This window comes from Paenibacillus sp. BSR1-1 (genome assembly GCF_030403775.1).
GTDB lineage: Bacteria > Bacillota > Bacilli > Bacillales > Cytobacillaceae > Neobacillus.
Window position 1 is genome coordinate 57,672 of sequence record NZ_JAQMWQ010000003.1, and the last position, 57,671, is coordinate 115,342.

Consider the following 57,671-nt stretch of genomic DNA (forward strand, 5'->3'; position numbering starts at 1 on the left):
TTATGAATATGGAAAAGGATATACAGATAGAAGATTTTGTAAAAGTAATGACGCGTAACTATTCTTTATATGAAGATGCAAAAAAATATCAAATATGGGGCAGCGGTTAAACCGTTGGCCTTAGGAATAAAAACCGACCCCTCTCTTAGTTGAGAGGGGTCTTTCTTATTTAGACTCAGCTCGCAATACATAGTTGCCCGCTTTAAAGCATCATTGATCCGAGCTTTATACTCATCATATGTGGATAAAAGATACACAAGTTATTTTGAAAAAAGGTTAAGTAAGGAAGATTTGACAAATCATAAGTAGAAGGAGGATTTGAAATGAAATTTACTATTCGTATTTTCTTCAGTGAAAACAAACTTTAATAATTCAATATTTGAAAGAGAGCTAAAAAAATTCTTAGAGGAAATTAGTGTATCTGTAACAAGTATTAATTTTAATCAATTGGAAGAAAATTACATACATAATAAAAGGAATATTATTGAAATAAATGTTGAAGTTAAAGGGGAATATATCGATTATAGAACCGTTTTTGGTTGTGTATTTTTAGTAATAGATGAACTTTCTTTAAATTTATCTGGATTAGATATAAATGAAGAATAGGCTTCCCTAAGTGCTTTTGTAATTCTAAATTTTTCCCAATAAAAAATTTGTTTTTTAAGGAGGAAATGATGAAAGAATTTATTATTTCATATATAGAAGATAATGAAATTGGTGGCCATAAAAAGGAAATCCTCGTTGTGGGCGAAGACTTTCAATCATGCTATGAAGAGCATATTCAAAAATATCCAACCATGGTAGGTATTGTTCAGCAATTTGATGAAGGGCACGAAGCCATAAATTTCCCCCGCCCAAACAATATTCTAATGGAAAAAGTTACTGACGAAATCTTCGAGGAAGATGAGAAAAAAAGAGAAGTTTATGATGGATGATCTATATCCACATTTCTGACTGAAGTGCTGACCATTTTGTCAATGCTGCAAAATCATAGCTAAAAATTATCGAAAATCAGGCTGCTAAATTTGGTGGCTTTTCTGAAGTGCATAAAAATCCGAACATAGAGCAGATTTATGAGAAACTATAAATAATGAAGGAGCCATTTGCATGAACGTAAATGAGTTCGGCTTTCTTTGGTATCTACAATCAAGTTCGAATATGGTTAATATTTTTTTGAAAAATCTTATTGACACTGCTGAGGATAAAGATTTGAGAAGTGTTCTAGATGAAATCAATTTATTATCTACATTTCAAGAAAAAGAGGCTACAAAGATATTAAATGACAGCGGTTATAAAGAAACGCCATTTTTCAGTGAAGTTGATTTATATAACTCCTCAGTAAAGCTTTTTACTGATCAATTAATCATTGAAATTCTTAAGCATATTACCGGAAATGGGATGCGGGTCCTCGCTTCTCAATATTCAGAACTTACGGATATGAATGTAAAGAAATTCTTTAGTGAAGTCCTCACTAAGATTATGCAAATTGATGAATCTCTTTTAGATTTATTAAAAGAAAAGAACTTGTTACAAAACAGTCCATTTTTATTCATGAAAGCACATGAAAGAGAGAGTAAACTGTTTAAGGTTATATCAACACAATTAAGACCACTTAATGCGGTAGAATTGGCACATATGTACAGTGCACTTCAATGCAATAATGTTGGTGTTGCTCTATGCGCTGCTTTTGCTGATGTAGTAAAAGATGTAGAGGCAAAGCAATTAATTAATGATGGCAAGAAATTAGCATTTCATCAAGCTGCTACTTTATCGGATATTTTCAGGGAAAACGGAGTTAGTACTACAACTGGACTAGAAAGCTTCGCTCATAGGGTGAATGAATCTCCATTTTCAGATAAGTTAATGACGAACCTAATAATGTTTTTAAATCCTATTGGAATAATAAATTTACAAAACGCTGCTGTTTCTAGTTATAAGAAGAATCATGTCAAAATACTAAGTAAATTAATAGAACAGGTCCAAAGTTTTTCAGAAAAAGGGTTTAAACTATTGGTTAAAAAAGGTTGGTTTAATGAACCACCATTAACTAGTAGTTCAATTAATTACACATTGTGAGGATATTGAATTTAGAATTTTAAACCCTCAAAATATTAAAGGAACCTAAATAATTAGAGCTGCCAACTCTGAAAGCTTTTCTTCGTAAAGTAACGTGGAGTGGAACCAAGAGAGTTAAAAATCTAGTCCTATCTTTTATAGCACTTGACTAATATCGAGCATTTAACTTAATAAAAGGGGCAGTCTAACTGCCCCTTTTTATTCATGAAATTTAGTTTTAAAAAACCAGTTGTGAAAAGCTTGTGTTATGTAATCAGTTATCCAAATTGTTATAAAACTCCAATACCAAGTCCATTTTTTATATTTAATTAATTTTGTATATTTCACTGCAATTATTTCAAAGATGACTATTACAGAAGTACTAATAAAGCAATGCAGGATTTTTAAAAAGTTAGAATTATTTTTTGGATAGTACAAACTAAATAAAGCGCACAGTCCAGGATATATAAAGTATTCAAATGAAAAAGAAGGTTTATATGCTTTTTTGAAAAATAAGCGATATGGATAGGAAATTAAGTTTTTTTCTACCACTAGTAATCCAAAAATCCATGTTAGGGCTTGTTTAAATAAAAATACAACTAGCGTTTCACGAACTTTATTTTTTGGTGTTAATTTTATTAATAATATTGACACAATTAGCCAGGATGAAATTTCGATAGTTTTCTCTGCTTTGTATTTCATTAATAATCCTCCTTTAATAAATAGTTTTTACTTTTAGAATTGATTAATTCAATTATTGTTTAAGGCTTTTAAACGAAATAAACAAATGAAACAAATAGCTTAATCCTATAGAGAAAGTGGTGATTTTCTGGGATTAATCGAATGGATGGAAAAGAAAATAAAATAAGGTGAAAATCGAACGAAATTGCAAAAAACGCCTTCAAAAATGATTTTTTGAAGGCGTTTTTAACGTTTTCGGACTAAAAATGGCCTCAAAAATGAAAAATGCAAATTCGCTTTAGAACACCGATCTCGATATCGTAGAAGTACACAGAAGGGGGGCTTTCATAAGGACAACCAAAGGGTCTATTAAAAAGCATCTGACCATTTTATTCAAACATTTCTATATCAAGGATGAAGGAATTTTATTAGGAGAAAGGCAGTGGTTGAAAATGGCAAAATATAGAATGGTACGTACTGATTTTTGGAAGAATCCGAATGTGTCAGAAGAGATGACCCCTGAGGACAAATTTTTCTTTCTTTATCTTCTTACGAATCCATATACCACTCAAATTGGAATCTACAAGATTACCAAAAAAGAAATGGCATTTGACTTAGGCTATTCGGATGAAACTCTAAATTTGATAATGGACCGATTCATCGAACATCATAAAATGATTCGTTACAATCCAATAACAAGAGAGCTCGCGATTAAAAACTGGGGGAAATTTAACCTGGATAAAGGCGGGAAGCCATTCATGGATTGTATTTACTCCGAATTAAAAAATGTCAAAGATACCTCACTTATCCAATATGTTTCGGAAGCCATACAAAAACAGGAAATTCGCAGCCTGTTTGAATCTTTTTGTGAACAAGAAAAGAAGGATTACAGCAATAAAGTTAACGACCAAAAAGAAAATAATACATATCCAGATCCTAAATCTGAAGAGTATGACGATACGTTTACGTCTCGTTATACGATAGGTGGACAAAAAGAAAATAAAAAAGAAAATAAAAAAGAAAAACAACAACAAAAAGCTTTTAAAACCATAATAGAGAACAATCTAGAAATAGAAAATCAACAAAAAACAGCTGCTGTGAAAGAAATTATTGAGTTTTGGGACAACAATGGATTTGGTTTTTCAAACGTGAATGCGAAACAACAGCTGTTATCTTGGTTAGATGACTCTGGCTTTTTACAGCCGAAAGAGGTGATTATAAAAGCCCTGACTATTGCGTGTGCCAATAACAAGCGAAAGCTAAACTATGTGGTTGGGATTCTGAAAAACTGGGAAAATGAATCCTTACTGACTATTGAAGAAATTGATTCATTTCAGACGAAGGAAAAGCCTGAACCAAAACAAAGGCCATTAACTCAATCCATTTCTGCCGGTAGAGATATTCCTAGTGAATTTAAACTCGACCTTACGGCAGGTGAAGATTGGTGAGTATAGCGGAAAAAGCTTTCTTAGGCAGCTTGATAAAGGCGGATTACCTACTGAAGGATACCGTTATTCAACCAGAACAGCTAGAAAGTATCCAGCATAAAGAATTAATGCGGAGAATGCTGGAGTTGCACCGATCCGGCAGGAATGTTGATTTGATTACATTAACAACCTTACCTGATCTAGAGTCTTTGGGTGGAATTTCCTACCTTTCGGAGCTGCAATCGTATGCGGACCCAGAAAAATTTGAAGGAATGGAGAAGCTGATTCTCGGCCTTTGGAAGGAACGAGAAAAGAGGAACATCTTAACCGTTGCAGCTATGAATGATTGGGAGATTGCGAAAGTCATTGTCGAATTGGATAAAATTAACCAAATGAAAATGGAGGATCACACGTCCTTACAACAAGCGATGTCCTTTATCTATGAGGCACCATGGGAAGATCAAAATACATTGAAAAATGCACCAACGGGTATTAAACAGCTCGACGAAGTAACAGGAGGATTTCAGGATGGAGAAGTAACGATATTAGCAGCAAGACCCTCAGTGGGAAAAACCGACGTCATGCTTCATTTTGCCAAAATGTCGGGTTGGGCAGGGTTTTTGCCACTCGTATTTTCCCTAGAAATGCCTGAAAAGCTCATAACCACACGATTAATTGCTTCGACCGGAGGCTTTAACCGTGCCAAAATGCGGGATCCGAAAAAGTTGCTCACACCAAGACAAAAAGATAAATGGTCGGGTGTGATTAATGAGCTTACTGAAACCAATATCCAGATTTTTGATGGGGCAGGTCAAACGATTGCGGAAATGAGAGCGAAAACACGAAAATTAATGCATCAATTTCCTGACAAGAAACCGATCCTATTTATCGATTACTTAACGTTGATTCATTCCAGCCAACATTTCGGAGGGAATTCCCATTTACAAGTAACGGAAATATCCAAATCCCTTAAAAGGATGGCGAAGGATTTTAATTGCCCTGTTATTTGTTTAGCGCAGTTAAATCGATCGGTAGAATCAAGAGCCATCAAACGGCCGATGATGTCGGATATTCGGGAATCAGGCAGCGTCGAACAAGATGCCGATGTCATTTTGTTTTTGTACCGTGAAAAGTATTATGACAAGGAGTCGCAGGATTATTCCCTTGAAATCATCGTTTCGAAAAACAGAAATGGTCCAGTTGGAACCATCGCGGTAAATTATAACGAACATACTGGAAAGATTGAGGACCAAAAGAGACAGAGCCTCACTGTTGAATAATCTCTTTAAGAACTAGCTTATGAACAATAAAAAAATCCCATATTGAGGTGCTATTTATGAACGTAAAAGAACTTTACCTTAATTGTATACATTGTGAACATTCCGCGTTGGCTCATTATATTCACCATTTATTAGAAGAAAAGATAATTTCATTAGAGGACAACATTTCCAAACTAGACTTAAAACAAGCAAATCATCAGAAGGTAGCAGAAATGATTAAAACGAATCTATTAGGTTTTCGCAGTAGGAATGGTATTTACTCTTTAAAGATGAAGCAGAAAGAATTTGCCTTTATCTATGCAGCCAGCAAGCAAGAGGCCATCCAGTTCTATACCGACATCTTTCACCAAACACCGTTGAACTGTCACGAATACTCACTAGATTTCCAGCTTTCTAGAGGAAATGATGTGATTTCGTTTCGAGATATGAAGAAAGAATTCGATCGTTTTCCAGCTATTGCAGGGTATTCTCATAGGGTGTGATGTTATGGCCAAATATATTTTGTTCTTTTCCACAAGGTCATTTATGTAAAAAGTAATTCCTACCTTGTCCTATCGAATCATTTTTATCTATATAAAGGGTGTAAGGTGATAGGATGGTTAGCTAGATTTGGAAAATGCAGACTAACTAATCATCCTGGGGGAATGAAGTAAATAAATGATGGGAGATGCTGGTATTGAAGGAAACAAAAGTGGAAGAAATTTCGGTAGAGAACATCAATTCGTGGATTCTTAGCATTGGTTTAAAGGAAGCCTTTTTATTGTATCAGCTTCATAAATTGATAGAAAACAAAGGTCATTTAATTAAAGGGGAGAAATGGGTAAATATTACCTATGATGAGCTACATGAGCATTTAAGTATTTGGTCAAAGAGTTCGATCAAAAGACTGGTTCATCTACTAGAGGAAAAAGGATACATCGTGTCTGCCAATTGGAATGAATCAAAATTAGATAAGTCCAAATGGTACACCTTAAATTATCAGAAGTTAAAAAAGCTTGATCCTCATACATATCGGAAGTTGATGGCTAGCAGTGGAAATGGTGACTCAGATTCAGCTGGGGATTCAACCGAAATAGATTAATTTAAATAAGCAAGGTGTGGAATAAATGCAGCGTGATCGAAGTTATGCTGCATTTTTTTTTTGTAACTTCGAAAATCATTCCCATGATAAATAGGCAGTTTTGTTAATTTGAGAGGATAGGAGGAGGTTTGGATGAGAAAAAGGATAGTTGGTGTTACGCTAGCCGCAACTGCAATCATTCTTGGGTTTCCACAAATCCAGACGGAAGAACCCAACCAAAAGATCAACATTAAGTCGGATGCAGGAAGTTTTACAAGGCAGGAACCCATTACCTTAGTAAGAACCATAGATGGCGATACGATCAAAGTGAAAATAAAGGGAAAAACAGAAACAATTCGCTATCTTTTGGTCGATACACCAGAATCAAAAAAAGAAGGAATGTGTGTCCAGCCATTTGCAAAGGATGCCTTTCAAAGGAATAACCAGTTGGTAAAGAGCGGCAGATTGACGTTGGAGTTTGAAGAAGGGAATACAAGGGATTCATATGGACGATTGTTAGCCTATGTTTATGTCGATGGAAAAATGGTTCAAGAGACTTTGGTTAAAGAGGGATTCGCACGAGTGGCATTCATCATGAACCCACCTTATAAGTTTCTTAATCTGTTAAGGGAAAATGAAAATCTAGCAAAAAGGAATAAAGTAAACATTTGGAGCCATCCGAATTTTGTGACTAAATGGGGATTTAATGGGTGTGTGCAAAGACAAATAAATCCTTAAAATTTATTTAAAGTAGTAAGTCTTTTTGAAATCGGATTAATTACTTAACTCATTTACTAGTAATTTACAAGAAATTACAGAAAATAGATTAATATTTTCAAAGGAAAATGATAGAATTACTCGTATTAAAGACATAAAATGGGGGGCAATATGAGGAAGTTTATTATTTCAGGGTTGTTTGCATTTTGTCTATTTGCTTTTATCATACCAAATGTCCAAGCAGCAAGCGTTTCGGGGTGGAAATTTGTTAACGGTAATTGGTACTATTACACCTCAAGTCAAACAACCTATAAAGGATGGCTATTCGACAGAGGTTACTGGTACTATCTAGGTTAAGATGGAAAAATGAAGAGAGGTTGGCTTCATCAAGACGGCAAATATTATTACCTCAATGAGATAACTGGTGCAATGAGAACTGGTTGGTAAACGTATAAATGGCAATGGTATTATTTTAATAGATCAGGGGTTATGCAAACCGGCTGGGTAAAGGATAATAGCAAATGGTATTTTATGAACTCCAAAGGTATGATGCAGACGGACTGGGTGGCAAATGATGATGGGTATTACTATCTGGATTCATCTCGCGCAATGAAAATAGGCTGGTTTATCGCAAGACATGCGCTAGGGACCACTAGAGGGTTCGTATATGCTTATCCGAATGGTAAGGCTGCATATAACGAAATGGTCGATTAAGCTTATTTTGTGAATGACGAAGGGGTTTGGGTACCAAGTAAAAACCTTGAAAAATATTACAAACCTTTAAAGATGGCAGCACAAGATAATGGAACGAGACTTAGTGTTCTTACAGATCGGGGTCCTAGTTCCCAGAGTGGTCCTTTTATTGATCTATTTGTTATAGATGTTGATAAAAATGATATTGCATTTAGTTTTTACTACGAACCGGGTAAGGAAACCGACTTTGACTTTACCAGTACCACAGGCAAAGCTGATAGCAAATACACAAGCCTTTATGTTGATTCTGCAATTGCACTAGGATGTCCTTTGGACAAACAGAATTTAACGAACTTAATTACTCAATCTGTAAATCAAGGTGATAAGTTTACTAAGGGTTCTGTATCAGTAACAACTACTAACCAATCGATTGTAATTGATTGGTAATTTTCGAATCTACCCTTCTTATGAGAAGGTTTTTTTTATTGAATAAAGAATACTTTTCAAAGGAAGGAATATTTTTGATGGAATGACTTATTAAATTTAAAAGGTTAGGTGACTGGATTGAGATTATTAACGTGGAATTCAGCCATGAAATTCAGGGAGAAAATTAGTCAACCGCTGGAATTCTCGGCCGATTTATTAGTCATTCCAGAGTGCGAATCATTCGAAAAATGGCGAAATAGTCAATATAAAGAAAAGATAAGTCAGTTTCTTTGGTTCGGTGATAATCCCAATAAGGGGTTAGGGGTAATGGCGCTAAATTCACAATATAAATTAGAAGTACACCCTGCATATTCTGAAGAATTCAAGTATATTATTCCATTAAAAGTAACAGGGCCTGAAGAATTCAATTTAATTGCGTATACCCATTGCTAGATGACTTTAGAGAGTTTCTTAACGTAAACCAGCTAAATAATTTTGTTTTATATGCTTTTACAGAAAATGGAGATCATTTTAATGAAGAAGCAATTGATAAGACACTAAGCTTAATAAAAGAATATGAACAAAATGGAGATAAACTTTTCGACAATAGTGTAGATTTTAATGACTTAGCCTTCATAGAGGATTTCAATAAAACACTAATCAATGTCAGTAATGCAATAGAAAATGCAAAAATACTGGGATATAAAAAAATATAAAAAAATACCTTGTTTAGCAAGAAATAAAAAGCTGTGGGAATTAGTAAGCCGCTCCGTTTTGAGGTTCAAAATGCTAATTTCCACTTCAATTAGCAAACGAATTTGCAATGTTTTTAACAAGTGTTTTGAATTGAAATTAATACGAACAAACGCAAGTTAATTCAAACCTTGCGTTTGTTATTTAATATACTTTCGTAAACTTTTTATCGATTACTTTCAATGAAATCAACTAAGAATTCAGCAATTTTCCTATACTCATCCTCATGCCTCATTTTCCATCCTCGAAAATCAAGCTTCCTTCCACTTTTTAAAGTTATATATAATACAGGTTCATAGTCCGCCCATCCTCTAATCACACGGTGTGGATAAAAATACACATCCTTAACATCTTCTAGTTCAATAGTTTCGTCTTGATACATTAAGCAATCATCATAAAGTTTAAGCTTACGATACGGCAACTGCATTTGATGAGGAATCTTACCCTCTGTAATTACTTTTGGTATTCTCCAACCCATATTTACCATCTCCCATTATAAAATTAAGATTTTAATAACATAAAATTATCCGTATTATTCATCAATAACTAGTCTTCTTTGAATAAATATTTCTATTCTTTTTTTTTAATTAACCTAGAAACTTCTAAAAAATAAGTCATTAAATTTCTTACCTCATCGTCAATAGAAAAATCTTGGATTAAGGCCGCAAATTTCTTTCATATGGGCGATCCAACAGGTTTTAACGGAGTACCCATGTTTTTGTTTAATGTAGTCTTGTATTTCTTTATATGTAGCTATAAAAATGACTCCTATCATGATATTAATAAAAAAAAATATTTTTAGAAAGTTGAAGTTTCTATTCTATTTCTTATACAGTATAATTTTACCATACGGACATTAGGATGGTGACGGAGATGTTAGAAGAAGTAAAGGCTTTAACACAGGAGGCAATTATTGATGCGTTAGATTGGTCTTATGATAAAGCTATTAATGGTGGGATCCCTGGTATGGATACCGCACTTGAGCTTGCAGACAACTATTTAAAAAAGAAGGGTAGTTTAGAAGAGCAGGTAAATAGTTTAATCCGTTGGCAAAACACTAAAAGTGCGGCTAGTGGTTTTTTAACAGGATTAGGAGGTATCATTACCTTGCCCGTTGCGGTTCCAGCTAATATAGCAAGTGTTTTATTTGTACAAATTAGAATGGTTGCCGCTATTGCTCATATGGGCGGGTATAACCTAAAGGATGATGAAGTAAAATCATTTGTTTACCTTTGTCTGGTAGGTAATGGAGCTAAGGAAATTGCCAAAAATACCGGAATTGTTATTGGTCAAAAGCTTGCTATCAATGGGATTAAGAAAATCCCATCTGCAGTTATCACAAAAATCAACCAAGCTGTTGGATTTCGCCTTCTTACCAAATTTGGTGAAACAGGTGCCATAAACCTCGGCAAAGTAGTACCTTTTCTGGGTGGGGTTATTGGAGGAACAGTGGATGCCATAACAACCAATGCAATAGGAGATGTTGCACGCAATATCTTTATAGAAAAAGATAATAAAGGTGATGAACCATTTATCATTGAGGTTAAATAACCAAAGGAATTATAAAAAAAAAGGATACATTAGCAGAATAATATCTGTAAATGTATTCCTTTTTTATAACAAAAATATAATTTACCAACCCAAGGTACGGATTTATACATAATTTCTTATTTAGATTTATATATTTATATATTTATTATTTTTATATATAAAATTATATATATATATATATTATATAGATTAATATATACGGGTAATGTATATAAAAACTGATTTTTTTATAAAAACATATCACTGTCTTCGATCCATAGGTTTTTTAGGTACAAAAATGCACATAATTTTATAATTGGTTCATTTTGTCAATTAATTCTGTTTTTGACGGATTGGTATAAAGCAATGTCGTGTGAATATTACTATGTCCAGCGTGGTTGGCAACCTCGTGGACACTCATTCCTTTAGAGATTGCATGGCTACAAAAGAAATGTCTCAAGTCGTGAGGTGTAATGTCTTTGCCTAGCTGCTTAGAATATGTTGTAAATAAATTATTGATGACCGTTCGATTCAGGTTTGAACCACGATTAGAAATAAATAGATAATCACTATCAAGTGCCTTCCGTTCTTTTAACCATTCCTTGAGGGCTGTAATGACCTTATCAGACATGAAGACAGTCCTTGCCTTGTCACCCTTCCCCTTTATTAATAGCTCCCTAGAGACCAGGTTAAAATCCATCATTTTGATTTCAAGAGCTTCACTAATACGTAACCCTGCATAGGCCATTAATGTAATAATGGAATGGTTTCGTTTCGACTTTTCGTGATCCAGTAAAAGCTGCCTGAATCTCTCGACATCCTTAACATCGATTCTTGCAAGGGAAGCGTATTGCTGCTGTATTTTCAGATTGTCTTTTTTGCTGACCGCATAATCGTTTTGAACCTTAGAATCCATTAAAAATTCATTTAACTTAATTAAAGCACTAATTTTGGCATTGATCGTTTTCGGGCTAGATTTTTTAATTGTCCTTAGATAAGATATGTAATCCTTTACGTTCTCTCTATGTAGCTGTTTAAATTCGGTCCCCTTAGATTCTTCGAACCATTTAAGAAATCCTTTAGCATGCTGCACATAGCTGCTTCTGGTGTTTTCACTCAAGTCTTCCTGGTGCAGGTATTTTTCAAATTGCTCTATCATTTTTGAGCCTCCTGTAAATTATGTTGCATTTTATTTTCTGTGATTCTTGTAAATTATGTTGCAATTCATACCAAAATAATAGACTGAAAGGTGAGGTTTTGTAACATAATTTATATTATGTTGTATTACTAGAAAAAGTATTAAATTAAGTGGTTCAAAAATATTAATTTCTAAATATATACATGGTAAAATATAACTACTTTGAATAAAGGAGATATACATAAATGGGATTCTGGAATAAAGTTGGAAAGCTTGTTGAATTTGCAATTGAAAAAGGACCTGAAGTCATTGAGACACTTCAACAAGAAGGAGCTAAGAAACAAGCATCAATTCAAAAAGAGAGAGCGGCACAATTAAAAAATTACGAAAGAAAAGTAACACAAGCAGCAAACTCAAGTAGAATGAGTAACCCTGAATTTGCTAAAAAGGTTCAAGAGGAAAGGGTTAAAATTGAGAAAGCAAAGGTTAAAATATATACAGGTAATACTGAATCTAATTCAGTAAAAACTAATTCTAACGGTGAGATCACGTTTGGGGGACTTACCGTATCTCAGTGGAATAGTAGATGGGTGAATTTAGGAATATTAAGTTCACTTACTTTAGAAGATTTGAGCAGGTATAACAAGCACATAGGCTTATATAAAGCTGAAATGAATGGAAAAGTTGCTTACGTCGGTAAAGCCATCGAATATAGTAATGGAGGGTTCAGAAAACGACTTAGGGACTACGTTAGAAATAGTGACAGTGCCCGAACTCATCGTTCAGGAAGGAAAATGAATGATAATGCAGATTATCTTAGAATCTCAATATTAATAGTAGGAGATTCAGCAGAGGATGTAGAAACGGTTATAGCGCTTGAAACTGCAATGATTATGAAATTAAAGCCGAACTGGAACGTGCAAAATAACAGAGGTAAATAGTATTATTTCATCTACCCCTTATTAATACTAGGGGAGTTTTAGAGTCTACAATATTAATTGATAAAAGTAAAAGTAAAATTATATGTAAACAATTGTATTAATCTACACAAAGCGAAAAAGTACCCGGGGGTAGACCCCTTAAAGGGTACTTTTTTGTTATATAGCCTACGCCCTCTCTTGTTGGTATTTTAGGCCTTGTTTTTGATAATTTTTTTCTTAATATAACTTGATTTTCAAATAACGAGACGTTTTGTTAAACACGAATGTTAACAAATAATTGGGGGAAAATACCTTCTATATACCGAAAAAATGTAGGTAACACTATTTAGGGAGAAATGTATCAATATCATGAAAATGCAAAAAAAAGGAGAAAAGGAATAATGCTAAAACGCGAAGCTAATATTATGATTCAATATGATAAAGAAACTATTATTTATACCGACGAAAATTGGTGGAAGATCATTACTGAAGCTTTAGCCAATTATTATCATTCAGAGCCTTATCGAGTTGTAGATCAAAGAGACGAAAATATTCTTTACGACTCCAGTATAAACAGAAAAGTATAGTAAGGTTATGAAATGAAAGTTTGTGCAATATTGTACTTAAACTAGCGCGTGCGTTGATCCAAGAGGGGTTAACGCTTTTTTTCCGTTGAGTTTATTGCACTAACAAGGCAAGTTAGTTATAGATTTTTTCCTTTTAGAGCTAAGGTTACAGGAATAAAGTTATATTTAATCATAAAAATATGCTCGAAAACTATAATAAAATGGTAGAATATAACTATTATACTACAAGGCAAGGGAGGAAAAAGATTGGATTTTTTAACTAGGTTAAGAGTTGGCTTTGAATTACTGTGGGCAATACTTTCAGCAGAACCAAAATTAACTGTGATCCTTGTAATATTTTTTGCAGGTTCATTAATTTGGGCTTTTGTGACTAACTATTTAAGACAACAAAAGCTACGGAAATCAGGCATATTAGAAGTAGACAAAATGACTGGAACTGTATTTGAGGAGTATTTACAAGGTTTATTGAAACGTAGGGGATATAAGGTTAGTTTAACCTCGGTAACAGGAGATTATGGTGCTGATCTTGTATTATCAAATACTGATAAAAAGATAGTTGTGCAAGCCAAAAGGTACAATAAAAAAGTGGGACTAAAAGCTGTTCAAGAAATTGTTTCTGCTAAGAACCATTATAATGCTGATGAATGTTGGGTTATTACAAATAACTATTTCACTGCACCTGCTGTGAATCTGGCAATCTCTAATAAAGTAATATTAATTGATCGAGATGTTTTATGAAGTGGATGTTAGAAATGAATAAGGGAGCATAAGTAAGTTCTCGACATTCGGTTTACATTGACTGCAACTTTGTTGATCTAATCTTTTTTAAATATCCTGTTCAACAAATGATGGCTTATTTGTTGAAAGGAACCCAACTGAAAAAAATAATAAGTGAGTGATATAAATTATGAAACCTTTAGCATTTAAAGTAAATGAAACTTTATTGAAAGATTGGGTAAGTGAATGGAAAGAGGAAGAATTTGTTGTACTTTGTAAGAGTCTAAAAACCGAAGATAACGCAGAATACGATCCAACACTTCTATATGGAATTATAAATAAGGTGAAAAGTTGTATTTCAAGCTGGAGAAAAGATATATTGCCTTCCAATGATACTGAATTAATTAATTTTATTTTGGATTTATTAAAAAATAACCGTGCAATAGTTCATACATATTTTCGTACACCACCTAAAAAAAGAGAGTTAAGAATAGCCAATTACTATGAAATATTACTTACACCATTAGACATTTATACAATTAAAAGAATTACCAGCTTTGAGGGTGAAGTGCACGGTGATTTAGATTTATCACTTAAAGATGTTTGTGAAGCTGAAATAAATGTGATGAGTGATGTATTTTGGTTTACATATTTTGACCTTGATAAACCTGCAGAGAAATGGATTAATCCATTAGCAGGGATAGAACAAAAGCCTAGGTTTATGTCACTAGATGCTGCATCACCGGATGAATATACAAAACCTAAACAATATTTAACTTGCAAAATTCTATTTGATGAACAGTATTATAAAGACAATATAGTAAATATCGAATTAAAAAAGGAAGAAGTAATACAACATTTTTTGTATTTTGCAGCGTTAAAAGGTTTTAATTTTGGAGTAACAAATTTTCATCACCTTGAGAGGAGAAAGGGAGGGATTGACAATCCTTATAGTTCCTTTATAATTGAAAATCCATTTAAACTTGAACTTACGCCTTTAAAATATTTTAATGCAGCCAGGTCAACAACTGACTCACGACTCCAATTTTTATCTTATTATAATGTATTAGAATACTTTTTTAATCAAGATACTGAATTTAAATCTCTCAAAAAGGTTTTATCTGATACTTTTAGTTTTAGTGATCATTCAGAAATAGTAAGTTGGTTTTATAATACCAATTTACCTAGGCGTGAGCGAGGACTTTCCAGGGATAAACTATTTTCGATTGCAGCTGAAGTACCTCATGTTAGTGCAAGATATTCTCAAGATATTAGAATAAATAATTATAGGAATACGATCTATACAATTTGTAATAGAATCTATAATTTACGATGTGCAATAGTTCATTCCAAAAAAAGTCCAGGTGAATTTTTTGAACCTGAACCGTCAAATCTTTTAATTGAAAGACATGTGCCTTTACTTGAATTTTTAGCTAATAAAGTTATAAATTCACATCATACAGGTCAGCAGTGGACTTAGTAGAAAATTAATAAATAAAAAAAAGAAACTGAATCATGTAATACCAGTTTCTTTTTTTTGTATCTTAAGGAAGGCTGAGTTAATCCTAAAATAATCGCAAAGATAGTCCCAAATACTGACGCGTTTGTGAAATACTGTACTTAAACTATCGGGTGCGTCTATTGAATAAGATGGAATATAACCATTCGGTAAAGCTGACGTTATGGGATGACGGATTTACTCATGATATTAATGGTCGAGTTCATTTCGGGGATCCTTTTACGCATGAGCTACGCATTGAAGTGAAGCCTGGCGAATTTGAGAGGGTGATTTTCGAAAGTGTGGTCGGAGTGAAGGTCTTGGATTAAGCGGACTACAAGGATAACTTCAGCATAACGCGGTTTGGCGTTATTAAGAACGATTAGAGGATATTTTTAAGCCATCAGGTGATTTTACAAAAGAAGAATTATGTCGAAAAAGGTACAAATTGGATTTTTTCAACCTTTTTGTCTTTCCCTCAATTACAATGAATTCGAGTGTAGACTGAGAGGAGACTTATTTATATACTTGTTAATTTTGTTGATAAAGAAAGGCCTACAATAATTTTAGAAAAGGAATATGTTGATATATTACCTTTAATTGAAATGATAAAAAATAGAGGATTCATTGCCATTTTGCTTGATCCTAATGGTGACAAAACCATACATGGGCGTTTTTTCGATTATGAATATATTCTTTCATCAGACTCTCCGAAAGGGGAAGTTAAAGAACGATTGGCTGTTTCTTTAGATACAAGCTTTAACAGCATTACAGGAATGGATATAGGCAAATAAAGTTGGTTAATGAAAAAGTAAGAGCAATTTTACCGCTCTTACTTTTATTTATTAAATATTTAAATCATTTTAAAATGCTGGAACGCTTCTCTAACGTCATTCTGTTTGGCTAAAGGGCAAGGATGAACCCTGGAGATGGGGGAATGCCTATTTGGTGATTTCTTTGGTTTGAGACCGCAAACTTCTTTCATATGGGCAATCCAGCAGGTTTTTACTGAGTATCCATGTTTTAGTTTTATGTAATCTTGGATTTCCATATAGGTTGCCATTTAGATTCCTCCATTAGAATAAATCAGTAGTCGTCATCGATACCTTCTAAAGCCATCCTAGCAATCCACATTTTTTCAGCAAATGCTTCCGCATTCTCATCATATTCCATAGGAGTACCCTGTATCTTTTTAATTACTTGAATATCCAATCCGGTTTTTTCCTTTATTGCCTCCGCTAATCTAATAGCAATAGAATGTAAGTTGAATTTTTGGCTGTCCTTCTCTTTAAGTGAAAAGAGGTCAACATTATACCCATAAACTTCGTCATAAAGAGTGAAATCGTATCCTGGTTCCTTATCTAAAAGACAGTGCGAGATTTCTATTTTTGCCTCTCTAAATCCTATTCGCCTATGTGGTTTATAAACTTGTAAAACAGTATTATGAAAATGTAAATCAAATATCCCCTTTGAATCGTCCATAAATATCACCAGTCAATTACTAAAATGTTGTTCTTGCGAGTTGAAAAAAGAGGGTGATAACTAAGCTACCCTTTACCCCTTAAATATCCATTTAATACAATATAATGGAATTGTAATCCATCCTAAAAGCACATAAATTACTAAGAATTTAATAACTTTCCCCATTGTATACATCTCCTTTTTATATTAATGACAGGGCATTCATTTGGTTTCTGTTAATTTGGTAAAATATGTTACGCTTACTAATAATAGACCAGTTTGGTAGGTTTTTCAATATAATGTAGATATACTCAACGATATTTTATTTAGCAATACTTAATCCATTTAAAATGCTGTAAAATAAAGAGAAAGGAGGAAGGGTTGGAATAAGATGAAGTTAAATCATTTAATTCTTGTAATTATTATTGGAGTGGCAGTCTATATTGGACTTCATTCAAATTTTAAAACTCATAGCGTAACGGAAAATAATGTTTCCCAGGAGAAAAAGAGCAAAGACATTAGTAAGGAAACAGTATCTATAGAAGATAAGCAAAAAAGTTTTACTGATTTCTATAATAAGGTATATGATTTAATACATAATTTTGAGAAAATTGATACTGCATTAAACACCCTAAGCAAAAGTAATCCTTCTAAATTACAAGCGTACGAAGCATTTACAAAACTTAGAGATTCCATGGAACAAGGTCAAAAATTACCTCTAGGTACATTAATTCCGGAGGCCTTTAGCAAAACGCAAGAAAAAACATTCAATGATATCGTTGATGACTTGTATAAAACTTTTCAATATAGGAAATTTGCATATGACCATTTTTTAAATTATTTAGATAAAAATAGTTTAAAGGAAGAAGAAGAGGCTAAACAATGGTTAAGTAGTGCTCATAGTAGCCAACAGTCTGCAACGATTAACCTTGTTGGTCTCAAAGCTGAAATAGGATTAACTGGAGAGGTAAATTCAGGACAGAAAAAGTAGTTTATCTAAAAACCTTTTTTTTTAGGTCTTTTGGGAAAAGTGAAAAGTAAAAAGTTCCCAGGGCGTGGCCACATGGGTACTTTTTTTTTTACATACAATGTCTGATTAATTAGTAATATCATTCGTAATCTTTCGTTGTAAGGATTTTAAAAACATATCCCTTCTATTGCCACTAGGTGCTTTTAAGAAAGGCTTCCAATCCAATTTGTCTCCTATATCATGGTGATTTGGACATAAAAAGACAAGATTGTCTACATAATCAAAATCATCAATTTTTTATTTTTCAAGTCCTCTTTTATTTCTTTTAGGAATGATGTGATGGGTGGTTGCAATTATTACGCAATCAGTTCTTATTCAATCGGATCAAACCCCATACCCTCGAACAACTTATAACCCTCTGCTCGTATCTCCGACAGTGTTTTATTCTTTTCTTTCACAATCGCATAATCATACGCATTGACTTTTCCGCTTGGCGCAAACTGTTTCGCCCACGCGTTTAAGGAAATAATTTTCCCGTTGAACTCCACATTGTTGCCGATCTGAATGTTCGGGAGAGATGTCTCTTCCTTGTTCCTGAAGTAGATCTGATCGCCTTCAGACACAAGTCCGACATCCAGCATGTGGATGAGTTTCGGGAAACGTTTTCGCGTCCCGTTTGCCTGCCTTCGAGCGGTCGGCCGTTTGTTTTCGTTCGTCAATATTTCGGAGAAGTAGTCGTCATCAGAGCCAAGGGGCAAAAGCTTTTTGATTTCTAGGAGATACTCCTCGTCGGTTTCTCCTTCGATGACTTGCGGCGCAATCTCGAAGCAGGAGATGTCGACTCCTTGGTCAAAAGCCAGGCAGAGGCTGACAGAACGCTTGGGTCGAATCTCGAGGCGACCAAGATGATGCGCTGATCGGCATTGAAATCATCAAAGGCTTCATGTTCGTTAAGGAACGCAAGGATGTTAGCAATGCCGGCCTCGACGGCCTCTTCTCTTTGGACGCCTTCATGCTGGACCAAATAATCGGAGTATACTTTCTCGACGATTTCCTCGACACTGTTGATCTTAGCGAAGGAGGCGGCATAGCGGATAGCTTGGGATTCAAAGTTGTCCTTTCGCGCCCTCATGTCTTCTTCGTCCCGTTTGATCTCAATCACGACGATATTCCCGTTGCTGTCAATCCCGACCAAGTCCGTCCTCTTATTCGCATTGTTGCGGACCTGTTTGCCGATTATCTTGAGCTCGTAGTCTTCCTGCTGTGTTAGAACCTCGATATGTTCCTGTAGGAACTCTTCCAGTGCAGATTCGACGAGGCCCAGGCTCCTATAGGTAATTCTCGATATCTCGTGGGTGTTCTTCTTCATTCTCTTTTTGTTCGGCAAAGTGCCGTCAAGTTGAATCTTGACCAACATTATAACTCCTCCAATTCATATTCCGCTTTTTATTATACCTCCTGTTCCATATTTTTTTATTAAAGAATATTGGCCAATTTTTATAAATGGCTCTGTAAATGGCCATTGTTGACTTATAACAATGTTCATTTGTGCTGGAGGTACGGTACGAAGATTCATGGAAGTACGGGGCAGGGGAGACGCGCCAGGCGCGCAAAATCAAAAACAAGTTTAATAGAGCATTAAATTAAGAAATGATTCCTTCTTTTACTAGTTCCTCAGCAAACTCTCCAACTATGTGGTGCATGCTTCCGATTGTTGGTGTAACATCATCCATTTCAATTATATCTCCTTCTGAATCTGAAAGTATTAATGAAATGTCAAAGCACTTAATAGAATTGCCTCTAATGCCTGTCAACAATTGAAGGACTTGATCCTTTCTGAAAATAATTTGTTTGAATTAATATAATCTTAACACTTGGACATTTGAGCAGAGATAATTTTATTCATCGCTATCGAGATTAATCTTCAGCTCTTCTGCAGCTTTTATCATGATGGTTTTTCTTAAAATATTGCTCGTAAAGAATGACGGCTCCAAAAATTTTTTCGATTAAAAAATCCAATTTAGTATCGAATGGGTCATATTCATTTAGAAAACTTTCCGTAATATGCCGATAAACCTGTTTGACTGATTCGACCAATCGCTTAACCTTATCCGTAAGATCCCTAAAACCAAATTTCGGACTCATGCTTTTACTGTCCATCATCAAACACTGATTTTCTTTTCGAATCATCACATCTAAAGTGAACCTTTGATTACACTTGATGTTATATTCATAATCATTTTCACCTCATCAAAACTTTCAGAGCTACGGATTTTTTTCATTATTAAAGGTGTATTACAAATTTTCGAACGAAAAATGTCTATTTTGTTAACAAGTGATTAATTTTATAAATATAGTTATTTTTTAAATTATTTAATATTTTTGTATGAGTATTTTTCAAAGATTGCGCCAAATTACAGGCAAAAAATTGTATAGATAAAAATAAATATTATATTATACTACTATAACGAAATTTTGTCAAGGTACCAATGAAAAGAAAGTAAAGAATAAAGCTTTGAGTTTAGTTAAATGAATGAAGAAATAAAAATTCAATTTACTTTTTTATATGACAAAAATTATAATAATTTCGGGAGAAGTGATGATAATTGTCGAATCTTACTTCAAGACGTATGAATGAAGGAATTGGCTATTATCAGTTTTGAAAAAGGTACTAGAGATCCAAATACGGTATTCAACACTGGAAATTATTCTGAAGTAGAGCCGATAAGAGAACAGAAATAAGTGAGTTTATTAAAACATCTTTGAAGGGAATGATTTTTATTTTTCTCCATTTATCTTTTCAGCACGTGGAGCATTTACACAGACCAATCAAGGTTGGTCCTTAGAACCGGGCATCAAACTTTAAATGCTGAACGGCCAGCACAGGGCAAGGGCAATTGTCATCCTCATTAAGCCACCTAAAATCGCAAAAGAAACGGCAGAGGAAACAGGAAATAAAAAAGAAATACGAAAAATTCCAGCTTATTTTGAGAAACTAAAGGCCTATCCAGTAGCGATGCAGGTTTATTTGGACCTTCAGAGCAGGAAGAAAGGCAGCTTTTCACCGACACCATTACGGAGAGGAAAGAGGCCCAAATGGGATTAATTATTTAATATGATAATCGTGACACCTATACTGAATTAACAAGAAACGTTGCAATGAAGCTGAAGCATCAATATTAAATTGAACAAGAATTATCCCGACTAACGAACTATAAATCCTCAGTTATCTCACTTACAAGCTTGAGAAATGCCTGCTTGCCTTGTTCGAAGGTAATTTATCAGTCAAAAAAGGCGAAACAAACTTTGGTAAATACAAACCGAATGATGTAATGGTGGTTTCTCTTGCATTTTTTTCTTGCATTTTTTGAAAGCTGGCAAAAGTTAATCCCAAAACAAATGGGCAATCACAGGAAGAGTATCTCGCTTAACGGGTATACAGGTTACCTTGGCCTTATCGATCTTTGAACTAACCCCAAAACGCTTAATGCCCCACCTAGAAGCTATCCTACAACTTAGAAATTTATAAAATTATTGCTCATGGAAATATCATGGTCCGCTATTAATCATCTTTATGACCATAAAGATAGAAGTATAAAACCCATTCATCAACCACCTCCATACAAAGAACAGCCATGAAATTTAATGCATTAGTAAATATGGCATGGATTGGGTATTCTTGTTCTTCAACGATGTATTTTTCCAAACTTATGTCTATCGCAACTTACACGATTCAAGAGCTTTCATCGTTAATCAGAAATGGGCATGTGGATTTTCCAGAGGTTAATAAATTCCATTTTAGAGCTATTAAAAAAAATATTCTTAAGAACGTTTTAACTGAGAAATTTATGTTCCATCAATGGTAGTAAATGTTAACTTGTTTTGAAAAAGAGAAGACTGTTGTACTGACCATATTTGATGGAAATCAACGGCTAAAAGCAATTTGCCAAATCGAAGAAATGGGATATCGCGCTGCAAATATTGACAAAAAAAGGGAACAAACTTCTTCATTTTGTTATGAATACAGAAGTTGCCATCCAAATATTTGAGAGGCTTTTGAAAAGAGGAGTCCGACTAGTTTTATATTGACCTTAACAGAAAAGGAAAAAAGGTAGCTCTATCAAAAAGGATCGCCTTTGACATTGGAAAGGATTGAACAAAAGAACAAATAAAATACTAAAATCCAATAATCAACTAAAAGTAGCTGGAGTGGAAAAAGAATAAAGAGCAGTGGTAAGACCCACGAATAAAAAGATTCTTTCCCTGTCACAGATATGCCAGATTGTTGCATTTATTTCAACTGGGAAAGTGGTACACAGGGCGGTAGATGATCATTATGAAATGTATTTAGAGGCATAGGTATACATCAAGTTAATAAATATTTGATTTATTGAATTGTTCACATTATTTCCACCAGAATGAAACAGGGACACTTGCCATTAATCCTTTACTTGTTAGTATTGCTTTTAATACAAATAAAGAAGTAGAAAAAATAGCTTGGCGGAAACAAGGCATGAACTGACAATTCGAATGAGGCAGTTAAAAATTGGGGATTTCAACAGTACAAATCCCATTTGGAAAAAATTCAATGGCACAGAGAGTGCATGCTATTATTATTTAGCCAATGATAAAGAAAATTTCGAAAAGCTGGTCAAATGGCTGCAACTGTAAGGGAGGTGAAGAGAATGTGAGACAAAATTATAAAAACCCATAGGTGATGATGTCCTGCCAGACTGCACCCATGGGTTTTCGGCAAATTGGGTATACCAACTTTATGTAAGTATACCCTTTTTCGAGTTAATCAAAATTTAAAATCAAATTATTGATAACTTTAACGAAAGTGGGGTAACAGAATGGAAATTAAATATAATTATTTAATTAATAAGAAAACAATTCTATTATATGGAGAAATTCACAAAAATGGGGAATTATACACGTTTGTTATTGATGGGGAAGATATGTTTTTAGTGGCCATGCCGCCGGTCAAACTAATTGATAGGTCATTGATGAGTTATGGTTCTAATTTTAAGGGAGCACTTAAGAGCTCACAACTTCTGCTTGGGAAAAAGAGAAAAATGTATCCAATTAAAATAGATGGTTCACTAGATATATGGGTATTTCCAACAAAATCGTACAAAAATGAAAATTGTGTCTGGTTTGCACTTAATCATGTGAAAAACACTCAACCGAGAGGTGTTAAATTTACAAAAATCTGCCTAAGCAACGGACATACAATTGAAATTGTGATGAAGGAATCTGCTTTTCGTAATAAATGCCGCCAAACAGAGGAACTAAAGGAAATAATTATTAATAATACAAAAATCTCTGAAAACTTTTTAACTGAACCAAAGAAAGGTTTAATGATAGTAGAAAAAAAGGGTTCTTACAAATGCAAAACAGTGGGAAGAGTAAAGGTTATCAAATCAAATTAGGATGATGTTTACTAAATTTGTACAATAGAAAAATCGGCTAATCCTCTGGAAAAATATAAAGGTTTATAAACTTACCTAAATATAGAAAACTAAAATAGTTCAGGTTAATCCGGATACCGCTTATGTAAATTATATATTGACAATGAAGATATTTAAACTCGAATACTTTTAATTTAGTCATTGTAAATACAAATGTAAAGGATTCAGTATCATTTACTGAATCCTTTACAATAATTATTTCAATTCATCAATAATATCATTAATGAATTTAATTAAGTTTAATTTATCACCGTTGTCATTAGGCTTTAAACACAACGCACCAACGCCAGGTAGAACATCTATGGGATTCACACGGAAAAGCTTTTCAATATCCCCAGGATATAATATGTAAGCCCCTTTACTATTACAAATCGCATCAATATATGCATGCATTTTGTTTATGTCTTCCGCTTTGAATCTCCCTACTTCGTTCTTATCGAAGTCAACACGATATTTTGCGTCGAAGAAGACACGTGCACTTAAGCTGTTATTTTTAAAAACCTCAATCGTGATATCAGGATCATAATCTAATGTGTACGTATCTCTGCCACCAATAAAGTATTTTTGGAAATGTACTTTTATATTGAGATTCAAACCAGCAAAATTAACGAAAGTGAAATAGCAATTGTCGTTTTTTTCGTTAAAGAGGATTCTCTCCCTATTAACAGTAAAAGTAATGTGTTTCTCATAAAGACCATGGTTGATTTGTTTAAATGCTTCAACTACTTTAAAGAAACACCAAAGCTCATATAATTTATCAAATCGTTTGGAATCAATTAAATTGTCTATTTCATCATCAAACACAAGCTCTTGTTGAGTGCTTAATATGATATAGTGATGGAATAATTCACTATATCCTTCACGTTTGTTAAGTACTTGAGATTGAAAAGGAATCATCGTTAATGGAGAAATCTCTCTAAAAAAGGCTGATGTAACTATATGATTTAATTTTTTTACATGTTGCTGTATTGATTGAATTAAAGTCTTATTATAGCCAAAAATGCCTTTGTGTGTAATCATTTGCTGCAGTTTTTTTAATGAGTGAATTAATAATGTTAAAAAATACTTAATAAAACGATTCTCATGATTATCGAATGTGTCGAGCGTCTCGTTTAATGTAAAATACACTGGTAAGATGCGTCTTCCTGTATGGCGATAAAAACTGTTTACGAGTTTACTATTCTGAATCTGTGTCGGTTGAATGGGATAATAATCATTTCTTCCGGATACCATGCTAGATATATCCAGGTTTCCAAAAGGTATGGAATCATGAATTGTAACGGAACGTTCTTGCTTGTAATAACTTTGATAGGAATTGTTGAGTATTCTCTCGATAATTTTATAGATATTTTTTTCGGGTCGTTTATGTTCTAGCATGCTCAAAATTAACTTCAGCTTATGATATTCAATCCGAACTTGGTTCCGCTTTGTATTTCGGGTTTTTAAGGTAGTTGGATTATGAAAGTCATAGACTAAATCTAAATATGAATTCTGAATATCGGAAATGACCGTTTGTACAGCCTCTTCTGAAAGTTTTTGGCTAATGATATTTAGTTTTAGTCCTTTGAATGTAGCAGCACCCAAGTAATTTACGAATTTGAGCAGACCTGTACTTTTTGATACATAGGTACCAATCGATTTAAAGTCATCCTTTTTGAATGGTGTTTCATCAATGGTTTCCACTGTATAGGAAGTGACTTCTTCTAAAAATATCTCATTTAAAGATTTATCATATTGAAGAATGGAATCACCACATTCTTCAAACGGCAGTTTCACTGTTGAGGAATCTATCAAATCTGCCATTGCACTTGGATATATAATTAATTGACTATTTCTAAAATATTTAATGCTTTGTTTTGTCACAAATTTCACCTCTATTCTTAATGGTTTAGTTAGTGAAGGGTAATGTGACACTTATTATTCAATGAAGCTTGTGAAACCGTTGTTTTCAAGATTTCGTAAAAGGTATAATAATTTTTTCGCCGTACGTGGGTATTTAAATACATTTCTATAATCTATATTCGTTACATTTTCGAGCTCCTTGCTAAATAACTGCCTTGTAATTCCTTTAAATTCGTCGGCCTGCAATGGTGTAGCTTTAGAGTTTCGTATGTAAGAAAGAATATTCACAAAAGGCTCCCATAACTTCTGGATAGAACCGTTGAACTTAGGTAAAACTTTTTGAAGGAATTGAAAATCTAACGCATCTACTGCTAGATTTGGATAAGATGTAACGCTTTTTTCAGCATTTGTGATATAGAGCGAGATTTCATTGATAACACGATATCCAAAATGCAAATTGAATTTCTCAAGCAATTTATATACCTCTAATAAATCATCCATTACATTTGGAGTGGAATTGGCTAGAGTTTGTGAGATTTCCAATGTAGCTAATTCTAAAGGTAATAAAACAGGGTCATTTTGTAATTTATAGGGTTCGCTAGCAGTTATTCCAGTGCCGGGAGCAGTTCCAGACGCAGGAGCAGATCCAGTTTCAGAAGCAGATCCAGTTTCAGGAGCATTTCCAATTTCAGGAGCAGATCCAGTTTCAGAATCAGATCCAGTTTCAGGAGCAGTTCCAGTTTCAGGAGCGGATCCAGTTTCAGGAGCAGTTCCAGTCACTGGAGCAATTCCAAATGTTGGAGAAATACTTAAGATATTTACATCGTTAAACTCGATTAAATTTGCACGGTCAAGCACTTTAGGGCTAAACATATATGTGGTTTCATCAACATTTACAGTACCAATAACAAAGATATTTAGAGGAATTTCAAGCTTACTTGGAATAAAATATGTATTTGTTGCCTCATCATACCAATCTGCGACTGAAGATACAGTATAATTATTCTTGGGAGGATAAGCTGAATCCGTACTTAGTAAACTATTATCCTTCGAATGTAGAATAATTGGTTGTTGGATAACTATTTTCTTTTTAGTAATTTTAACAATGCTTTCATAAAAAGTTATTAATTTTTCACAGGGTTCACGATCTTTTGGATCTAAATGTGCTAGATCTTTAAGGCGGTACTTTCGTCCACCACTACCTGGACTTTCAAAGATTGTATGTGCTAAACGACCAGGCTGATTGAATTCTACTCGGAACTGTTCTTCAGGAGTTTTTGATTTTGATTTTGAAAACCACCAATCAATAAATATTGTTTTTCGATATACATCAACATCAAGGAATTCATTCTCTACATCGAATCCTAGATTTTTCAAATGAAGTGCCGATAAAAATTGTGCCTGTGAAAGTGTTAGTTTTTGACCAGATGATGTTAATTCTTTTAATATTTCGCTATCTGATGGAATGATAGGTACAGTATCATACTTCCTACTCTCGATACAGCTTAAAAAGTCAGAGAAGTAGTGTTCAACTTTAGCCAGGTTCATCTCATCTAAAAGTAAGAAGAACGGCTTATCTGGTTCCTGGGCAGCACGGATTAATAATTTTAAGAACGGTGTCGTTTCGTATTCACCTGTAATCAAATTGTGGTAGCCAAGTAAATCTTTGCTGTCTTTCCAATTTGGCTTTACAGACATAAAAGTGATTTGTTTCACTAGGTCATCAACGAGGTATTCAGAGAAAAGTTCCGCTATCTTAGATTTTCCTGACCCAGAAATACCCGAGAGAATTAGAAAAGGTTTAGTTTTTAAAGAAAGAGCAAAATTAGTCAACATCTCATCTGAAAAAATAAAATTTCTAGTTTTGAAAAAATCAAAATACTCCAAGTTGTATCCTCCTATACGATTAACTTCATCTTATTTTACCATTTTTCCCCACGTTTTTTTAAAAAAATTAAAAAGTTTAGATAATATGTGTTAGAACGATGGGTTTATGTTTGTAATGGATGACTTTTTTGAAGAGAACTATGGGTATTATTTTTTACACCTAAACAGATGCCAAACTATTAGATTAGAAAAAAGGGTATTCATGATTGATTTAACATAAATGAGGAAAAGCAGTTGGGGATATTACAGCTGCGGAACAAAGAACAGAGTTATTTACTTTGAGGGAAGGAATCTTATACGGAACAAGTTAGAAATTCTTGAGAAATGGAGAATTGAAATCATAGAAGATCAAAATAATAACAATCAAATAAAGGGGATTGAAAGAAGGAAAGTTAAACTGTTTTGAATAGTGGGAAAAGAGTGGCTTGTAAAAGAGCAGCTTTTTGAAAGAATTTTAAAAACAGGATATAAAATGGTAGTTTTTTTTGTGCCCCTCTGCAACAACCCAATTTTTCAATAAAAATCCTTCTTAATTAATTAGATGGTTAAAGGTTTGTGGAAAAGTGAATATGATCCATGTATAAGTTGCTAGCATAATTTAGAATACAAGCCATAGACACTTCCCATGGGGACATTATTGTAGTTTTTTTAATGAATATATGTGGCACAGATAATCTGCAATGATAATGTGGTACGTATTCAAATAAATCTATAGGATTACTTCTCTTTCATCCTCCATTTTAATGGTGTTTTTTTAATTTATAGTTATATTTTCGCAAACTAAAAATCGAATAAACGTTCGATTGAGTTTGGAATTACATCATAATTATGATATAATTAATACATAAAAAAAATGAGGAGAATTATCATTATGTCTATAGATGATAAGATTTTAACTGGTGTACTTGAAAGAATGGTATCCGTTACTGATTTATCTAGGGGAAAAGCTCCTAAAATTATTACTAAAATAGTAGAAGAGAATGAAAACTACTATATAATCAAAAATAATAAGCCAGTTGCTGTAATTCTTTCACTCGAGGAATATAAAAAATTAATAGAAAAAGACAGCGCAAAAACTGTTCTAAAGGAGCCTAAATAACATGCAGCAAGAAGAACTAATTCTTCCAATTGACTATACAGTAATACCTAAGTCTCATCCCCAGCATTATCTAATGCATAAATACTGGGGGAGGAAGAGCCATAATATCGTGGCAGAATACATTAGTCATTTTACAAAAGAGAATGAAACTGTATTAGATCCTTTTATGGGCTCAGGGGTTACAGTAATAGAATCCTTAAAACTTAACAGAAAAGCAGTTGGAGTTGATTTAAATCCAGTAACTAACATGATAGTAGATAACACGATTAAAAATGTAGATTTATTTTTATTCCAACAAGAATTTTCAAATATTCAAAGAAAAATAGAAGAAAAATATAATCAGTACTATAATACATTATGTTCTACTTGTAACTCTGAATGTTTTGCAGATAATTTTGTATGGAACGATATGCAGCTTACGAGAGTGAAATATACTTGTCCTACATGTGGTGTAATTAGAGAGGACATAAAAGAGTATGATCTTAATACTTATATCAGCGCTAAAGAAGAGTTTGATAGGGTAAGAGATGAAAGATTTTTTCCGCAAGATGCTATGCTTAAATATGTCAGAAGAAACGGAAGAACCCATATTCATCAACTATTTAGTGATAGAGCTTTATTAATTTTAACGGATATTTACAAATATATATTAGACGTAAAAGACGAATCAATTCGAAGAATGTTTCTGATGTGTTTCACATCCACATTGCCAAACGTATCCAGGATGATACCAGCAGATGAAAAAAATGTTACAGGGAAATCAGGCTGGCAGATTAGTAAGTTTTGGGTTCCAAAAGTTCATACTGAAAAGAATGTAATTGAAAGTTTTATGCAACGGTTTAATAAGATTCTTAAAGGAAAATCAGAAATAAACAATTTGAATTATGGTGATGCATCCATCCACTGTACATCTAGTGAAAATTTATCTTTTATTGAATCATCAAGTATTGATTATATATTTACTGATCCACCATATGGTGAGTCCATAAATTATTTTGGATTAAGTATGTTATGGAATTCCTGGCTTAATACAGAAGTTAATTACAATGGCGAAATTATTTATGATCCTTATCGTGATAAGGACTATGAAGATTATGAGATAAGAATGAATAATGTTTTTAAAGAACTAAACCGTGTATTGAAGATGAATAGATATTTATCTTTAACTTTTCATAACCGAGATTTAAAGGTTTGGAAAAGCGTTTTAAACTCATGTCGAGTTAATGGATTTCAATTAATAAATATCGTTTATCAACCACAAGCAGTAGCGTCGGGGACACAGGGAATAAATAAGAAGAATACATTTAAAGGTGATTTTATTTACAATTTCCAAAAAATTTCTGAAGAGGAAATTAAGCTTAAACCATTTGAAGGGGACTTTGTCGACCTAATAATAAAGAGTGCTTACAATATTATTAAAAAATATAATGGGGCAACTCCTGATAAGCTTTATTCAGAGCTCATCCCAATTATTGTCAATAGTAATGCCTTATTTGATGATAAAAATAATAAATTAAATGTAGATAACATTTTAGAAGAAGAATTTATCTATATCGAAGAAATGATAAACAACAAAAGTGTTTATATGTGGCAGATTCCTAACTTGCAAGATAAAAATGAAGTTTCAGTTAAAATATTAAAAGATAAAGCATTGAATAATGCAGCATTAAATGAGGAAGTGAAAATATAATATGAATGTGATTGATTTGTTTGCTGGAGCTGGTGGTATGTCAACTGGTTTCGAACAAGCTGGCTTTAAAGTATTACTAGCTAATGAATATATCCCACAAATTGCAGAAACATACCAATATAACCATAAACAAACAAAAGTACTAATTGGTGATATTAGAGATGTGACAATTGAAGAAATGAAACGTGAGATTGGTGATTGTAAAATCGATGTAGTAACTGGTGGTCCACCTTGTCAGGGTTTTTCCATGAGCGGAAAGCGAATCCGCAACACTTCTGAATTTATAGACGATCCTAGAAATTATCTTTTTAAAGAATTCTATAAAGTTGTAAAAGGTTTTAGCCCGAAATATTTTGTAATGGAGAATGTTGAGGGACTACTAACAATGAAAAATGGCCTTATTTTTGAGACTATCTACCATGCGTTTATGGAATTAGGTTATTTTATGGATTACGGAGTTTTAGATGCTAAGGGATACGGTGTACCACAATCACGAAAACGCCTAATAATATTGGGATGTAAAGAAAAGAAAATTTATTTACCTGATGAAACACATGGGAAATCGAAAGAATTAAAACCACTTGTTACAATTCAAGATGCAATATCTGATTTGAATTTTTTAGAATCAGGAGAAGGAAAAGAGTGCATGGAGTATAGGTTTGGCCCGAAAAGTCAATACCAACAAACAAGAAGAAAAAATACTCCAAATTTATATAATCACGTTGTAACCAAACATAGTAAGCTTGCAATTGAAAGAATGAAATTAGTAAAACCTGGTGAGAATCGAAATAATTTACCTGAAGAGCATCAGACAAAGTCCGTTCATAGTGGAGCATATGGGAGAATGGAGTGGGACAAGTGTGCCACAACAATTACAACTAGATTTGATACCCCATCTGTTGGAAGAGTAATACACCCTGAGTTAAATCGAACTATAACAGTCAGAGAAGCAGCTAGGCTTCAAAGTTTTGATGATGATTACCAGTTTTTAGGAACTCGTTCTTCTCAAGGAATACAGGTTGGTAACGCGGTACCACCCTTACTGGCACAAGCAATTGGAAATATAATTATGGCTGCGGAATACGACGATGTAGAAAAGAATCAACAGGAGTTAGTACCAAGTTTAGACTAGAATTCAATTGCTTATTCTCTTCGTAAAACAATTGTATATTTCAACATATACAGCAAAAAGCACCGAAATGAATGAAAATTCGGTGCTTTTTTAAAAAATTTCAATTAGTGTTCTGAACCATCGGCTTGGAATAGTTGTAATAAGTACTTAATAGGATGTAAATTATTTAAATTAATAGCTTTACAATCTAAGGCTCCGTAGTTTTCCGTTGGAGTTTGCTGCAGCGCCTGATAAGTGCAATATCCATAAATTTCTGCCCTAGTTATTGTGTTCGTCAAAATTTTATCATTTGAGACAGTTCCATTTAATTTGACTCCTACATAAAAATGTTTAGGAATTCTATTAAATTGATCAATAGGAATCATTATTCTACTATGAAAAGGTTTGGAAGCCGATTTAACATCAACGGTAAATCCGTTATTTGTAATGAAGTCAAAGTGATCTACATTATTTTCACCTTGGTATATGGTAAACATATCACCTTCAGGATATTCGATATTATTTTGGTGTAATAACTCTAGAAATGCTAATTCAGCCAATTTTCCAACAAAAGTCCTTTCTATACGCTGTTCAATAGTATCATCAATTCTTCTGAACTGATTATTTGTTAGGATAATAGTATTTGCAAAATTAAGACATCTCTGTACCATTTCTTGGTCAATTTTGATTGAAACCATTTTCCCGCCTCACTCTTCTAATAATAGGTAAAAATCTCTTTTAATTCTGGCTTTAAAGGGTTTATAAATTTCTGATGTTATTGGGTAAATAGGTAAATGTATTAAAATATACTTTTCCATTACTTCATCGATAGTTAAATAGTATTCAGTACCTGGGTAAGTAATGCCTCCTATACCTAAATGATAATTATTTAGATATGCTTGTATTTTTTGAATGTCCTCACCTTTTACAGTGGTTCTATCTTTCATTTTGAACTTGCAATCCAACAATATTGTTTTTCCATTATTATTACGAATTATAATATCGGGCACATCAGAAACAGCCCATCCAATCATATCATTCGGTTTACCTTGGTAATAAAACTTAACTGTTTCATTTTGGAATGCTAGACCAGAAATCAACATCTTACTTGTATCTGTTGCCGCCAAATCTAATATATCTGCAAGTACGTAACAACAAAATGCTTCATAAATTTTATCGATATTTTTGATGTGTTGGTAAAATGTATCATTCTTCATAGTAATAACTTGATAATAATTATTTATGAAACTGCTATAAAGGTCATACAGTCCTCCATAGGCTGGATAATTTAGCTGTAGCTTACTTTTAGGGTAGCGATTAATGTAAAGCAAATCTTTTGTGGAAAAATCCTTTAAAAAGGTATTGTTTTTTAAATACATTAATCTTTTAATAAAACGATTATTCTCAATTTTCTTAAAACACTCTTGTCTAATGGAATCATATCTTTCTTTTTTCAACGTTTCTTTTAAAGTAGACAAGAAACGATATATAAGCAACACTAGCTCATAAATTTGTTTATGTTCATTAAGTTTGTAGTGAGTGACAACTTTTTTACCAATAACTGTTTGTGGTTGAAAGTAGCGATCGTTTACTTGTAGCAATCCACTTTGTGAATTAGATTCAGATAAGAAATGTTGATTGTTTCGCAAAAAGGTTATTGTCTTTGGTTTATCGTAACGGCTGGTATTCATAAAGGTTTTAAAATTTTCTGTGTCACGAAGCTGGAAATTTAGGTGATTTATTTTTAAAACAAGTTTTTCAATTATATCGAAATGTTTATCAATCCAATTAAATATGAATAATGGTTCAACAATCTCGTGTTGTCGGTTTTCATGATCATAATATATAAATTGGTTGTTAATCCAAAATATTTCTTTTTGAACAAACTGAATCATTTTATAAAAATCTTCAACTTCCATCTTATAGGAATTGGTATAAAAAAACGTTTGAAATATGATTTTATTATCGTTATTGGTAATATTCAATTTGTGATAACCAATATTATTAATCAAATCGACTAAGGTAGAATAATACCCATTGGAAATCTTTAAAATAAACTGATCGTTTATATATAAGTTATAACTTTCTTGCTTAAGTAAACCTAAAATGGAAAGGGAATACCTAGTTTCAGGAACAACCTTTTCTTCATTATTATCTAATATCAATGAATAATTTGAATTTGTTAATAAACATTGAATCTCCATTTAATCCCTACCTAACATAGAGGAACTATTTGTCCCATATTATGTTCCGCATTGATTTTCATTTGTTCAAAGAGTATTTTACTTTCATACAGGTTGTAGTCCCTTAAAAGCGATTCAAATTCTCCTAATGAATCAATACCCCCTGCTAAGTATGGAAGAATTTTTTGCGCAATTTGTACATCCATGGACTTAGATAAATTGAACTTTGAGAAAATTAAATATTCAACAATGTCCTGGAGAATACCAAAAGTTAATTTGGTCTCTTCTGAATATGACAAAGATTTAGTTAGTTTGAATAATATGTTATAAAATTCTTCATTTTTATTTCTCGAAAAACTACTAAAGTTCATATGCCGAAATACATTAAAAACATCCGACTTTTCCTCAAAACTGTTTTGGGATTGAGCAATAATTTTATCAATAAATAATTTAAATGTATCCATACTTTTTGTAGGTGTTTCTTTTAAAAATACCTCATCGAGTGGATTCTTAATATTGATAATGTTAGCTCGTCGTTTCACGCTTGTGCTAAGTGGATTCCGGGAACTTTCGTATGTATAGGAATTTATTGTCCCCATAAAGTAACAATTTTCGGGTAAAATAACGTTAGCATGGTTAGGAAGCGTTATAGGCATATTGTTTTCAATTCCAGCCAGAATCTTGCTGAAATAATAGTCAATTAAACTCAAGTTCATTTCATCTAAGATAACAAAGAATAATTTAAAATCATCTTTTTGAACCGGATTTCCATTTGAATCTAAATTAAAAAGTCTTTTTGAAAAATCAGAGGGATGAAACTTCTCATCTAGCCCCACATAACCTAATAGGTCGCTCTTGTCAAAGTCCTTTTCGATTGATAAAAAAATACTTTCAACATTGTCCTCACTAACCAATTCAGTAAAAGCATCAATAAATGCTTTACATAATTCTGTTTTACCCATTCCTGGTTTAGAATTTAGAATGACTAGCTTTTGTGTCTTTAACGAGAAATAGAGATTTTCAACTTCCTCCTTTGATATAATTAAATTCCTTCTATTAGTAATAAAGTCGTACAAATGAGTTAATAACTCAGATTCTGATTTTAACTTTTCATAGTACTTCATATAATTCACCTCATAATCTTGGCAAGAGTGGGATATTTTTACCTAAAAATTGAACGTAGTCTCTATAATTTAAAAGCCCATTAGGTAATGAGCCCGGTGAATTAGGCTTGAAACTGTTAATTAGCTCAAAGGTATTAATTTTATCTCTTACTTTCCCAACATCTTTCAAAATAATGGTTTGTGGCTTTCCTTCTGAGGGAATCATCGTTATCGTTTTTATGTATTTTAAAAACTGATAATATCTTTGATCAGGAGGGGAAGCTTTAACCTCCTTCATTTTTAAAACCAATAAATCTTCAATATGATCCATCTCCCTATAATATAAAACAGTATCAACAACATTTCTCCATTCTGAGTATGTTCGTGCTGTTGCCACAAAATAATTAAATTCTACATTAGAAATGGAATATTGCCCTGTTTCTAACCCTAATTGAAGTAGGACTTTGTAAAGTAAAAACAGAGGATATAATTGGAAATCCTCTTTTCCAGCTATCTTGAATAACGGGGTAATACAAAACATTTTTTCAATCTGCTGTTCGATTAAATCTTCATACAAATTCGTTTTTTTGAAGTCCCCTTGGGTCCTCTTTTTTATTTCATTAAATACTGGAGTTAAATCACTCTTCGCATAATCACGTTGGGTCGGATCTAAAAGTCCGTATACCTTTGCTGAAATATTGCTTTTAAACATGGCCGCTTCGAGATTTATTCCGGGATTGTTTGCATTAAATTTCTTACGTACTCTTTCATATTCCTCTTGTGTGGTGTGCTCATCCAATTGGCTAATTAATTGAACAGAATAGCACATTTTAACGAAGTCCTTACTATGATTACCGAAATACCAGTACTTTTTATCTTTTATTTCGCTAACAATTTTATTCAGATCGTAAACCACTTCAAATGACCTCCTCAACCATAGATTAACAATTAAATTAATTTTATATTAATGAAATTTAGGGTAATAGTAGTTATTTTGTTATTTAATAAGCAATGACTAGTGGGTATTCATAACTACGATTAACTAATTTATATTTTATACAAACTTACTTCTTGATCATAGTATTTTCTTCCAAAAGGAAGATTTAATTATAAAAAGAATAACTTTATGTTCTTTTTTTTATTTTGACTTATTAGTTATTTTCACCATTAAAGAATTATTTATAATGTTTACTCCTGTTAGGAAAATGCAGTAGGAATAGTATACAAAAAAATTGTTAGTTTGATTTCGGAGATAATTTAGGGTATTTTCAACTAATCATTATAAGTTTGTGGTGGTGCAGATTAAATATTAACAATAAAAAAGGGAAATAAAAATGATGAAAAAAGAAGAAAGAAAAAAATTAATAAAAGAGATAGCAATCAATTATGAACATCAATAGGGGTGGGGGAAGGCATTGGAAGTGGTTGGGGCTATTCCTACAAAGTTCTTTTCTGAAAAAACCAGTATCGATTTACTAAAAGAACAAAGGAATGACGGAAGTGAAAAACGAGTACAAGAGTCATATGAAAAAGTTGTAAAAAATCGGATAAACTTTACCTGATGCATTATTAACTTAACTAACGTGTTAAATATTCGAAAAACTACTGACACATTTGTATTTTAAAAATATACATCCCAATAAATATGCTATAATTTTACAAATGATATTTTAATAAATAAAAGGAATATTTGCGTAATTTATTAACCTAGATATATTAAAAAGTGTGTGTTGAGGTGTACTAGAATGAATTTAGATACAATACTGATAAAAATTGGTCATTCCTATAGGGAAGGTATTACTGCCGATGAATTGTATCATGCAACCAGTGTGAGTTGGAAAATTGGTGAAAGGAGGTTGCAATCTAATGAATACAAATATTATTGTGCAGTTTATAATAACGAAATTAAAGAAGTATATAAACTTGTTGGATACGAAAAGGATTTACATCCTGACAATGAGGGCAGGTTTATTTTAACTGGCAAATTAGCCGATGAATTATTGCGTTCTAAACTGATTGGGTTATACGTTGGTGATATACATAAAGGCTCAGGAAACCCCATTAAATATGAAAAAATGGAAAATTTATTACGTAAGGCAGAACTAACTTCAGAAAATGGTGAACAATCAGACTTAAGTGATAAATCACCTAGCCAATTTGATGAAATGATCAAACACCTGCTTTATAAATTGGCTGAACAGTTTAAAGAAATTCAAACCCTTGGTACCAATAAGCCAAATTGGATTACAAAAATCGATCATACTGGTGTCTTTGTAGAGACATTACGTTCTAGGGAAAAATATTCGAAAGGGGAAAGTAAGTACCCTTATTACAACATAACATTTGAATTTCTCTTGGATGCTTGGAAGGAGTTTTCCGCCAATAGAACGGCTTCTGCAAATGATTTTATTAAGACTCGGGGTAGGTCTTCCTTTGTGATGGCTTTCTTTACCAAACTGCCTTTTGTTGAAAGTATTGAAAAAAATAATATCATTTACATAAAATTAATGGAATATACTACTGACCAACTTCCTGAGGCTAGCTCAGAGCAAACAGTTAGCCTGCTAAATGAAATTATTCAGGAAAATCTAGAACCTAAAAAAATCTCACAACAATATAATGACGATGCGATGAAAAGGTTAAAGCTGCGTGCTCGCCAAGGGCTTAAAATTCTGGGGTTTTTGACGAATGAATATAGTATTCAAAAACAAATTGTTTCTGGTTATGTCTCTGCACCCAATAAAGAAAAGTTTTTGGCTATTCAAATAAAGCAGAGCGAATATCTTTCTGTAATATTCAAGTTACTCACTTTTCTACAGGGAAAGCCCAAGTCGGAAAAACTCGTCTTTTTATCTGAAATTGGTATGCTACTAGTTAGAAATTCCCAAGGCCAAAACCAAATGGTACAATCAGTTGCAGAATATCGGACAAGAAATATATTAAATTGGTTTAAAAATACGGGAATGGTAGACGAGGAGTGGAATGTTTTGAATGAAAAAGAGCTGCATCCCGTGAAAACCATTGAACCGAAAGATATAATTTCTCATATTGACAAATACATATCGAGTAAAGGTTTTTACTATGAGAAAGAAGAAATAATGAATTTATTTTTATCAATAAAGACAAAACCATTTGTTATTATATCTGGTATATCAGGAACCGGTAAAACAATGGTTGTTAAATGGTTCGCTGAAAGCTTAGGTGCGACAAAGGAAAATGGCCAATTTAGTCTAATCCCTGTACGTCCTGATTGGAGCGATGGTTCAGATCTTCTTGGGTATCGTGATATTAAAGGTGAATTTATAGATGGGCCGTTAACTAAAGTGTTAAAGCAAGCAAAAGAAAACCCTGAGAAACCCTATTTTGTACTATTAGATGAAATGAATCTGGCTCGAGTTGAATATTATTTTAGTGATTTTTTAAGTGTAATGGAAAGCAGGGAATGGAAAACCGGGAAACTTGTTACACACTCTGTTTTGCCAGTGGAAATTATCGGTGAGTATCTTGGTATTCCTGAAAATGTTTTTATTTTTGGGACAGTTAATATGGATGAAACCACTTTTCCTTTCAGTAAAAAGGTACTAGATCGGGCAAATACCATTGAGTTTAACAGAGTAGCATTAAATAACTTCAGCTTTCTCGAAGAGCGGCAGCCAGTTGAAGCAATAAATTTAAATAGCTCCCATATTGTCAGCCGTTTTCTTCATCTAAAAGAAGCTTATGATGAAAACATGGACATAGTACGCATTGTTTCAAATGAGTTAATGAAAATAAACTCTATTCTTGATAAGATTGGAGCCCATGTTGGCTATCGGGTGCGCGATGAAGTCTCTTTTTACCTAATCTATAATAATGAATCGGAATTATTAAGTTTTAACGAAGCTTTTGATTTTCAAATCATACAAAAAATTCTCCCGCGTATCTCTGGAAGTGACTATCGCGTATTTAAGGTATTAAAGGAGCTTTATACCTATTGCACAGGCGTTAAAATTAATGATGATAGCCTGGATAACTTAAATGATGGCATTATGGAAGCCTCATATCCAAAGAGTGCAATGAAATTAGCCGAAATGATCAGGAGGTACGATATAGATGGGTTTACTTCCTTCTGGATCGGCAGTTGAAGATGTTGAACTCGTAGTAATAGAAACCTCTGAATTAAGTTTGTATATTAAGGGGAAACCATTTCACGAACGGTATGAAAGCCTTAAAGCCTATCGTAAAATGAAAAATCAGGATAGAATGTATTTCTCCTATGACGGAATTGGTATTGAACACGCCCGAGTCTATGACGTGGAAAAGGGAAACCTTGGGCCGTACCAAAAAGAAAATCAAAAACCTATATTTTTTGAGAATGGCGTTTATCAATTAGTTGTTACTTCAAAAAATGGAATTCCTTTGTCGTTTCATCACGAAAATCCTGCTTTAAGAAAAGCAGTAGGGGTGGCTGGGTTCGGGTCCAACCAATTACTAATGGGCAATCTTTATTTCCCTAATGAGGTAGGTTTTTCAACCTTTGAGATTTACGAAGGAAATCAGCAACTGTTGGAAGTTACTCTGGAAATTTTTCCTTCTAAACTGGATTACAAAGAGGACTATAAACGTCTTATTAATGAAGTAAATGAAGAAGTATACAATTTAGCTTATCATTTTGTGAAACGGACTTACTTACATGCATCAAGTTCACCCACCGATAAACCTACATGGTCAGAGTTTTATCGGTTATTGGATGCACACTTTATAAAGTTTATTAAGGCCGTTGAACGTATAGAAACACAGCCTCATCATGAGTTAAAAACTGTTTATCAGAAAGCTAGAGGCGATCAGCTCAGGCGAATCGATTCCATTGGCCGTAGTTATTTACGAAAACGCCCTCAGCTTTTCCAAGAAGTGAATAACGGTATCCAAATACATAGTAAAACTTTCATGCCTACTCATGGGTTGATGAGTAGAAAAAGTATATCTATAGATACATTAGAAAATCGATTTGTCAAGTGGATGATGAACAGGGTTATTGATAAGCTAGAGGGCTTGACTAAGAAATTAACAAAACAAAAGGGACCTTATGAAATTCAAATAGATGAATGGCTGTTAAACAAAATCAACCGAATGAAGAATCAATTAAAACTGAAAGTCCAAAGTTATTTTTGGCAGCAAATTAGCCAACTAGACCGGTCAGTGATGAGTTTAGTTATTCAAATGGCTTCAGGGTATAGAGATGCTTTTCAGATTTACATAATAGTCTCAAGAGGACTCCTTTTAAATGGACGTTTTTATCAGATGTCTGTTAAGGATGTTGCTTCTTTATATGAATACTGGACTTTTATTAAGCTAGGACAAATCCTTGCACGTAAATACACACCAGTTTCTCAAGACATAGTTAAAGTCAACCGGGACGGACTATTCGTTAATCTAGATTCATCTAAATCGGCAAAAAGAATTTTCAAGCACCCGATTACAGGAGAAAAAATTATTCTTCATTATCAAAAACCGGACCGTTCCTTGCCAACTGTTTCACAAAAGCCGGATACTGTACTAAGCATCGAGAAGAAGGGAAAGGATTTTTCATATAATTATATATTTGATGCAAAATATCGAATTGATTTTGCATTAGAAGGCTGCTATTACTATTCCCAGTATAACGGCGCTGGCCCATTAGAAGAAGATATTAATACGATGCATAGATACCGTGATGCATTGGTTATTAAACATGGATGGGAATATGAAAGAGAAGCATTCGGGGCCTATGTTCTGTTCCCTGGATTTTTTGAGGAGGATTACGTAAATCATCCATTTTACACCAGTATTGATAAGGTGAATATTGGCGGCTTACCTTTTTTGCCAAATACAACAAATTTAGTTGAGCAATTTATCGAAAATCTCATTGAGAAAAGTCCTGAGGAATTACAAAAAGAAGGGATTCTACCTAAAGGTACAAAAGAAGAATGGATTTCGTCATTGGATAGTAAGGTTATGGTTGCTAACGTAAAAAGTAATTCAGAATATAGGAAGTTCCTAAATGATTGCTTCTTTATTATTCCAGTAAAAAGTCTGAAAAAAGGATGGCAGGAAGCAGAATTTATTTCCCTTTATCTTCCAAGAGGGGTTTCAAATGAATATAACGGGATTTATTATTATAGCAAGATCGATGAATTGCAAATTGTAAAGGGATCAGAGGTTCATTCTGTTAATGTTGCTGATGCTGGAGAATATGCCTGTTTTAAAGTAAAGCCTTGGAACAAACTGGGACAGGTTATTCGTCCTGTTCAATATGGAATTAGTGTCTACGTCATGACAACTTTAAATACTTTAAAGTATTCTAATGAATTACCAGAGCTGTTTATGAAGTCTAAAGAAGAGGTGACATTGTGGAGAATGCTTCGGAGGATCTCAAATCAAATTAAAGTTGATTTGGACGAAAAGATGTTGGATTATGCTAACAACATCACTTACCTTAATTTAAGAAATCTAGATATTCAAATTGACCACTCAACAAACTTGCTGGAAATTGAAAATTCTGTAACAAAGAAAATCTTAGATCTTAAGCTTTTAGAACAAAAGCCGTCGAAAGTTTTTAAAGAGATTTTGGACATGATTGAGGATTGAGATTAACATGTAGAGAATGCCAAGTAGATTCTAGCAAATGATGATACTTGGCACTTTCCTATTAAGTAGCATAAAAAATTTGTCGCTTCTTAATGATTGTAAATACCCGAATTATGGATACTAAATAATCCATAATTCGGGCTTTTTTGTACTCATTTCCTATATATTTTTTAATATATTAATAAATCTATGGTATATAAATGAAGGTAATCCCTTAATAAATGTTGAATAAATTTTTTGAGGTGTTTTGATTGAATCTTATTTCTTGGAATTTTCAACGGAGAATATCGAATAGGGAATATATGGAAAGTCAGTAGATCTTTCCCCTGATATTGCCGTAATACAGGAGTGTCCTCTTCATAGGAAATTTCAGGGTTCTTTTGACTATGAGGATGCTATCTGGGTGGGGAAAGATCAAAGTATAGGGTTATGTATTGTATCCTTTTCAAAGAACTATAAAATATAGGGAGTGAAGGAACTGAGAAAAGCCTACATAATTAATAGCAATAGTGCAAATCGGCCAGATGGAGAAACTGAAAGAGACATGTTGAATAACGAAAAATGTTCTGCTTATTTCTCTCCATGGAAAGAAAAAATAGCTCAAATTCAACCAAATGATTTAGTATTTTTATATAGTAATGGCAAAGGAATAATTGCAAGGGGAACATCAACAGGAGTAGTTGAAATAGCTGATTATATTAATCACGAAGGTTTCCATGAAAATGAGGAATATTATATGCATTTAAATCGATTTGAAATATTAAATAAACCGGTATCATCATCTTCTATTAATAAAATAGTAGGTAGACATGTGGTTTTAGCACCCACAATGGTGCAGTTGGATTATGAACGGGGTCTAAAAATTTGGCAAGCGATAACAAAGGATTATTTGTAAAAGATGTATGTTGAATATGAAGGATTTGGTCCAAGTTAGCAATAAAAATTGATAAAAACTGCCTTTATTATATCTTCATGAAAAGCGAAAAAGAGCGGGAAGTGTCACTTTTATACATAGGGATGACCAGAGCAAAGGAATATCTTTGCTTGTCCTATTCAAGTGTATCTGAGTTTACTGAGTATCTTGATCAAAAATTAATAGAAAGAATTCAAAAGAAGAATGCAATCGAAAAAGTAAATTAAACCTAGAAAGATAAAGAGTTGGCTTTTTGATGATTTCGGAAAGGACATCTCTTTTTTGCCTAGATGTTATTACATAGAAAATGATTAACCATATATTCAAATGCTGAACTATATTTAGGGAAAACTTAATGTCGAATAATGATATTGGCAGGGATAGAAGAAACTATTAGTCTTTATCCTAAAACAATAAACCTCTTGTATTACGGTAATATAATTGAGGAGATGATGATCATGACGACCTTTGATATTCGATATAATTCGAAATCAGAACAAGTAGAATTGGTATATCAAAATGGCAAAATAAATGTTTTAGCTACAGATTCTCCAACACAACCCCTTAAGTCACCAGATGAAACAAAAGAAGTATATATTTCTCCATTGGAGTAGGAAGAGTGGGAAATCTATTTCTTGTGGATCTTGAAAAAGGTGAACAAGAAGAACTAGTTATCCACGAAAATAGCTATATCCCTAAGAACATCATTTGGGATGATAATGAACATATTTATTATGCCGTTTTTTGGCTATATTGTGTAGAAACCATCCATTTAAATAAACATTGTTATCGAAAGAAACATCGTTGTACCAAATTTGGGCAATAAAGTATTTCAAATTAATGAGCAGAAATTGTTCCATTTTACTTGACGGTCACACTCCCCTTTACAATTTTGTGAAAACGATTTGGATTAGCGATAATTTATTTGAAAAAATGCTATAATTGTTTATGGTAAATAGTTTTCCTTTTTTATGAATTCCCACCATAATTATCCTTCTAATCTCTGCCATAAATTCTTTCACGAAGATATACTTTTGATCTCACTTTCATTCATTTTTCCAACTTAATTACTATTTTTACAGCAGTCTTCTATGTCTATCAGACTTTACCTATAAATTTTTCGAAGGGAAGGTGTATCTTTTCGATCAGAAAATAACTAAAACTTCATCGCTTTCATTTTTTTGAGGAGGTATAAATTATGGCATCTTTTTTTCGCCCAGTGTCTTGCCCTGATTGTGGAAGAATTGCCATTGAAGATCATTATTATAAAACTGGAGCAGGTTATATCATCTGCCAATGCTGTGGTTGTGAAATTGATTGCGAAGCAAAATATGATAGAGAAAATAATACTTCTTATTTTGAAGAGGAAAAAAAGAAAGGGGTATGGAAAGTTATTTTTGCAAATGAAGGATGGAATCTTCTGTAGTAATCGATTAAAGAGTCCATTAACCTATGAACAATTTGAAAACTTTAAATGGAAATTTTATGAAGTTGATGTGGATCAAGAGAAGAGTTACCTAGTTTCTTATCAGAATGGTGAATTTAAAATTTTGTTGGGTAATGTTCCTGATTATTTTCATTTGTCATTTGAGGAATATGTCGAAAAATATGGATATGATTATATATAGAGTAATATCAATAATGTAGTTGATTTTAAGGATGCGGAAGTAGGGGCGGACGCTGCTAGAATAAAGAAATTTATGATACAATTTATCAAATGAGTGGTAAGTTATTTTTCATCTTATTGAACCGGAGGCGCATGTAAATGAAATGGTCTGAAGTACGTCAGCATTTTCCAGAACGTTGTGTCTTAGTAGAAGCATTAAAATCAGAAATAATGGGTAAAGAAAGAGTCATTGAAGAAATGTCAGTTATCGATGAATTTGAAAACGGCAATGCTGCATGGAAAGTATATAAAAAACTTCATGCGGAAAATCAAAGTCGAGAATTATATATTTTTCACACAAATAATGAGGGAATAAAGGTAATTGAGCAGCCGTATATAGGAGTGCGAAGAAGAGTATGAAATTTGTTATGGAGGACCAATTGCCTCTAGTTTCTGTTCATATCGAATACAATGGAATGAAAAAGAAATTTAGCAACGTGCTCCTTGATACAAGCTGCTCTTCATCCATTTTAGATACTGATTTGTTTGAAGATATCGGGCTGATGCTCGATTTAGAGAATGACATTACAAGAAAAATGTATGGAATTGGTGGTAGTGAAATCTGTATAGAACAAAAAGTTAGCGGCATGACAATAGATAAATTCAAACTTTGTGATTTTACTATACAGCTCGGTGATGTTAGAAAAATCCATGGATTCAATGGGATCATAGGCAGTGATTTTTTTCTGGCGAATAAGCTTATCATCGACTTTGAAAATATGGAAATACGTACTAACTATGATTTCTAAACACTATATCATGGAAATCGTTTGAAATTGAGCAATATTGTCCAAGATTAATAGGAATCCCAGCATGATAGTATCATTCTGTCAAACTATGTTAACATTGTTCCTGACTTATAGAGGGATACAACATACTGGAAGTAATTTTCCTTAAACAATCTGAAGAATAAATGGATGAACTCTTTCCTAGACTATACTAAATGATGGATAAAAATGTTTACTTTTGCCCCAGTCTAATCGTTGCAGTACTGTCATTCAAACAAAAATAATCCACCCTTGAGTTTAGGGCCGCGGGTGGATTACCACTCTAGAATAGCCGACCCCCTCCTGAGGGAACCCTCTATTGCCTGACTGGACATGTACTGCATGTCTAGTCTTTTTTATTTTATTTATTAATTTGGCTCTTTTTGTATAGGCTCTGTTAGATCAATGAGTGTAATTCCAAAACCAATATTGATTTATTAGTAAAATAATTTGAAACGTTAAAGTGCTAAAAAGCCGTGCGAATAGGATATTAAATTGTCGATAGTTCCATTATCTTAGAAGAAATTTATTTTGTTTGCTAAAAAAAGTGGTTTATTGACATCGGGAAATAACAATATATTTATGTTGGAAATAATAAATTTATAAGGGTAATTCAAAATACATAGAGGGGAGAATTGGTTAGTTTCATTTTAAAGAGAAATAAATAAATAAATAAATAAGCGGGGCAAGGGGTGTATAACTTGAAAAGAGTTTCTATGTTCCTAACATTTTTAATGTTACTATCAATCTTATTACCTATTAAGTCTATGGCTGCTACAAATACAAGCCCAATGCACCGTCTGCACTTACATTTAATGCTGCTTTTGCCCTAGCTGAACTCGCTCCGGCAAATAGGCTGAAAAACACCATGATTGCCATGAAGCCGGCAATGTATTTCTGATAAACATGTTTGTTCACTATATATAACCCTCCAACGTTTTATTACACCTTGGTTATTTTATCATAACTACTTAGTAAATCATAGACAGAGCATCGACCCATCTTACATCCATTTTTTGTACTAGGCAGGACTTTTTTTATAAAAAAACAGAGAGGCTTCCCGGCCCCCCCGTTTAAAAATTATATGTGTGAATAGTTTGGTGCTTCTTTTGTGATTTGAACATCATGCGGGTGGCTTTCTCGCAGGCCTGCACCTGTCATTTTGATGAATTGTGCTTTTGTTCTTAAATCATACAGGTCTTTTGTTCCGCAATACCCCATTCCTGAACGAAGGCCGCCAATCAGCTGGTAAATTGTTTCGGATAATGGCCCTTTATATGGAATGCGGCCTTCAATTCCCTCTGGAACAAACTTTTTATTATCTTCTTGGAAATAACGGTCCTTTGAACCTTTTTCCATCGCGGCTACGGAACCCATTCCCCGGTAAACTTTAAAGCGGCGTCCTTGGAAGATTTCCGTCTCTCCTGGGCTTTCAGATACCCCTGCTAATAAACTTCCAAGCATGACGGCATGACCGCCGGCTGCGAGCGCTTTGACAATATCCCCTGAGAATTTAATTCCGCCATCGGCAATAATAGTTTTTCCATGCTTCAACGCTTCCGTTGCACAATCATAAACAGCGGTAATTTGTGGGACACCTACACCTGCAACGACCCTTGTGGTACAAATTGAACCTGGACCAATTCCCACTTTCACAACATCGGCCCCCGCTTCAATCAAATCCTTCGTAGCTTCAGCAGTAGCGACATTTCCTGCGATAATTGTCAAATCAGGATATGCTTCTCTAATTTGTTTAACCGTGTCGAGAACGCCCTTTGAATGCCCGTGTGCTGTGTCGACAACAACGACGTCTACACTTGCCTTAACAAGCATATCAACCCGTTTCATGGTATCGTTTGTAACGCCGACGGCTGCACCGGCTAATAAACGCCCTTGGTGGTCTTTTGCTGAGTTAGGGAACTCAATGACCTTTTCAATATCTTTAATGGTGATTAATCCTTTTAGGACACCTTGATCATCTACTAGCGGAAGTTTCTCAATTTTGTGCTTTTGGAGGATTTTTTCCGCTTCCTTCAAAGTAGTGCCTACTGGAGCAGTAACAAGATTTTCTTTTGTCATTACGTCAGAAATTTTAAAAGAATAATCTTGGATAAAACGCAAATCACGGTTGGTAATAATTCCAATCAGTTTTTGCTCGTCCATGTTATTCACGATCGGCACACCTGAGATACGGTATTTCCCCATTAGGTGCTCTGCATCGTATACTTGGTGGTCTGGGGTTAGATAAAATGGATCTGTAATGACTCCACTCTCTGATCTCTTTACTTTTTCAACCTGCTCCGCCTGCTGTTCAATGGTCATATTCTTATGGATAATCCCTAAGCCGCCTTGTCGGGCAATCGAGATTGCCATTTCCGATTCGGTAACAGTATCCATGCCCGCACTGATAATCGGGATATTAAGCTTTACATTAGGCGACAACTCTACTTGTAAATTCACATCTCGCGGCAATACTTCAGACTTACCAGGAATCAACAACACATCATCAAACGTTAAACCTTCTTTTTCAAACTTAGTTTCCCACATTTTAACGGCCTCCAGGACAAAAAAATTTATTTGTAGGTTAACAATTGGACAAAATACTGTCAAGGAGAAAGTATTAATTTGATTTTTCTGAAAAAGGTGATTTTAATTTGGATATTCAATTTAAGGATTGGAAAAGCTTCGCCTGCTTCTTTTCAGCAGAATACTGCCAAGCTTTTTTAAGAAAATGTTACCAAAAAGGCGGAGTCGAAAATCCTGCCAAAAGTGAAAAAAGTAGCGTTTAATCGTACTGAATTAACAAAATTGGATCAACAACAAAGCAAAAGTAACATGATCAAAGAACATGGAAACGTGTTTCCTTCTCAAACAAATTCCATTCAAGTTGATAGCAGTTTAATTAGACCCAGCTCTGATCGTGAAGAAGGTAGGAAAGTAGAGATCTCCCCTGATTTGTATAATTTTTACCAATGGGACATTAAGCGAGTAACACATTACGGAGCTAGCTTTAAAAATAATAGTGGAACTCAAAATGTTGTTGTAGGGATTATCGATACAGGTGTTGATTATACTCATCCTGATTTAAAAAGAAATTATTTAGGTAGCAGAAACTACGTACCTGCAAATGCAAATGGGGATTCTTCAGAAACAGGAAGTTCAACCGATATCATGGACCGAAATGGACATGGAAGCTATGTAGCTGGTTCTATCGCTGGAAAAGGACGAATTATAGGAGTAGCTCCTGGAATTGGATATAAATCTTATCGTGTGTTTGGAGCAGAAGGTAGTGCTTCAACTTCTACCATCGCACAAGCGATAGTTGGGGCAACAAATGATGGTGTCGATGTCATTTCCATGAGTTTAGGCGGATATTCTGTAATGGGACAAATTTTTTGGACAGATCCAAGCACAGGGAAACGATATAACCTAGGAAATGAAGTGGCTGATTTCCTTCTATATAAAAGAGCTGTAAAATATGCCACTGATCATGGAATTACGGTGGTTGCTGCAGCAGGAAATGACGATATCAATATTACAGCAAAAGGGAAGGTAACAGATTTCCTTAACCAAGAGTATGCGAAAGATGGTTATTCTTTTGTCGGGGCAGGCTTTGAGCAACCTGGATTAGATCCTGGTGTTATCACTGTTTCTGCTACAGGACCAATGGATACGAGAGCTTCTTATTCGAACTATGGCCCAGGTTCTATTGATGTAACGGCACCAGGCGGTGATGGCCAACGTTATGATAAAGGATTATGGTATTTAGATCTTAATATGGGTGCTTATAAAGACAACGATTATATTTTCATGGCAGGGACTTCTATGGCAGCACCAAAAGTATCAGCTGTTGCTGCCTTACTTATTAACAAATATGGTAAGGTAGGACCTCAAAAAATTGCTCAGATGATTAGAGGTGGTGCTGAGGACATTGGCGAGCAAGGAAAAGATCAGTATTTTGGTAATGGAATGGTTCAAGCACCATATGAAAAAGAAGATCTTCCAGCTGAAGTAGAATGGCATAAGCAGTTTGGTGGAGCACTATGGGAAATGGGTTCGAAAGTTCACCAAACATCAGACGGCGGCTATATTATGGTCGGAGCTTCTGAAACATTCTCAACAAAAGGTTACTTTTTAGATGAAGCAGCAGGCTTCTATAAACAAGATACGGATTTACTTGTTGTTAAGGTAGGGAAAGACGGTAGAACGGAATGGTATCGCCCACTAGGAAGTGAATCCTTACATGAATGGGGTAATGATATTATTCAAACGAAAGACGGGGGCTACTTAGTATTAGGCTATTCCGGTAAAGATGATGGAGAAGAAACAACCGATGTATATTTAGTTAAATTATCGGCAACTGGAGAAACTCAATGGGAGAAAACAATCGGGACAAAGGATGTGTACGAAGGTGGTATTTCCTTCATGCAAACCCCAGATGATGGGTTTATCATGACAGGTTCAGTGGGAGTGAATGGAGGGAATGACATTCTCCTACTTAAAATCGACAAAAATGGGAATAAACAATGGGAAAAAACTTACGGTGGCGAAGCGTCTGATACTGGAAATAGGATAAAGGCAACAAGTGACGGAGGATATATCATTGCTGGGCAAACCTATTCCGTTCAACTTGGAAGAAAATCTGATTTCTATTTAGTGAAGGTAGATGGAAATGGAAATCTACAATGGGAGAAGAAATTTGGTAAAGGGGATATGATAGAGGATTTCCTATATGACGTAGTAGAAACAGGTAATGGAGATTACATGCTAGTCGGAGATTCAGAGACTATTACTTGGGTAGGAGGATTCTTTCCACAAATAGTGAGTAAGAGTTATTTTGCAAAAGTAAATAGCCAAGGTGAAATCAAGTGGGAAAAATATGTAGGTGATGGTATTAACACCCAAGCTCCACAAAGCTTGATCAAAACGTCCGATGGAAATTACATGGCAGTTGGATATGAAAGATCTCCTGAACAAAACGTTGATTTAGCTCTTTGGAAATGGAATGATAATGGAAATCAGATTTGGAAGAAAACGTATGGAGGTCCTTTAGCAGATTTTGGTCAGTCCATTGAAGCTACAAAAGATGGGGGCTATATCCTTCTTGGTCATACACATTCCTTTGCATCTGGTGATGTGTCCGATAGAGATATGTATTTAATAAAATTGAGTAGTGCGGTTAATAAATAATCAAAAAAAATCGAACGTCCCAGTGATGGGACGTTCGATTTTTTTGTAGATTTTTAATAGTTTACAAAAACTTGAAAATCCTTTAATGAGTAAGGAGGACACATAAATATCCGATTAGGGGGCCGTCCACAGCCAATTGCCTGATGGGGAATTTGAGCTACTGTTAATTCCCAAAAGCAGGAAATATGAAAAATATAAATCCCATTGATCAACTAATGTTTCTACGATTATTTTACATGAAATAGGAGGGAAGTAATTTTTTCAACCTTAACAGGGTTTTTTAAAAATGAGAATCTAAATTGGCACTATGAACACTTTTAAAAATATTTAGGAGGGATTTCTTTGTAATTTACAGAATAATTGTATAAATGCAATTATTAAGGCATTTCTGCAATTGGAAAAATTTTAAAAATGATTGGAGGAACCCATTTTGTTTACGTTGCAAGAGCTAGGTGAAAAATTTCCATTTGGTTTGCTATTGGTCGATTTCAAAGGAAAAATTCAATATGCTAACCCCATTTGTGAAGGAATACTCAATTTGAAGAAGCCTTATATGAAATATATTCAAGAGGTATTACCGGGAAGTAATATCATAAAAGTCATTAAGGATGGGATATTTGGGATACCTGAAAATATATCCAATACCAATATGTATGTGATGAGTATTTCTTTAGTTCAAGGAAAACTCGGTGGGATTCTTTTTTTAGATAATAATACCTATCAGATGTTCTTAGACAATTCTCCAAAAGTTAGGGACTTAAAACAGGAATTAGAAGCGATTATGAATTTGAGTGGTGAAATGGTTACGATCACGGATGGTGAAGGAATCATATTGCGTGCGAATAATACTTGTGAACAAATTCTCGGTATAAAGGAATTTGAAATAGTTGGAAAATCTGCTTCCGTTTTAGAGAAAAATGGGTTTATTAATGATTCTTCAACCCTTCATGTGATTCGGAAAAAACGTAAGGTAACTTTGAACCAAACAACAAAAACGGGACGCCGATTGTTGGTTGAAGCGCATCCAATCTTTCATGCAGATGGGTCATTGAGCAAGATTATAAATATTTCAAAGGATGTAACAGAGATTGCGAACCTTCAGAAGAAATTAGAAGAGACAAAAGCGGTTCTCGATTTTTATCAACAGCAGCTTCAAATTTTGGAAAAGAAGGATCATGGTTTAGTGTTTAAATCAAAATGCATGGAAGAGGTTTATGAGCTTGCTTGCAGAGTGGCAGATGTAGACGCCACCATTTATATCCATGGAGAAACCGGAGTCGGAAAGGAAGTATTGGCTAGAACGATTCACCAATTAAGTAATAGAAAGGATGCTCCTTTTATCAAAATAAATTGTAGTGCCATTCCGGAAAGTATTATGGAATCGGAATTGTTCGGATATGCAAAAGGGACTTTTACTGGCGGGAATAAAGATGGCAAAAAGGGGCTGGCCCTGGCAGCTCATAAAGGCACTTTATTTTTGGATGAGGTCGGAGAATTACCGCTTAATTTACAAGCTAAATTACTGCAACTTTTGCAAGAAAAACAGTTTACCCCATTGGGAGAAACAAAGCCGGTCCAAGTGGATGTCCGTTTTATTGCCGCGACAAATCGGAATTTGAAGGATATGGTCAAAGAAGGTACATTCCGGGAGGACTTATTTTATCGTTTGTTTGTCGTTCCAATAATCATTCCCCCTTTAGCTGAACGAAAAGAGGATGTCCCCTTTATGATCAGCCATTTTTTAGATAACTATAATCAAAAATACAAGCTCTATAAAACGATTGATAAAGAAGTTGTGCAGTTATTTATTGATTATGAATGGAAGGGGAATGTTAGAGAATTACAAAACACGATTGAGAGGCTTGTTCTTACATCTCCAACACAACATATTGACCTAAATTCTTTACCGGATACATTTATTACATCCTCAGTCAAAGCAATTGACAAAGTTCCTGAAAATTTAAATTTAAAGCAGCAAATGGAGTTATTTGAAAAACAATTGATTCTTCAAGCATTGGAATCCTCATTCACAATGAAGGAAGCAAGTAAAAAACTAGGGGTAGATCCTGCTACTGTTACTAGAAAAGTGCAGAAGTACAACATAAAAATTGCAAAAATGCAATTTCAGTTGTAAATACGCAATATCATTAATTGTTTGATTATTAGGAATTTTCCGGGTTATTTTTCTCTTTTGGTGGAAAATAAATTGCAATTCTGCAAATATGATAGAAAACTCTTTATCTCGAATATTAATTTTTCAATATTTTTATATTGGCACGGTACTTGCATTATTAAGAAGTATAACAAAAAAGGGAGGAAATGCGTTATGAAATTATTTGGCGTTGATGTAGGGGGCACTTTTACGGATGTTATCTTCAATGATACAGAAACACGATTTACGGCTATTCACAAAGTGCCAACCACTTCGGAAGACCCTTCTACAGGTGTTGTCCAGGGGATACTTGAACTTTGTGAGCGTGCGAATATTGAAAAGTCTCAAATCGACCATGTTTTTCATGGAACGACAATCGCTACTAATGCGATCTTAGAGTATGACGGAGCTAACACCGGTATGATCACGACCGAAGGATATAGGGATATCATCCATATCGGACGCCATCAGCGGCCTCAAAACTATTCTATTATGCAGGAAATCCCTTGGCAGGATCGTCCACTCGTGGAGCGGAGAAATCGGTTAGCCGTTGCAGAAAGAATGGGTCCGGCAAAAGATCAGGTTATTACCCCGTTAAATGAATATCAAGTCCGTGCGGCTGTTGCGGACTTAAAGGAAAAGGGTGTCGACTCTATTATTGTCAATTTCCTATTTTCCTATATTAATCCTGCACACGAACAAAGAGTAAAGGAAATCATTGAAGAAGAATATCCAGAAGCATTCATCACCATTTCATCAGACGTTTCTCCGCAATTCCGTGAATTTGAACGCTTTACAACTTCTTCTATAAACGGCTTTGTTGGACCTAAAGTTAAAAATTACATTCAGAATCTTGAACAGAGGCTGAAGGAAACCGGCATTCCAGCTGAATTACATATCATGTGCTCTAATGGAGGGGTAGCAACACCCAAAACGGTTTCGGAAAAGCCCGTAAGCACTCTTTTATCAGGCCCTGCTGCAGGAATATTAGGAGGCGTTTGGGCTGGTGAATTAACCAATCGTCAAAAATTGATCACCTTCGACGTTGGCGGCACTAGCGCCGATATCGGAATCATTACCGACAGTAGTTATAGTGAATCTTCTGCCCGTGATACCTGGATTGCCGGATATCCTGTCATGGTGCCAATGATTGATATTCATACAATTGGAGCTGGAGGCGGCAGTATTGCCCACATCGATGAAGGTGGTGCGTTCAAGGTAGGCCCTCGAAGCGCAGGTTCCCGTCCGGGACCAGCTTGCTATGGCCACGGGGGATTAAAACCAACAGTAAGTGATGCCAATGTTGTACTGGGAAGGATCGATGAACATAACTTCCTTGGTGGAGAGATGAAGATCTATACGAATGCCGCTTACAAGGTAATTGATGAATTATCCGAAAAAATAGGATTAAGCAGAGAAAGGACAGCTGAAGGGGTTCTTCAAATCATGAATAACAACATGGCAAATGCCATCCGGGAAAAAACGATTCAAAAAGGGGAAGACCCAAGGGAGTTTTCATTGGTGGCCTTTGGCGGTGCAGGTCCGCTCCACGCTGTGGACGTCGCCCAAATTTTGAATATTCCGGAAGTCATCGTTCCATTGTATCCAGGCATCAATTGCGCAACAGGTCTATTAACCACAGATTTAAAGTATGACGTCATCAAAACGGAGTTTATGTTAAGCACCAATATCGATTTCAACATTTTGAATGAAGACATTACTGTTTTGGAAAGCCAACTGCTTCAACAATTGAAAGAGGATGGGGTAGCAGAACAGGATATTGAGATTCATCGCAGTGCCGATTGCCGATATGCTGGACAGGGATATGAACTGCGTATTGATTTGCCGAATGGGCTGCTAGATCATGAAACAATCATTTTGGCATTAAATAGTTTCCACGAAAGCCATAAAGCGGAATATGGACACAACTTCTTGGAAAGCCCAATAGAGTTGGTCAACATTCGTGTAACTGGTTTGGGCTATATGCCAAAAATTGAAAAGAAGGCCGTTCATCATGAGTTTACATTAGAGGATGCCTTATTAAAAACTGGAGAAACGATTTTTAATATTAATGGAAGTCTTGAAAAGGTAGAGACAAAGTTTTACCAAAGAGAAAAGCTTCCTGTAGGTCAGGAATTTTATGGTCCATGTATTGTTCTACAAAAAGATACAACCACTGTCATTCCTCCAAACTGCAGCGCTTATGTAGAGAAATACGGAAATATCATTATTAAGGTAGGTGTATAATTGTGGCACAAACTTTAACAAACAAAATCGATCCAATTACAGTCCAAGTAGTCCTTGGTGCTTTAGAAAACGTGGCAGTTGAAATGGGGCACAAGCTTGCCCGGATGTCTTATTCCAGTATTATCCGCGAATCAGAGGATTTTGGCTGTGCGTTAGTGGATTTCAAAGGGCAGCAATTATGTGAGTCATCACATAGTACACCGCTTCAATCTGGTCCTATTCCAGGATATGTACAAGGGATCCGCCAAATCATGGAGGAGAGAGGCGATACTTTCTATCCAGGTGATGTCATTATGCATAATTCACCGTATCACGGTGCATCGCATGGTCCGGATGTTGGGTTCTGCATTCCGGTATTTTATAAAGATGAGTTGATTGGCTTCTCTGTCACTACTGCGCACCATCTTGATATCGGTGCATCTACACCGGGAAGCTGCGGAATTGTAGACGCTGTAGATGCGTATGCGGAAGGTCTTCAATTTAAGGCCATCAAGGTGTATGAAAAAGGGGTTAAAAACCGATACATTTGGGATATTTTACGTGATAACATCCGGGCACCGAAATTGGTCGTTGGTGACATGGAGGCCCAAATCGCTGCCGCCAAAATAGGGGCACAAAGGTATATCGAAATTATTGAAAAGTATGGGTTGGACACGGTCCAAGCTGCCAGTGAAGAATTGATGAATTATTCTGAGAAAATGATGAGAGAGGCAATTAAAAAGCTGCCAAATGGCGAATACTCAGCTGAAGGGTTTTTAGATGGATATTTGGATAGTGAAGATCCAGCTAAAAAGGATTTAAAAATTAAGGTGACGGTAAAGGTGGATGGAAGTGATTTAACGGTTGACTTGACAGGGACTTCACCACAAGTGCCAGATAGACCAATCAATATGCCATTAATCGGGACTGTGGACATTGCCATTAATCTAACCCTAAGATCGATTTTATTGGATTCAACTGTATACGGGAACTTCCCGCAAAATTCTGGCTTGATCAGACCAATCAAGATTGTCGCTCCGAAAGGAACAATGTGTAATCCCATTTTCCCAGCACCGACAATCGCACGGTTCAACGGCGGGAATATCGTGGCCGATACCTTAATGAAAGCATTAGCCCAGGTGGTTCCACATCAGGTCAGTGCTGGTGTAGGAAACCTTCAAGTTGTCGCTTTTAGCGGCAAAGATAAAGATGATAATTACTGGGTTTACATGGATATTATGGAGGGCAGCTACGGTGGAAGATATGGCATGGATGGCATGGATTCTGTCGACACTTTATACGCAAATACAAGGAATAATCCAATTGAAGATATTGAATCCCACTATCCATTAAGAGTAAACCGCTATGAGCTGAGAGATAACGAAAGTGCTCCAGGTAAGTGGCGAGGTGGAATTGGTTCCATTCGTGAGGTCACTTTCTTAGCAGAGGGAAGTGTTTCAGTGGAAGCCGACGGGTATAAGTACGCTCCTTGGGGTTTTAATGGAGGAAAATCGGGTGCTGTAGGCAGCCTATCCCTTCGCGACAATGAAACGAATGAAGAAGTAAAACTTCCTTCCAAACTGCCAAATAGAAAGGCACATGAAGGCAGTACCATCCAGCTTGTAGGTCCTTGCGGAGGCGGATATGGAAATCCGTTAGAAAGGGAATCGGAAAAGGTTCTTTCCGATTACCTAGATGGATTTATTTCAAAAGAACAGGCATTAACGGAGTATGGAGTTTTCATTAATGATGCAGATCAAATAGATTATGAGAAAACTAGCAAACTAAGAAACCAGTTGTGTTAAACATGGAGGATACAATGAAAACAATGACCATCAACAAAGAAAGGTTAAAGCTCCATATTGAACAGCTAGGTGAGATTGGAAAGACAGCCGATGGCGGAGTGCAGCGTCTTGCCTTAAGTAAGGAAGACCGCGAAGCTACTCTTTTGGTTGCCGAATGGATGAAAGAGGCCGGTCTATCGGTGAGACATGATCACTTTGGAAACTTGATTGGGCGAAAAGAGGGGCAGAATCCCTGCCTCCCGCCTATCATGATTGGTTCCCACATTGACTCTGTACGAAATGGCGGGAAGTTTGATGGGGTTATTGGAGTCCTTGCCGGGATCGAAATTGTTCATAAGTTAACCGAGTTGAACATCGTTCATGAACATCCAATTGAAGTGGTTGCTTTTTGTGAAGAAGAAGGCTCACGGTTTAATGATGGGTTATTTGGAAGCAGAGGCATGGTCGGTAAAGTAAAATATGAGGATCTGCAAAAATTGGATGAAAACCAAATATCGAGGTATCAAGCGCTTAAGACTTTTGGCTTCGGCATTGAACCTGATTTCATTGACCAATCAGTACGGAATAAGGGTGATATTAAGCAATATTTCGAGCTGCATATTGAGCAGGGGCCATTTTTGGAAAAGAATGATTACCCTGTCGGTATTGTCAGTGGGATTGCAGGACCTTCTTGGTCCAAGGTGAAGCTCGTTGGAGAAGCTGGTCATGCGGGAACGGTTCCGATGAGTCTCCGCCGAGATCCCTTAGTGGGAGCAACGGAAATCATTCAAGAGCTAGAAAGACTTTGCATGAACGATCCTGAGGCACCTACTGTAGGAACTGTCGGAATTATTTCAGCCTTCCCGGGCGGAGCCAACATCATTCCAGAATCAATCGAATTTACCCTTGATATTCGGGATATTGATTTGGATAGAAGGAATCAAGTCGTCCGAAAAGTAGAGGAGAAGATTATTCAGGTTAGCAGGAACCGAGGGCTGGAATATGTCATAGACAAAAACATGGAAGCTCAACCCGTCAAGTGTTCAGAAAATCTAATCCAATCGTTGGTTGAAACAAGCAGGGATCTAGGGATGGAAGCACCCATCATGGTAAGCGGAGCAGGACACGATGCCATGTTCTTGGCGGAAATTACCGAAATAGGCATGGTGTTTGTCCGATGCCGGAACGGAATCAGCCATAACCCAAAAGAGTGGGCAGAAATAGAGGATATCGCTGCCGGTACCAATCTGCTCTTTGAAACAGTTTTAAAGCATATATGATGCAACAGTATGGCAGTCATCGTTGACTGCCATACAAGGAGTTTATCCAACGGAATTTTTCGGAATATTTTGTAAATTAAAACAATCTCCTAATGTCCACTTCAAAAAGACAATTTATACAAATTGTCCACGGATGGTGCCTGACACCAAAACGGTGAAACCAAAATTAAAATTAAGGAGAAGTGATCCAGTTGGATTCCAAAACTATTATTAGAAACCCGGATTCTTCATTATATAATGAGGATCTTGCTCCGATTCCCAAGGAAAAGAGAACCTGGGGTTGGTTATCTTACTCGGCGATCTGGATGGGAATGATTCACAATATTGTTTCCTATGAACTTGCAGGCGGCTTGATTGCCATTGGAATGAGCACTTGGCAAGCATTAGCGGCAGTTATCATTTCCAACGTATTCTTAATTGTGGCACTTTGGTTTAACAGTGCTGCTGGCGCCAAATATGGTCTGCCCTTCCCTGTTTTGATAAGGGCATCGTTTGGTTATAAAGGGGCCCATTTCCCTGTAATGATTCGTGCTGTTATCGCCATTTTTTGGTTTTCGGTGCAGACGTACTTGGGCAGTAAAGCAGTTGGTGCCATCATTAGTGTCGTTTACCCTGGCTGGGATTCCCTTGGATCCTACTCATTTTTGGGAATGGGACTAAATGATTGGATCGGCTTTGCAGTATTCTGGCTGATGCATGCCTGGGTGATTTCACATGGAATGGAGCGGGTAAGAAATTTTGAATTGTGGGCTGGGCCACTAGTAATAGTTTTAGCTTTAGGATTGGTT

The 57,671-nt window shown here is 34.7% G+C and carries 57 protein-coding genes and 1 pseudogene (1 of these 58 only partly in view); 42 read left to right on the forward strand and 16 right to left on the reverse strand.

Going from position 1 to position 57,671, the window contains the following annotated elements:
- Positions 1-351 precede the first annotated feature (351 nt).
- The 3 genes from PH210_RS06045 to PH210_RS06055 all read left to right on the forward strand — a co-directional run bounded on the left by PH210_RS06045 (position 352) and on the right by PH210_RS06055 (position 2,076).
- Positions 352-606: a hypothetical protein gene (locus PH210_RS06045; RefSeq protein ID WP_289983900.1), complete on the forward strand. Its 255-nt coding sequence runs from the start codon at positions 352-354 to the stop codon at positions 604-606.
- 68 nt (positions 607-674) lie between these two features.
- A complete protein-coding gene (locus PH210_RS06050) occupies positions 675-935 on the forward strand; it encodes a hypothetical protein (protein WP_289983902.1) in 261 nt (86 codons plus the stop codon).
- Positions 936-1,107: 172 nt separating this feature from the next.
- Positions 1,108-2,076 carry a DUF3231 family protein gene (locus PH210_RS06055; RefSeq protein WP_289983904.1) on the forward strand — a complete coding sequence of 323 codons (969 nt, stop codon included), beginning with the start codon at positions 1,108-1,110 and terminating at the stop codon, positions 2,074-2,076.
- A gap of 198 nt (positions 2,077-2,274) precedes the next feature.
- Here the strand turns inward: PH210_RS06055 and PH210_RS06060 are convergent, their stop codons facing one another.
- On the reverse strand, positions 2,275-2,757 hold the full coding sequence (locus PH210_RS06060; RefSeq protein WP_289983905.1) for a CBO0543 family protein: 483 nt from the start codon (positions 2,755-2,757) through the stop codon (positions 2,275-2,277).
- Between the two features lie 431 nt (positions 2,758-3,188).
- Between PH210_RS06060 and PH210_RS06065 the strand changes: the two genes are divergently transcribed.
- From PH210_RS06065 to PH210_RS06110, 10 genes and pseudogenes are all read left to right on the forward strand, one after another.
- Positions 3,189-4,184 carry a DnaD domain protein gene (locus PH210_RS06065; RefSeq protein WP_289984427.1) on the forward strand — a complete coding sequence of 332 codons (996 nt, stop codon included), beginning with the start codon at positions 3,189-3,191 and terminating at the stop codon, positions 4,182-4,184.
- Complete coding sequence (locus PH210_RS06070) at positions 4,181-5,443, forward strand: replicative DNA helicase (protein WP_289983906.1); 1,263 nt, start codon at positions 4,181-4,183, stop codon at positions 5,441-5,443. The genes PH210_RS06065 and PH210_RS06070 overlap by 4 nt, the downstream gene beginning before the upstream one ends.
- Before the next feature lie 56 nt (positions 5,444-5,499).
- On the forward strand, positions 5,500-5,925 hold the full coding sequence (locus PH210_RS06075; RefSeq protein WP_289983907.1) for a hypothetical protein: 426 nt from the start codon (positions 5,500-5,502) through the stop codon (positions 5,923-5,925).
- A gap of 194 nt (positions 5,926-6,119) precedes the next feature.
- Entirely contained in the window at positions 6,120-6,524 is a 405-nt protein-coding gene (locus PH210_RS06080; protein WP_289983908.1) for a hypothetical protein, read from the forward strand.
- Positions 6,525-6,656: 132 nt separating this feature from the next.
- Complete coding sequence (locus PH210_RS06085) at positions 6,657-7,241, forward strand: thermonuclease family protein (protein ID WP_289983909.1); 585 nt, start codon at positions 6,657-6,659, stop codon at positions 7,239-7,241.
- A gap of 150 nt (positions 7,242-7,391) precedes the next feature.
- Positions 7,392-7,577, forward strand: coding sequence for a hypothetical protein (locus tag PH210_RS06090; protein ID WP_289983910.1), 186 nt, complete (start codon positions 7,392-7,394; stop codon positions 7,575-7,577).
- Between the two features lie 102 nt (positions 7,578-7,679).
- Positions 7,680-7,934, forward strand: a pseudogene (locus PH210_RS06095) (choline-binding protein D); the annotation flags it as partial.
- Positions 7,935-7,943: 9 nt separating this feature from the next.
- A complete protein-coding gene (locus PH210_RS06100) occupies positions 7,944-8,360 on the forward strand; it encodes a hypothetical protein (protein WP_289983911.1) in 417 nt (138 codons plus the stop codon).
- Between the two features lie 117 nt (positions 8,361-8,477).
- Complete coding sequence (locus tag PH210_RS06105; RefSeq protein ID WP_289983913.1) at positions 8,478-8,792, forward strand: hypothetical protein; 315 nt, start codon at positions 8,478-8,480, stop codon at positions 8,790-8,792.
- Positions 8,786-9,055: a hypothetical protein gene (locus tag PH210_RS06110; protein ID WP_289983915.1), complete on the forward strand. Its 270-nt coding sequence runs from the start codon at positions 8,786-8,788 to the stop codon at positions 9,053-9,055. Before PH210_RS06105 ends, PH210_RS06110 begins: the two co-directional genes overlap by 7 nt.
- A gap of 203 nt (positions 9,056-9,258) precedes the next feature.
- Here PH210_RS06110 and PH210_RS06115 read toward each other — a convergent pair whose 3' ends face one another.
- A complete protein-coding gene (locus PH210_RS06115; RefSeq protein ID WP_289983916.1) occupies positions 9,259-9,570 on the reverse strand; it encodes a hypothetical protein in 312 nt (103 codons plus the stop codon).
- Positions 9,571-9,965: 395 nt separating this feature from the next.
- Here PH210_RS06115 and PH210_RS06120 point away from each other — a divergent pair, with 395 nt between their 5' ends.
- Complete coding sequence (locus PH210_RS06120) at positions 9,966-10,643, forward strand: EcsC family protein (RefSeq protein ID WP_289983917.1); 678 nt, start codon at positions 9,966-9,968, stop codon at positions 10,641-10,643.
- Positions 10,644-10,932: 289 nt separating this feature from the next.
- Here the strand turns inward: PH210_RS06120 and PH210_RS06125 are convergent, their stop codons facing one another.
- Positions 10,933-11,781, reverse strand: coding sequence for a tyrosine-type recombinase/integrase (locus PH210_RS06125; RefSeq protein WP_289983918.1), 849 nt, complete (start codon positions 11,779-11,781; stop codon positions 10,933-10,935).
- 224 nt (positions 11,782-12,005) lie between these two features.
- Between PH210_RS06125 and PH210_RS06130 the strand changes: the two genes are divergently transcribed.
- From PH210_RS06130 to PH210_RS06155, 6 genes are all read left to right on the forward strand, one after another.
- Entirely contained in the window at positions 12,006-12,701 is a 696-nt protein-coding gene (locus PH210_RS06130) for a hypothetical protein (RefSeq protein ID WP_289983919.1), read from the forward strand.
- A gap of 380 nt (positions 12,702-13,081) precedes the next feature.
- On the forward strand, positions 13,082-13,267 hold the full coding sequence (locus tag PH210_RS06135) for a hypothetical protein (RefSeq protein WP_289983921.1): 186 nt from the start codon (positions 13,082-13,084) through the stop codon (positions 13,265-13,267).
- 246 nt (positions 13,268-13,513) lie between these two features.
- Positions 13,514-14,005: a restriction endonuclease gene (locus PH210_RS06140; protein WP_289983922.1), complete on the forward strand. Its 492-nt coding sequence runs from the start codon at positions 13,514-13,516 to the stop codon at positions 14,003-14,005.
- Positions 14,006-14,174: 169 nt separating this feature from the next.
- Positions 14,175-15,464, forward strand: a complete 1,290-nt coding sequence (locus PH210_RS06145) for a hypothetical protein (protein ID WP_289983923.1) — start codon at positions 14,175-14,177, stop codon at positions 15,462-15,464.
- 161 nt (positions 15,465-15,625) lie between these two features.
- A complete protein-coding gene (locus PH210_RS06150) occupies positions 15,626-15,811 on the forward strand; it encodes a YolD-like family protein (protein WP_289983924.1) in 186 nt (61 codons plus the stop codon).
- Positions 15,812-16,117: 306 nt separating this feature from the next.
- A complete protein-coding gene (locus PH210_RS06155) occupies positions 16,118-16,276 on the forward strand; it encodes a hypothetical protein (RefSeq protein ID WP_289983926.1) in 159 nt (52 codons plus the stop codon).
- A 59-nt stretch (positions 16,277-16,335) separates the two neighbouring features.
- Here the strand turns inward: PH210_RS06155 and PH210_RS06160 are convergent, their stop codons facing one another.
- Positions 16,336-16,545 carry a hypothetical protein gene (locus tag PH210_RS06160; protein ID WP_289983927.1) on the reverse strand — a complete coding sequence of 70 codons (210 nt, stop codon included), beginning with the start codon at positions 16,543-16,545 and terminating at the stop codon, positions 16,336-16,338.
- 23 nt (positions 16,546-16,568) lie between these two features.
- A complete protein-coding gene (locus PH210_RS06165; protein ID WP_289983930.1) occupies positions 16,569-16,964 on the reverse strand; it encodes a hypothetical protein in 396 nt (131 codons plus the stop codon).
- A gap of 370 nt (positions 16,965-17,334) precedes the next feature.
- On the opposite strand from PH210_RS06165, the gene PH210_RS06170 reads away from it, so the two are divergent.
- Complete coding sequence (locus PH210_RS06170) at positions 17,335-17,934, forward strand: hypothetical protein (RefSeq protein ID WP_289983932.1); 600 nt, start codon at positions 17,335-17,337, stop codon at positions 17,932-17,934.
- Positions 17,935-18,284: 350 nt separating this feature from the next.
- Here PH210_RS06170 and PH210_RS06175 read toward each other — a convergent pair whose 3' ends face one another.
- From PH210_RS06175 to PH210_RS06185, 3 genes are all read right to left on the reverse strand, one after another.
- Positions 18,285-18,536 (reverse strand): hypothetical protein, encoded by a 252-nt coding sequence (locus PH210_RS06175; protein ID WP_289983933.1) that lies wholly within the window; start codon positions 18,534-18,536, stop codon positions 18,285-18,287.
- 149 nt (positions 18,537-18,685) lie between these two features.
- Positions 18,686-19,330 carry a PDDEXK family nuclease gene (locus tag PH210_RS06180; protein WP_289983935.1) on the reverse strand — a complete coding sequence of 215 codons (645 nt, stop codon included), beginning with the start codon at positions 19,328-19,330 and terminating at the stop codon, positions 18,686-18,688.
- Positions 19,331-19,830: 500 nt separating this feature from the next.
- Positions 19,831-20,058, reverse strand: a complete 228-nt coding sequence (locus PH210_RS06185) for a hypothetical protein (protein WP_289983937.1) — start codon at positions 20,056-20,058, stop codon at positions 19,831-19,833.
- Between the two features lie 721 nt (positions 20,059-20,779).
- Here PH210_RS06185 and PH210_RS06190 point away from each other — a divergent pair.
- Complete coding sequence (locus PH210_RS06190) at positions 20,780-21,019, forward strand: hypothetical protein (protein WP_289983940.1); 240 nt, start codon at positions 20,780-20,782, stop codon at positions 21,017-21,019.
- Positions 21,020-22,766: 1,747 nt separating this feature from the next.
- Positions 22,767-23,345, forward strand: coding sequence for a competence protein ComK (locus PH210_RS06195; RefSeq protein ID WP_289983941.1), 579 nt, complete (start codon positions 22,767-22,769; stop codon positions 23,343-23,345).
- Between the two features lie 234 nt (positions 23,346-23,579).
- On the opposite strand, the gene PH210_RS06200 is transcribed toward PH210_RS06195, so the two are convergent.
- Together PH210_RS06200 and PH210_RS06205 are read right to left on the reverse strand one after the other, a co-directional pair.
- On the reverse strand, positions 23,580-25,247 hold the full coding sequence (locus PH210_RS06200; RefSeq protein WP_289983943.1) for a DUF2357 domain-containing protein: 1,668 nt from the start codon (positions 25,245-25,247) through the stop codon (positions 23,580-23,582).
- Between the two features lie 54 nt (positions 25,248-25,301).
- Positions 25,302-27,113 (reverse strand): DUF8727 domain-containing protein, encoded by a 1,812-nt coding sequence (locus PH210_RS06205; protein WP_289983945.1) that lies wholly within the window; start codon positions 27,111-27,113, stop codon positions 25,302-25,304.
- Between the two features lie 871 nt (positions 27,114-27,984).
- Here PH210_RS06205 and PH210_RS06210 point away from each other — a divergent pair.
- Genes PH210_RS06210 through PH210_RS06220 form a run of 3 tightly spaced genes read left to right on the forward strand, consistent with a single transcriptional unit; the run spans position 27,985 to position 31,034 of the window.
- A complete protein-coding gene (locus tag PH210_RS06210; protein WP_289983947.1) occupies positions 27,985-28,212 on the forward strand; it encodes a type II toxin-antitoxin system Phd/YefM family antitoxin in 228 nt (75 codons plus the stop codon).
- 1 nt (position 28,213) lies between these two features.
- Positions 28,214-29,902 (forward strand): DNA methyltransferase, encoded by a 1,689-nt coding sequence (locus PH210_RS06215; RefSeq protein ID WP_289983948.1) that lies wholly within the window; start codon positions 28,214-28,216, stop codon positions 29,900-29,902.
- Position 29,903: 1 nt separating this feature from the next.
- Positions 29,904-31,034 carry a DNA cytosine methyltransferase gene (locus tag PH210_RS06220; protein ID WP_289983949.1) on the forward strand — a complete coding sequence of 377 codons (1,131 nt, stop codon included), beginning with the start codon at positions 29,904-29,906 and terminating at the stop codon, positions 31,032-31,034.
- Positions 31,035-31,138: 104 nt separating this feature from the next.
- Here the strand turns inward: PH210_RS06220 and PH210_RS06225 are convergent, their stop codons facing one another.
- From PH210_RS06225 to PH210_RS06240, 4 genes are read right to left on the reverse strand one after another with little or no spacing between them, the layout of a single operon-like run.
- Positions 31,139-31,711, reverse strand: a complete 573-nt coding sequence (locus PH210_RS06225) for a hypothetical protein (RefSeq protein ID WP_289983951.1) — start codon at positions 31,709-31,711, stop codon at positions 31,139-31,141.
- A 9-nt stretch (positions 31,712-31,720) separates the two neighbouring features.
- On the reverse strand, positions 31,721-33,217 hold the full coding sequence (locus PH210_RS06230) for a hypothetical protein (protein WP_289983953.1): 1,497 nt from the start codon (positions 33,215-33,217) through the stop codon (positions 31,721-31,723).
- A gap of 11 nt (positions 33,218-33,228) precedes the next feature.
- On the reverse strand, positions 33,229-34,320 hold the full coding sequence (locus tag PH210_RS06235; RefSeq protein WP_289983954.1) for a hypothetical protein: 1,092 nt from the start codon (positions 34,318-34,320) through the stop codon (positions 33,229-33,231).
- Positions 34,321-34,330: 10 nt separating this feature from the next.
- A complete protein-coding gene (locus tag PH210_RS06240; protein ID WP_289983955.1) occupies positions 34,331-35,215 on the reverse strand; it encodes a hypothetical protein in 885 nt (294 codons plus the stop codon).
- Between the two features lie 499 nt (positions 35,216-35,714).
- Between PH210_RS06240 and PH210_RS06245 the strand changes: the two genes are divergently transcribed.
- From PH210_RS06245 to PH210_RS06285, 9 genes are all read left to right on the forward strand, one after another.
- The gene (locus PH210_RS06245) at positions 35,715-35,861 is read left to right on the forward strand and encodes a hypothetical protein (protein ID WP_289983957.1); all 147 of its coding nucleotides are present in this window, start codon (positions 35,715-35,717) and stop codon (positions 35,859-35,861) included.
- Positions 35,862-36,044: 183 nt separating this feature from the next.
- A complete protein-coding gene (locus PH210_RS06250) occupies positions 36,045-38,423 on the forward strand; it encodes a DUF8727 domain-containing protein (protein WP_289983959.1) in 2,379 nt (792 codons plus the stop codon).
- Positions 38,392-40,905, forward strand: coding sequence for a restriction endonuclease-like protein (locus PH210_RS06255; protein ID WP_289983961.1), 2,514 nt, complete (start codon positions 38,392-38,394; stop codon positions 40,903-40,905). Before PH210_RS06250 ends, PH210_RS06255 begins: the two co-directional genes overlap by 32 nt.
- Positions 40,906-41,449: 544 nt before the next feature.
- Positions 41,450-41,800 carry a hypothetical protein gene (locus tag PH210_RS06260; protein WP_289983962.1) on the forward strand — a complete coding sequence of 117 codons (351 nt, stop codon included), beginning with the start codon at positions 41,450-41,452 and terminating at the stop codon, positions 41,798-41,800.
- Between the two features lie 476 nt (positions 41,801-42,276).
- The gene (locus tag PH210_RS06265) at positions 42,277-42,432 is read left to right on the forward strand and encodes a hypothetical protein (RefSeq protein WP_289983964.1); all 156 of its coding nucleotides are present in this window, start codon (positions 42,277-42,279) and stop codon (positions 42,430-42,432) included.
- A 5-nt stretch (positions 42,433-42,437) separates the two neighbouring features.
- Entirely contained in the window at positions 42,438-42,644 is a 207-nt protein-coding gene (locus PH210_RS06270) for a hypothetical protein (RefSeq protein WP_289983966.1), read from the forward strand.
- 372 nt (positions 42,645-43,016) lie between these two features.
- Complete coding sequence (locus PH210_RS06275) at positions 43,017-43,244, forward strand: hypothetical protein (protein WP_289983967.1); 228 nt, start codon at positions 43,017-43,019, stop codon at positions 43,242-43,244.
- A 339-nt stretch (positions 43,245-43,583) separates the two neighbouring features.
- Positions 43,584-43,844 (forward strand): hypothetical protein, encoded by a 261-nt coding sequence (locus PH210_RS06280; protein WP_289983969.1) that lies wholly within the window; start codon positions 43,584-43,586, stop codon positions 43,842-43,844.
- Positions 43,841-44,233, forward strand: coding sequence for a pepsin/retropepsin-like aspartic protease family protein (locus PH210_RS06285; protein ID WP_289983971.1), 393 nt, complete (start codon positions 43,841-43,843; stop codon positions 44,231-44,233). The genes PH210_RS06280 and PH210_RS06285 overlap by 4 nt, the downstream gene beginning before the upstream one ends.
- A gap of 792 nt (positions 44,234-45,025) precedes the next feature.
- Here the strand turns inward: PH210_RS06285 and PH210_RS06290 are convergent.
- Together PH210_RS06290 and guaB are read right to left on the reverse strand one after the other, a co-directional pair.
- Positions 45,026-45,169, reverse strand: a complete 144-nt coding sequence (locus PH210_RS06290) for a hypothetical protein (protein WP_289983974.1) — start codon at positions 45,167-45,169, stop codon at positions 45,026-45,028.
- Between the two features lie 162 nt (positions 45,170-45,331).
- The gene (guaB, locus tag PH210_RS06295) at positions 45,332-46,798 is read right to left on the reverse strand and encodes an IMP dehydrogenase (RefSeq protein ID WP_289983977.1); all 1,467 of its coding nucleotides are present in this window, start codon (positions 46,796-46,798) and stop codon (positions 45,332-45,334) included.
- A 107-nt stretch (positions 46,799-46,905) separates the two neighbouring features.
- On the opposite strand from guaB, the gene PH210_RS06300 reads away from it, so the two are divergent.
- The 7 genes from PH210_RS06300 to PH210_RS06330 form a co-directional block, all read left to right on the forward strand.
- Positions 46,906-47,040, forward strand: a complete 135-nt coding sequence (locus PH210_RS06300; RefSeq protein WP_289983978.1) for a hypothetical protein — start codon at positions 46,906-46,908, stop codon at positions 47,038-47,040.
- Between the two features lie 46 nt (positions 47,041-47,086).
- Positions 47,087-49,441, forward strand: a complete 2,355-nt coding sequence (locus PH210_RS06305; RefSeq protein ID WP_289983980.1) for a S8 family serine peptidase — start codon at positions 47,087-47,089, stop codon at positions 49,439-49,441.
- A 430-nt stretch (positions 49,442-49,871) separates the two neighbouring features.
- Positions 49,872-51,575 (forward strand): sigma-54 interaction domain-containing protein, encoded by a 1,704-nt coding sequence (locus PH210_RS06310; protein ID WP_289983981.1) that lies wholly within the window; start codon positions 49,872-49,874, stop codon positions 51,573-51,575.
- A 192-nt stretch (positions 51,576-51,767) separates the two neighbouring features.
- Positions 51,768-53,840 carry a hydantoinase/oxoprolinase family protein gene (locus PH210_RS06315; protein WP_289983982.1) on the forward strand — a complete coding sequence of 691 codons (2,073 nt, stop codon included), beginning with the start codon at positions 51,768-51,770 and terminating at the stop codon, positions 53,838-53,840.
- 2 nt (positions 53,841-53,842) lie between these two features.
- Positions 53,843-55,624 (forward strand): hydantoinase B/oxoprolinase family protein, encoded by a 1,782-nt coding sequence (locus PH210_RS06320; RefSeq protein WP_289983983.1) that lies wholly within the window; start codon positions 53,843-53,845, stop codon positions 55,622-55,624.
- 14 nt (positions 55,625-55,638) lie between these two features.
- Positions 55,639-56,883 (forward strand): hydantoinase/carbamoylase family amidase, encoded by a 1,245-nt coding sequence (locus tag PH210_RS06325; RefSeq protein ID WP_289983986.1) that lies wholly within the window; start codon positions 55,639-55,641, stop codon positions 56,881-56,883.
- A 191-nt stretch (positions 56,884-57,074) separates the two neighbouring features.
- Positions 57,075-57,671: the beginning of an NCS1 family nucleobase:cation symporter-1 gene (locus tag PH210_RS06330; RefSeq protein WP_289983988.1), read on the forward strand. Its footprint extends 867 nt past the window's final position; only the first 597 of its 1,464 coding nucleotides appear in the window; the start codon lies at positions 57,075-57,077; its stop codon lies off the right edge, out of view.

Coding starts and splice junctions, on each gene's coding strand:
- PH210_RS06050 (WP_289983902.1), top strand. CDS start 675: ATGAAAGAATTTATTATTTCATATATAGAAGATAATGAAATTGGTGGC.
- PH210_RS06055 (WP_289983904.1), top strand. CDS start 1,108: ATGAACGTAAATGAGTTCGGCTTTCTTTGGTATCTACAATCAAGTTCG.
- PH210_RS06060 (WP_289983905.1), bottom strand. CDS start 2,757: ATGAAATACAAAGCAGAGAAAACTATCGAAATTTCATCCTGGCTAATT.
- PH210_RS06065 (WP_289984427.1), top strand. CDS start 3,189: ATGGCAAAATATAGAATGGTACGTACTGATTTTTGGAAGAATCCGAAT.
- PH210_RS06075 (WP_289983907.1), top strand. CDS start 5,500: ATGAACGTAAAAGAACTTTACCTTAATTGTATACATTGTGAACATTCC.
- PH210_RS06085 (WP_289983909.1), top strand. CDS start 6,657: ATGAGAAAAAGGATAGTTGGTGTTACGCTAGCCGCAACTGCAATCATT.
- PH210_RS06090 (WP_289983910.1), top strand. CDS start 7,392: ATGAGGAAGTTTATTATTTCAGGGTTGTTTGCATTTTGTCTATTTGCT.
- PH210_RS06115 (WP_289983916.1), bottom strand. CDS start 9,570: ATGGGTTGGAGAATACCAAAAGTAATTACAGAGGGTAAGATTCCTCAT.
- PH210_RS06120 (WP_289983917.1), top strand. CDS start 9,966: ATGTTAGAAGAAGTAAAGGCTTTAACACAGGAGGCAATTATTGATGCG.
- PH210_RS06125 (WP_289983918.1), bottom strand. CDS start 11,781: ATGATAGAGCAATTTGAAAAATACCTGCACCAGGAAGACTTGAGTGAA.
- PH210_RS06130 (WP_289983919.1), top strand. CDS start 12,006: ATGGGATTCTGGAATAAAGTTGGAAAGCTTGTTGAATTTGCAATTGAA.
- PH210_RS06135 (WP_289983921.1), top strand. CDS start 13,082: ATGCTAAAACGCGAAGCTAATATTATGATTCAATATGATAAAGAAACT.
- PH210_RS06145 (WP_289983923.1), top strand. CDS start 14,175: ATGAAACCTTTAGCATTTAAAGTAAATGAAACTTTATTGAAAGATTGG.
- PH210_RS06160 (WP_289983927.1), bottom strand. CDS start 16,545: ATGGCAACCTATATGGAAATCCAAGATTACATAAAACTAAAACATGGA.
- PH210_RS06165 (WP_289983930.1), bottom strand. CDS start 16,964: ATGGACGATTCAAAGGGGATATTTGATTTACATTTTCATAATACTGTT.
- PH210_RS06170 (WP_289983932.1), top strand. CDS start 17,335: ATGAAGTTAAATCATTTAATTCTTGTAATTATTATTGGAGTGGCAGTC.
- PH210_RS06180 (WP_289983935.1), bottom strand. CDS start 19,330: ATGTTGGTCAAGATTCAACTTGACGGCACTTTGCCGAACAAAAAGAGA.
- PH210_RS06185 (WP_289983937.1), bottom strand. CDS start 20,058: ATGAGTCCGAAATTTGGTTTTAGGGATCTTACGGATAAGGTTAAGCGA.
- PH210_RS06190 (WP_289983940.1), top strand. CDS start 20,780: ATGCTGAACGGCCAGCACAGGGCAAGGGCAATTGTCATCCTCATTAAG.
- PH210_RS06195 (WP_289983941.1), top strand. CDS start 22,767: ATGGAAATTAAATATAATTATTTAATTAATAAGAAAACAATTCTATTA.
- PH210_RS06210 (WP_289983947.1), top strand. CDS start 27,985: ATGTCTATAGATGATAAGATTTTAACTGGTGTACTTGAAAGAATGGTA.
- PH210_RS06215 (WP_289983948.1), top strand. CDS start 28,214: ATGCAGCAAGAAGAACTAATTCTTCCAATTGACTATACAGTAATACCT.
- PH210_RS06220 (WP_289983949.1), top strand. CDS start 29,904: ATGAATGTGATTGATTTGTTTGCTGGAGCTGGTGGTATGTCAACTGGT.
- PH210_RS06225 (WP_289983951.1), bottom strand. CDS start 31,711: ATGGTTTCAATCAAAATTGACCAAGAAATGGTACAGAGATGTCTTAAT.
- PH210_RS06230 (WP_289983953.1), bottom strand. CDS start 33,217: ATGGAGATTCAATGTTTATTAACAAATTCAAATTATTCATTGATATTA.
- PH210_RS06235 (WP_289983954.1), bottom strand. CDS start 34,320: ATGAAGTACTATGAAAAGTTAAAATCAGAATCTGAGTTATTAACTCAT.
- PH210_RS06250 (WP_289983959.1), top strand. CDS start 36,045: ATGAATTTAGATACAATACTGATAAAAATTGGTCATTCCTATAGGGAA.
- PH210_RS06255 (WP_289983961.1), top strand. CDS start 38,392: ATGGGTTTACTTCCTTCTGGATCGGCAGTTGAAGATGTTGAACTCGTA.
- PH210_RS06260 (WP_289983962.1), top strand. CDS start 41,450: ATGTTGAATAACGAAAAATGTTCTGCTTATTTCTCTCCATGGAAAGAA.
- PH210_RS06265 (WP_289983964.1), top strand. CDS start 42,277: ATGACGACCTTTGATATTCGATATAATTCGAAATCAGAACAAGTAGAA.
- PH210_RS06275 (WP_289983967.1), top strand. CDS start 43,017: ATGGCATCTTTTTTTCGCCCAGTGTCTTGCCCTGATTGTGGAAGAATT.
- PH210_RS06280 (WP_289983969.1), top strand. CDS start 43,584: ATGAAATGGTCTGAAGTACGTCAGCATTTTCCAGAACGTTGTGTCTTA.
- PH210_RS06285 (WP_289983971.1), top strand. CDS start 43,841: ATGAAATTTGTTATGGAGGACCAATTGCCTCTAGTTTCTGTTCATATC.
- guaB (WP_289983977.1), bottom strand. CDS start 46,798: ATGTGGGAAACTAAGTTTGAAAAAGAAGGTTTAACGTTTGATGATGTG.
- PH210_RS06305 (WP_289983980.1), top strand. CDS start 47,087: ATGATCAAAGAACATGGAAACGTGTTTCCTTCTCAAACAAATTCCATT.
- PH210_RS06315 (WP_289983982.1), top strand. CDS start 51,768: ATGAAATTATTTGGCGTTGATGTAGGGGGCACTTTTACGGATGTTATC.
- PH210_RS06325 (WP_289983986.1), top strand. CDS start 55,639: ATGAAAACAATGACCATCAACAAAGAAAGGTTAAAGCTCCATATTGAA.